This is a genomic window from Oscillatoria sp. FACHB-1406, from assembly GCF_014698145.1.
In the GTDB taxonomy this organism is placed as follows: Bacteria; Cyanobacteriota; Cyanobacteriia; order Cyanobacteriales; family Spirulinaceae; genus FACHB-1406.
On record NZ_JACJSM010000017.1, the window covers coordinates 56,648 to 114,318 of the forward strand.

Genomic DNA, 57,671 nt, shown 5'->3' on the forward strand with positions numbered 1-57,671 from the left:
TGCCGTCATCGACCAACTCGAACCCGCACGCTTAAACTTCGCCATCACCACTGCTGTTTCGTTCGAGAATTGCGCGTCGAGATCGTAGCGTAAAACTTCTTCGCGCGTGGCGATATTCACTAAGCGCACGTAAGCTTCGCTCACCATCCCAAAATTCTGACCTCGCGCTGTCGCTTCATGGATGGTAATGCAAACCAAAATTTCTTCAACGGCAGGGTCTACTTTACGCAGATCCATGATAATTGCTTCGTCGTCGCCGTCACCTTCGCCAGTGCGATTATCGCCGGTGAGTTCCAAAGCGGGAGAGGATTCCGGCGATCGCTTCTGATTGTAAAAAACGAAATGTTTATCGGATACTAAATGCCCGTTACTTCCCAACATCATCACGGATACATCAAGGTCAAACGATGCACCGTCGCTGCCTACATCCCATCCCAAACCGGCAAAAGCGGCATCTAAATTCGGTAGGACTTTTTCTAAGCTAATCGTACTTCCTTTACTGAGATTAATCGCCATAAAGTCGCTTTCCTCCGTTAATTCTTAATGATAACCAATATAACAATATCGAATCAGTCGTGCGATTTATCCAATTCTTAATTGTCAATTTTTACTTTTTAGGGTTTAGCAAAAATAGTAGCTTCTAGGTCGCGGATAGCTTGCTCGAAGTCGTCGTTAATAACCAGAACGTCAAACTCTTTGCCGGTGTCGATTTCGGTTTTGGCTCGTTCGAGGCGCTTGAGAATAGCAGCTTCGGAATCCGTACCGCGATCGCGCAATCGACGTTCTAACTCTTCGAGTGAGGGGGGCAAAATAAAAATCCGCAGCGCTTTAGGAAAAGTTATGTAAATCTGTTTCGCTCCTACGATTTCAATCTCCAGTAAGATTTGCTGTCCGAGAGCGATCTTTTCTTCAACCAAAGCGCGCGGCGTACCGTAATAATTCCCCGCATACTCCGCCCATTCCAAAAATTGTCCGTTCGCGATCGCCTCACAGAAGCGATCGCGCGATAGGAAATAGTAATCTTTCCCTTCTACTTCCCCAACACGGGGATCCCGAGTTGTTGCCGATACAGAAAGGTTTAATTCAGGATGACGGGAGAGTAGCGATCGCACTAAGGTTCCTTTCCCAACACCACTCGGCCCGGTAATAACAATGAGGCGGCCAGTTTGCATGAAATGCAGTAGATGCTTTAATGAGTGCTATTAGAATCTTTGCTGACAACAAATCGATTCGCAACAGTTTCCGGTTGTATTGCCGACAGCACGACGTGGCTGGAGTCAGTAATAATCACCGCTCGAGTCCGACGGCCGTAAGTTGCATCAATGAGTTGTCCGCGCTCGCGAGCTTCAGAGATCGTGCGCTTGATCGGAGCCGATTCTGGGCTGACAATCGCGACAATGCGGTTGGCAGAGACTATATTCCCGAAACCGATATTGATGAGTTGAATGTCCATAAATAATGTTCGAGTTATGGGGCGAACGCCTAAAGAACCGTAATTTCCATATTATCGACAAATATTCAGCACTACAATGCTAAAAATCACTAAAATCAGGGTTATTTTACAGTCACGTTCGATATTTATCTGATTTATAGCTCAGATTCCGTTAAGCGTCTTCGCTCGTAAGAAAGATATTTTTTAAGCTCTTCTTTACTATTTAAGATAGCGCGTTTAACCCGCTCGATCCGCTTCTGCGTCAATTCTAATGCAACCTGTTGATTTCACCACTCTGACGGCGACCGTTGCCGAACTCCGTTCTGGCTGGCTGCCCGCACGCATCGAACAAGTTTATCAGCGCGATCGCACCACCCTCGCCCTCGCCCTCCGCACCCTCAACGGTCGCGACTGGCTGACGTTGTGCTGGCATCCCCAAGCCGCGCGCCTCTGCATTGGCACTCCGCCACCGCGCCTCCCCGATACCTTCACCTTCAGCGACCAATTGCGACACCAACTCAATGGTTTAGCCCTCGCTCGCATCGACGCGATCGCGCCTTGGGAAAGAGTTCTCGATTTGCAATTCGCCCAACGTCCCGGCGAACCCGCGCTCTGGCATCTCTACGTGGAGATTATGGGCAAGTATAGCAACGTCATCCTCACCGACGCAAACCGCCAAATTGTAACCTGCGCTTACCAGGTGAGCGATCGCCAGTCCAGCTATCGCACCGTACAAACCGGACAACCTTACGAACTACCGCCGCCCCTCGTCGCTGCTACGCCCCACGCCGACGAACCCCAAGCCCGCTGGCAAGAACGCATTGCCCTGATTCCCGGTTCCCTAGAGCGCCAACTCCTAAAAAGCTATCGCGGTTTGAGTCCGACAGTTGTCAAACAACTCATCGCCGCCGCCGGACTCGCGCCTCAACAAAGCACCGAGACACTCGCGCAAAGCGATTGGCAGCACTTATTTCAACGCTGGCAAGAATGGTGCGAGGTACTCGCAACGGAAACTTTTTATCCCGGTTGGACGGAAAATGGCTATACCGTTCTTCCTTGGGGAGAATCGCGCCCCGAAAAAAACGTTCAAACCCTACTCGATCGCTACTATACCCAACAACTCGCCCGTCAAAGTTTCCAACAACTGCACCATCAACTCGCCCAAAAACTCAACTCTCTGCTCTCGAAATTGCGTGTTAAAGCGACAACATTTCGCGATCGCCTCAATAGCTCCGACGCAGCCGAAACCTATCGCGATCGCGCCGATCTGCTCATGGCGCACTTACATCTATGGCAACCGGGACTAAAAGTGATGACCATTGAGGACTTTACCACCTGCGAACCCGTCGCTATTACCCTCAACCCCGAAAAAAATGCCGTCCAAAACGCCCAAGCTCTTTACAAACAGTACCAAAAGCTCAAACGCGCCCGTTTTGCCGTCGAGCCGCTTCTGCAAGCCGTTAGCGAAGAAATCGACTATTTGGAACAAGTAGAAACGGCTTTGAATGCGCTCGATAATTATGCCGCTGACGACGATCTCGCTGCCTTAGAAGAGATTCGCGAAGAGTTAATCGTGCAGGGGTACTTAGAAGCAACGAAAGACCGCAACCGCAGCGAAAATAACGAATCGCAACCCTATCGGTATGTTTCGCCTTCGGGTTTTGAAGTCTGGGTGGGGCGCAATAATCGCCAAAACGACCAACTGACGTTTCGTACTGCCGGAGAGTACGATTTGTGGTTTCACGCCCAAGAAATTGCCGGTTCTCACGTTTTGCTGCGCTTGCTTCCCGGTGCGGCGGCGGAGGAAGCCGATTTGCAGTTTGCAGCAGATTTAGCCGCTCATTATAGTCGCGGACGGGCGAGCGATCGCGTCCCAGTTATTTATACTCAACCGAAGTACGTTTATAAGCCCAAGGGAGCTAAACCGGGGATTGCCGTATACAAGCAAGAACGGGTGATTTGGGGAAGTGCGGCAAGAATTCAAACTCTGTTAGTTAGCGAGCCACTCAGTTTCGGTTGACACTTCCCGCTCTGTCATAGACGGGGATTCTTTCATCACAGGGAGTCTAATGACTTTACCCTCTGAAAGCATCTTGACGGTATGCCCTACCGCTGCGAGTCCACGTTGAGCTACCACTTGATTTGAGGAAAGCAGACGACTTACACAGCGGTCTGGGTGGTTTATGATGAAATGCAGACCCCGAAAACCCCAATTCAATTTGTCACCATCCCCACTGTTAGGAGGACTATCTAACATTGTCTCGCCGCTATCTTTTTACTTCCGAATCAGTTACAGAAGGTCATCCCGATAAAATTTGCGATCGCATCTCCGACGCAATTCTCGATGCCCTTTTAACCGAAGATCCCTACAGTCGCGTTGCTGCTGAGGTCGTTGTCAATACCGGTCTCGTGTTAATTACTGGGGAAATTACCTCGAAAGCACAGATTAATTATGTCAATGTAGCGCGCAATGTCATTGCGGAAATTGGCTATACAGATGCCAATAATGGTTTTGCTGCTAACAGTTGTTCTGTTCTCGTCGCTTTAGACGAGCAATCGCCGGACATCGCGCAAGGCGTGACGGAAGCGCAGGAAAAACGCGATGCAACGAGCGATGACAAACTGGATAAAATTGGTGCAGGCGACCAAGGTTTGATGTTTGGTTTTGCCTGTAATGAAACGCCGGAATTGATGCCCCTGCCGATCAGTCTCGCCCACCGGATTTCGCGTCAATTAGCAGCGGTGCGGAAATCGGGAGAACTGCCTTATTTGGGCCCCGATGGCAAAACACAGGTTAGCGTCATTTATGAAGACGGCAAACCCGTGGGTATCGATACGATTTTAATCTCTACTCAACATTCGGAAGCGATCGGCGAATTAACAGAAAATTCGGCGATTCAAGAGAAGATTAAAGCAGATCTTGAAGAATTCGTTGTCAAGCCCGTTTTTGCCGATATTAACGTTAAACCTGACGAAAATACGCGCTTTTTAGTCAATCCCACGGGAAAATTTGTCATCGGCGGACCGCAAGGCGATTCCGGTTTAACGGGTCGTAAAATTATCGTCGATACCTACGGCGGTTATTCTCGTCATGGCGGCGGTGCATTTTCGGGGAAAGATCCAACTAAGGTAGACCGTTCTGCGGCTTATGCTTGTCGCCACGTCGCTAAAAATATCGTTGCTGCTGGCTTGGCGGATAAGTGCGAGGTTCAGGTGAGTTACGCGATTGGGGTAGCCCGCCCGACCAGTATTTTTATCGAAACCTTCGGCACGGGCAAAGTAGATGATGAAGTGTTGTTGAAGCTAGTACAGGAGCATTTTGAATTGCGTCCTGCCGGTATCATCGAAACGTTTAATCTACGCCATCTCCCGGCGGAACGAGGCGGTCGTTTTTACCAAAATGTTGCGGCTTACGGTCATTTGGGCCGTACCGATTTAGATTTACCTTGGGAACAACTCGATCGCGTCGAACTTTTGAAAGAAGCTGCCCAGCAGTAAAAACAACGCGATTTTAAAGCGACGGGCGAAAGGTCGGCATTGCCAACTTTTTGCCCTTTTTATACCAATTCTCCGAGTTCGGACGACACATTTTGAAACTGAAACCCCTAATATATCTAGGTTTCTGAATTTTTAATTTTGAATTTTGAATTGGTATTACGGTGTCGCTTGCTGTCGCTGGCGAACGATATCGAGATTGCGCCGTGCCAAGCTATTATTCGGATCGAGTTCCAGTGCGCGGCTAAAAGCAGTCTCGGCTTCAGCGTTGCGCCCCAAATCCAGGAGAACTACGCCGCGATTGTTCCAAGCGAGGGCGTAATCGGGCTGGCTTTCGAGGGCGAGATCGTAAGCAGCGAGGGCTTCTTGGTAGCGTCGCAGGCGGCGCAGGGCCACGCCTTGATTCATCAGCGCTCGGGCGGGGCTAGCCTGTCCCCAGCGTCCGTCCCCTTTGAGGGCGCGATCGCAGCTTTCAACGGCCTCGGGATACCGTTCGAGGGCAATGAGTACGACGCAGCGGTTGTAGAGGGCGAGAGTATAAGCTGGAGCGAGGGCAATCGCGCGATCGTGGGATTCGAGCGCTTCGGCCGTTCGTTTCAATTGCTCGTGCAAAATCGCACCCCGAATCGTCCAAAGGGAAGCATCGTTCGGGGCGAGAGTAAGGGCGCGATCGCACGCATTTAGCGCTTCTAAGCCCGAACCTTCGTAACAGGAATCGGGGGCGGGAGTTGGCTCGGTGGTCGCCGCAGGAGGCATTGGAGCGCCATTATCCGCTGCTTTTACCGCAGCGATCGTCCCCAAACTCGTGCCGCCCAGAATTAGAAGAAAAGCAAGAAATTGTTGCACCATCGGAGTTGTGTTGCCTTGAATGCAGAGTTATCTAAGCGGGAAAAGACGTATTTTCCCGACCAAGGTTGCACCCCGACTCCGGTATTGCTAGCGATTTTATCGATTGCTGCTGGTCAGTTCCTCCACTAAAGCGACAACCGCACTGCGACTGAGTTTTTCGTGACCTTCTGCTAAAGCATCAAGCGTTGCATGAGCTAATCGCCAAGGAATCTGACAAAAATCTAGCGCCGGCCCGGAGGGGAGCGCTGCGATGTAAGCATCGGCGAGGATCAAATTATTGCGAGCGTAGTTTTGCATTTGCTCCGCCGCCCAGCCATTGGGAAAAAAAGTTACGCCCCGTTGTAGGTCGTCTTTGTAATTGCGAAGAATATTAACAGCTTGCAAGCCGCGCCCGAAGCCAATTGCATTGGCTCGGTGGGTTTGAGTGCCGTCATACCACGCCCAAAGGTCGGACAGAAGCAATCCTACTGCACCCGCTACACTAAAAGTATAACAATTGAGGTCGCCTTCTGTGTTGACCTGCCAATTGCGAGCCGCCCAATAGGCCATGCGATCGGACATCGCGGCCGTCGCATCCCACACTCTGGCTCGAATGCTTGCCGGTGCGAGTTTTGCCCACTCTCCAATGCGCACGGAAACTTCGGGTAGGGGATCCGGCTCGGTTTTGAGTAAGCCCGATAAGCGCTCGAAGTTGTCTCCATCTATAGCCGCTTGCAAGGAATAACTGATTTCTTGCAAAAGCAGCACTTTGCGATCGTTGGATAAGTCGGGACTATCCTCAATCTCATCAATAGCCCGCATACACAAGTAAGCAGAAGTGACTGCTTCTTGAAGCCCGCTAGGCAATCGATGGATTGGGATATAGAACGTTCTACTGGTTTCTTTCAAAACAATTAAGGCATCTGCAACCAAATCCATGCCTTTTCACTCCTCATCACTAAAAATGAACTCAGCAGCTATGGAACGCATCGAACTCTGCGGCGAACTAACTCCCTTTTACTTCAGCAGACTCAGCGCTTCTAACGAACGAGCTTACAAATATTTACCATGCTTTGGCCGATTCGCGCCGTAGCAATCTAATCCTAATACCTCGAAAACCCAACCTCCATCAGGAGATTGGGCTTAAGGATCTAAAATCTTTAGATTTTTAAGTCGATCGAACTGTACCGTCCAATCGCAGGGTATCAAGCCAAGGTTTCCGGACAATAGCCCAGCCCGCGCGCGAATTGACGGCGGAAAGCCTCGATATCGTCTTTATCCGGGTTGCCGTGGGCGACAACAGTCACTTGATAGCGCCGCATGACTTCAATGGGGGATTGTCCGGTTTCCAAACTCCAGAGCGCCATTTGCAAGCGAATATCAGGTTCGTAGGGGATTCCTAATTCGTTCATGTAGGCGAGGAAGTCCAAATGCTTGTGAGAGGACACCGGATCGCACAGTTTGATTTTCACAATCCAGCCGTCGATCTGATGGATGACGGTTACGAACTCAACTAAGACATCGTTCGCCTGACGCAAATATTCAGCGACTCTAAGCGTTAAACTAGCATTTGCAAGAAAATAGAGATAATACATAACTCACCCAGAGCAGACCTTCGTAGACACCGATCTACCTTATAGCGTCGCTTAAAAGCGAACTGAAGGGAAAGGGGAAAAGCCCCCGACTTTCACGAGGGGATTTACCCAATTCTTTCACAATTGTTGGATCTTGCCAATCTCCTCTCGCTGCCCTCAAAAAAAGAATCGCGTCAAGACTAGCCTTTCGCATGAATGAAGATTATTTACTCTCGAGCTATCATTACGAACTGCCGTCCGAAGCGATCGCGCAACAGCCCGCTTTACCAAGGGATAGTTCTCGCCTGCTCGTGATTGATTCCCCGACAACGTTCGCCCATCGTACTTTTCGGGAACTACCCGACTGCTTGCAAGCCGGGGATTTGTTGGTGTTGAATAATACGCGCGTCTTTCCCGCGCGTTTGTATGGGCGCAAGTCTACGGGCGCGCGGGTAGAAGTCTTGTTGCTCGAGGAGCGTCAGCCCAATTGTTGGTTGGCGTTAGTGAAACCTGGAAAGCGCTTTACCCTGGGTTCGGAAATTTGGTTTTTTGCACCGTCGGAAGTGGAGCAACCGGAGGCGGAACCGCAGTTACGGGCGACAGCGATCGCGCGCGATGAGGCGACGGGCGGACGCTTGTTACAGTTCGATCTGCCGCCCGAAAAGTCGCTGTTTTCAATCCTCGAAGCGATCGGGCAGGTACCGCTACCGCCCTATATCCAAGCCCGAGACTCTCTCCCTTCTCAGTATCAAACGGTTTACGCGCGCGAACTCGGTTCGGCAGCAGCGCCGACAGCAGGCTTGCACTTCACCGAAGTGCTGTTGGATGCCCTTCAACAGCGAGGGATTAGTATTGCTGATGTAACGCTGCACGTAGGCGTGGGAACGTTTCGCCCGGTGGAGACGGAGGATATTCGCTCTCACGCGATGCACTCGGAATGGTTTGAGGTGAACGCCGCAACGGTGGAGAAGATTTTGCAGACGAAGGCTGCGGGGGGACGAGTGATTGCGGTGGGAACGACGGTGGCGCGATCGCTGGAAGGGACAGCACGGGCTAAGGCTTCGGAATCTGGACTTTCTCCGTTCTCGGGGCGGACTAATTTATTTATCTATCCCGGCTATCAATGGCAAGTTGTGGATGGATTGATCACGAATTTTCACCTACCGGGTTCGAGTTTGTTGATGTTGGTAAGCGCGTTGGTGGGGCGCAAGCGCTTGCTGGAACTCTATCAAACTGCGATCGCGCAGGGCTATCGGTTTTATTCGTTCGGCGATGCCATGCTAATTTTGCCCGAGGCCAGAGGAATTCATTGATAATGGACAGTTAATAACGAAAGGCATTAAAATTTCAACGCAGCAAGAGACAGCATCAACCTGGAATTTCTTTCGTTATCCATTGTCAATTGTTCGTTGTCCATTAAATTGTTGAGGTGTGCTGATGGTGAAAAGGGCGAAAAACCGAGGAAAAGCGATCGCGCTAGTCTTAAGCCTTTCGAGCGCGATCGTTCTATTGCCGAGCGTAGCAGGAGCGGCTCCCATTCCAGAATTTTCCCGAACCAAACAGCGCATTGAAGGCTTATATACCAATAACTTGGATGCGGCGCAGTTATTGCAGCGCGGCGTGACTGAGTACAAGCGCAAAAATTATACCGTCGCCGAAGAGTCCCTGCGTCAGGCTTTGGATTTCGATCCGAGAATGGCGATCGCCTATTACTTATTGGGCAACACGCTTATGGCTCAAAATCGCAATACGGATGCGATCGCGCAGTACCAACAGGCGACCTCCCTCGACCCCAGCATGACCGAGGCGTACTACAATCTCGGCATCGCCTACTCGATGACCGGACAGTTGAATTCGGCAGCCGAAGAGTTTCAAAAAGCCCTCGTCATCAATCCCAATTTTGCAGCCGCGTACTACAATCTCGCTCATACCCTCGATACTCAGGGACGCGCGGCAGAAGCGAGCGAATATTACCGGCAAGCCTTGCGGCTGGATCCCAATAATGCTGGAGCTTACAGCAATTTGGCTTTAATTTCAGCGCGTCAGGGAAAAACTGAAGAAGCGATCGCACTGCTGCAAAATGCCGTTCGGACAGATCCTAACCTCGCGATCGCACAGTACCAACTCGGTATCCTCTACGCTCAGAAAGGGCAGTTTGAGGCAGCAGAAGCCCCTTTAACCGCAGCAGTCCAACTCGACCCCAATAATGCCGCCGCTCAGTACAATTTAGGCAGGGTACTGCTCGAATTGAACGATCCGGCAACGGCGCGCGATCGCCTCGAACGCGCGATCGCTCTGGATGCGAATAATCCCGATGCTTACCAACAACTCGGAATTGCCAAACTCAGAACCGGAGATTCAGCAGGCGCGATTGAAACGCTGCAAGCTTATCTCAGTCGCAAACCGGGAGACGCTCAAACTTACTCGAATCTCGGCCTTGCTTACCAAAAAGAAGGGAAATATGAGGACGCGATCGCGCAATACCAACGCGCCCTCAGACTCGAGCCTAACGACGCAGAAACCTTCTACAACATCGGTATTTCCCTGCACGAATCCAAACAATCCCAACGCGCGATCGCGCCCCTCCAAGAAGCCTTCCGCCTCTTTCAGCAACAAGGGCAAACCGCGCGCGCTCAAGAAGTCAAACAATACCTCGAACAAACCGTACTGCCCGAAATTCCTAAACCCGAAACAGCCCAATAAATTGAACTTAAGCTATTTAAGAAAATCGCAATGGCAATTTTACAATTAGAAGACGGTACAACCTACACTCAAACCGACGATATTGCGCGCGAACTTGCCGCACTAAATGTCAACTTAGCTCGCTGGCCGGTTGGGGACAATGAAACCCTTCAAACTCTACTCGCAAAAGCTGCCTTAGATGAAGCAGAAAAAGAAGAAGTTTTGCAGTCCATCGACCGATATTTCGAGCAACTTAAGCAAGAAGCAGGCTATCAAACTCGCGATTTAATTGTCTTGCATCCCGATATTCCAAATCTCGACGCACTCTTAGCTAAATTTCAACGTTGCCATACCCACGGCGATGACGAAGTACGCTACATCATTGAAGGGGAAGGCGTATTTGGTTTTGTAACTCCAGAGGGGAAGCAGATGGAACTGACAATTCAACCGGAAGAATTTATCAATGTCCCGGCGGGTACGGAACATTGGTTTTATTTAACCCCACAGAAACGCATTAAAGCCGTGCGTTATTTCACCTCAATGGAAGGTTGGGTTCCTGAATATACAGAAACCGCAATTCGGATGCGTCCTCTAGCGTTGACTTAGAGAATGTTTGAAAAGTTGAGTGAGGGGTAAAAAAAGGACTTAAGTGTAAGGGGTTAAGCTGTTCCCTCTTCAGTTTGATAAGTCCTTAAACTCACGCTCGCGCTCCACATCCCCGCACGCGAGTATTAAGAACGACGCGCAGAAGCCGCAACAAGAGGTTGCCGCGAGGTTCGGGCTGGCATCGATTCCCAACCTCGAATCGGTCCTGGCTGTAAGCCAGAATAAGAATTGAGGCTGTAGACTCCCGTGGCGCAGGCTTCGACCACTCGACCATTCAATTCGCAGGTGGTCATTAAGTAGTCGCAAGCATCGCATTCAACACGAACGGCCAAGCTTTTCGGGCAACCGAATTCTGCTCCATCACGGCCGCTGAAATGATGGCGTTGGGCAAAACTTCCGCAATTCGGGCAGTGAATTTTTTCGATTAAGTGCATGACTGCTTCCTTCCCGTTGGGATAATTTATATCTGTGCGTCAAGCCCTTCTACAGAGAAACAATGATTAGCTTTTCTTTTTGGGTAGACAGAACAAAAACGCTAGTGATTTGTTAAATTTCAGATTTGAAAGTAAATCTGCCTGCTCCCGATCTTAAAGGGAGGCTAAAGAGGTTTAGCGAAGGCTTAAGTTGAGTTTTTTAGGCGATTCGTCTAAAGTTCATAGAGCGAATCCTAAGCTTTATTTTATCATTCTTTCATGATAGCCCTTTCTTCGGTAGGGTGCAAAGATAGCTTAAAGTTTTGAGACATATCTTCTTATATTCTTATAACTTGTCTGAAAAAGCGCGGCATCTTCTCTAAGGAAGATGTTATCTCACCCCTGACTCTCATTTAAGGATATCCTTTGGGATCGTATTGAACGCCTCGATCCCAAAGGTTAATTCCCGACAAAGGCTAAATCTCCGTTTGAACGAACTTGGCGCGATCGCGTCTTAAGTCCCAGTTCCGAGAAATTGCTGAAAAATACTAGCAAGGAAGTGCGCTGCAAGCTCGCTCAAAATCCTCATCGCTTTAAATCGGCTTGCAGCCCCATGCCCCCAGCAACCGAGTTCGATTTGGGGTAAGATCGGGGCAGCGATCGCGCGCCGACCCGAATACCACCGGATTGACTCGTAAAGCTAGCAAGCGACGCGGTAATATCCGTGCGATGCGCGATCGGGAGTCACTCTCGACCTCACCACTTTTTATAGGGCAAAAATTTACCGCACATCGTCACTTTAACGCGATCGCCTTTCGGGTCTTCAACCTTATCCACTTCAACGGAAAAATCGATCGCGCTCATAATCCCATCTCCAAACTTTTCGTGAATGACGGCTTTTAACGGCATCCCGTACACCTGCATAATTTCATAGAAACGATAAATCAGCGGATCCGTTGGAATTACGGGATCTAACGAGCCTTTCAAGGGAGGAACGGTTAATTCTTCAGCCATTTCTTCCGGCAAATCCAAAGCTGCTACTAACTTCTTGGCTTCCTCAATTCCGGCGCTCGCTTGACCGTAAAATAGGGCAGCAATCCAAGTTTCATCAAATCCGATAAGTTTTTCTAAATCTGCAAAGGTTAATTTTTTTGCTTTCTTAGCAGCGAGTAATTGACTAGAAAGGTCGGACATTTAAAAAAAATATTAGGGTAAGGGTAGACCAATGCTATCCCTCTACCCTAAACGTCGTTCCCTTTTTAATTCTGTATGTTTTAATACTCCAAAATGACTGGGAAAATGTTAGAGCAATGGGTCTATTTTTAGAAATTGGCAATATAGTGCTACTGGGTTGTGAATGTACGTTTCTAAAAGCACCAAAGTCTTGGCTGGTAGGCGCTGCCCACCCTACCCGATGTCCTAACTGAGTTGCGTAGCGCTATATCTTCCGCTTTCCCCTATACATCGAGCAATTGTAGGGACGTTAAATTTAACGTCCCTACTCAGATCCCTTCAATTCAACCGATAAGCAATTAAATCTAAGCTTTTTCCTCTCAATCGCCAATGACGCGATCGCGCAAATTCAAATTCGCATTCGGCTGTCCGTTGCGGTTGAGATAGCCCGTATCCATAAGAAAAGCTTTTAACGCTGTGGGAAAGTCCGGATGGCGACCGACAGGCTCGTTTTTACTATCGTAAATATCTAAACCCCAATCGTTGCTGCGATCGTAACGTGCCAGCATAAAATCCCAACCGTCTTCAAACTCGCCCAGTAGAATTTTTTGCGCGACATAACCAGCTAAAACGCCATTTCCCGCGCCGTTTTCTTCCATACTTTTATACATCTGCCAAGCAATCGATCGCAGATATTCGGGATATTGGCGCGTTACATCTTCAAAGTCGCCATCGCGATAGGATAAAACAATTGAAGGTGGAAAAGACCCGGCATAAGCATCAAAAGTGTAGAGAAAGTTATTATCGTAGGTAATAAATTCCATCCGACCATCTTGATTGAGGTCTTTGAACTCACCCCCGCCACCATCAGCAGGGCCGAGTTGCACGGAACTAAAATTGTTACCTTGGACGGTATAAACAGTCTGTGCGGTGCAGCAGTGCGCGCCGCCGGTGTAGGTTTCGACGATAACTTCCGGCGTGCCGTTGCTGTCGAGATCTCGCAGGCTAATATTGCCGTGATTATACGTTGAAGCCGTCTCCCTAACCTTCTCTTTACCGTCGTAATAGAGCGTGTAGCGCAGGTTATTTTCTTCATTAACGGCTTCGTTATTGTCTTTGTCGTAACTGACGGAGACTTTTACCTTACCGATCGCGATTTCGCGGTTTTGGAAACCTGGGGTATCGTAGCTGATTTCAATTTCGGGAACGGCGAGGGCGGGAAGGGCTAAAGTGACGCTAGCAGCAGCAAAGAGGGCTGAAAAAAGGTGACGCATCGAATCCAAGGTTGAAAAATGACGATTAGCGATTACTTCAACCGCTCAAGGCTTAATTCCGCATTTATCGCGATAAAAACCTTAAAAAATTGGCTTATACGACTGCAAATCCGAGTAAATTTATCCCCGTCGAGTCGCGGGCAAGAACGCGGCACTCCGGTTGACGTGCAAAATTTCACGAAAGTTTCGAGTTATTTGTCGAGACTTCGTACAATTTGTAAAGGTAAACTCTTACAATCTGTATTGAAATGAATTTTGTCGCTCTCAGTTTTGCGGTGCTGTTGTTGGTGGTGGCGATCGCGATCGCGCTTTACTTCCTCACCGCCCGCCGCTACGAATCCGCCAACTCCGTCGCCAATTCCTACGACCAATGGACGGAAGACGGAATCTTAGAATACTACTGGGGCGAACACATCCATCTCGGTCACTACGGTTCGCCGCCGCAGCCCAAAGATTTTTTAAAAGCGAAGGAAGATTTTGTCCATGAAATGGCGCGTTGGGGCGGTTTAGATAAACTTCCCGCCGGAACCACCGTTCTCGATGTCGGCTGCGGAATCGGCGGCAGCAGCCGCATTTTAGCGCGCGATTACGGCTTCAAAGTCACGGGCATTACCATCAGCCCGCAACAGGTGAAACGCGCGCGAGAATTAACCCCAGAAGGACTCAGCGCCAGCTTTCAAGTAGACGATGCAATGGCGCTTTCCTTCCCCGATGCGAGTTTCGATGTAGTTTGGACGGTGGAAGCGGGCCCGCATATGCCCGATAAAGCCGTATTTGCCCGCGAACTATTGCGAGTTCTGAAACCGGGCGGTACGTTGGTGGCTGCCGATTGGAACCAGCGCGACGACCGACAAAAGCCGTTAAACTTCTGGGAACGCCCGGTGATGCGCCAACTCCTCGAACAATGGTCGCATCCGGCTTTCTCGAGTATCGAAGGGTTCGCCGAACGTTTGGCGGAAACCGGATTAGTGAAAGGAGAAGTCGTAACGGCGGATTGGACGACCGAAACGCTTCCTTCTTGGTTCGATACGATTTGGCAAGGGATTATTCGCCCCCAAGGTTGGCTGAAATATGGCGTTCCGGGATTTTTGAAATCCGTGCGAGAAGTGCCGACAATTTTATTAATGCGGCTTGCATTTGGGAACGGTTTGTGCAGGTTCGGAATGTTCCGTGCCGTCCGCGCTTCGGGAGTAGGCGAGATCGATGCAAATGTTGCAACACCCGTTGCCAGCCAGTTTTAAGTCCTTATTTCGTGGCAAAATTAGCACTAATTTCCGATCGGTGGATCGCTGCTCCCTAATTACGAATTACGAATTACCGAGCTTCGGGAGTAGGCGAGATCGATGCAAATGTTGCAACACCTGTTGCCAGCCAGTTTTAAGTCCTTGTTTCGTGGCAGAATTAGCACTAATTTCTGATTAGTGGATCGCTGCTCCCTAATTACGAATTACGAATTACGAATTACGAATTACCGAACAATGTCTCACCCTCTCTACATTGCCTTCGTTTGGCATCAGCATCAACCGCTCTACAAAAGTCGAGAAAATCCTAAGTATCCCGGCAAGCAGTATCGTTTGCCTTGGGTGCGCTTGCACGGAACGAAGGATTATCTCGATCTGGTTCTGATTTTGGAACGCTATCCCAAGCTGCATCAAACGGTCAATCTCGTGCCTTCTTTAATTTTGCAACTGGAAGATTACGCGGCGGGTGTGGCAATGGATCCTTACCTGGCAGTCGCTTTAACCCCAGAAGACCAGTTGACTCCCGCCCAGAAAGAGTTTGCGGTGCAGTATTTCTTCGATGGCAATCACCATACGACGATCGACCCCCATCCCCGCTACGCGCAACTGTACGAGCAACGACAGGATAAGGGTAGAGAGTGGTGCTTGCGGCATTGGCAAGTGAATGATTACGGCGATTTGCTGGCGTGGCACAATTTAGCTTGGATCGATCCGATTTTTTGGGACGAACCGGAGATCGCGGATTGGTTCGAGCGGGGGAAAGGTTTTAGTTTGAGCGATCGCCAGCGCATCTATAGCAAGCAAAAAGAAATTATCGCCCGCATTATTCCCCAACATCGGAAAATGCAGGAAACGGGGCAACTCGAAGTCATGACGACTCCGTATACGCACCCCATTATGCCGCTGTTGGCCGATACGAATGCCGGACGGGTTGCAGTGCCGAATATGACGCTACCGCGATCGCGCTTCCAGTATCCCCAGGATATCCCTCGCCACCTCCGCAAAGCCCGAGAAATGTACGAAGATCGCTTCGGTACGAAACCGCGAGGGTTGTGGCCTTCGGAACAGTCAGTGAGTCCGGCCGTATTACCTTATATTGCCGAGGAGGGTTTTAAATGGATTTGTTCCGATGAAGCGGTGTTGGGCTGGACGATAAACCACTTTTTCCATCGCGATGCGGCGGGGAATGTCAGCGAACCGGAATTACTCTATCGTCCCTATCGCTTAGAAACCGAACAAGGCGATCTTTCAATTATTTTCCGCGATCACCGCCTTTCGGATTTAATCGGCTTTACCTACAGCGCGATGGAACCGCAAGCTGCCGCACGGGATTTAGTAGGACATTTAGACGCGATCGCGCGATCGCTCAAAAAACGTCAGAATGGCGGCGGTACGAGCTTAGAACAACCCTGGCTGGTGACGATTGCCCTCGACGGCGAGAACTGCTGGGAATATTACCAACAAGATGGATTGCCGTTCCTCGAATCGCTGTACGGAACGTTGAGCGATCGCAAAGATCTCCAACTCGTCACCGTCTCCGAATTCCTCGATCGCTTCCCCACCACCCAAACCCTGCCCGCCCGCACCCTCCATAGCGGTTCTTGGGTCGATGGCAACTTTACCACCTGGATTGGCGATCCCGCCAAAAATCGCGCCTGGGATCTCCTCACCGAAGCGCGGCGCGTCCTCGCCGAACACCCAGAAGCCACCGAAGAAAGCAATCCCGAAGCTTGGGAAGCCCTCTACGCCGCCGAAGGTTCCGATTGGTTCTGGTGGTTTGGCGAAGGGCATAGTTCCAACCACGACGATATCTTCGATCGCCTCTTCCGCGAACACCTGTACGCACTTTATACCGCCCTGAACGTCCCCGTTCCCGCCGGAATCGAACGAGAAGTCGAACATCACGAAGCCGGGGGCGATCGCCGCCCGCAAAGCTTCATCCATCCGATTATCAACGGCATCGGCGACGAACAAGACTGGGATAAAGCCGGACGCATCGAAGTGGGCGGCGCGCGCGGAACCATGCACCGCAGCAGCGACGTGCGACGGCTGTTTTACGGCTTAGATCACCTGAACTTTTACCTGCGCTTCGACTTCAAAGCCGGAGTCGAACTCAGCAGCGACGGACTGCCCGAATTGCACCTCTTCTGGTTCTATCCCGATGCACCCCGCCGCCTCAGTCGCATTCCCTTCGTCGATTTACCCGATAGCGAACCGGCGAATTACCTCTACCATCACCATTTAGGAATAGATCTGCCTTCCGGTTCGCTTTGGTTTGAAGAAGCCGGAGACGAACATCAATGGCATCCGAAAGCCAGTCGCGCTTCGATGGGCGTAAATCAATGCTTGGAACTTGCCGTTCCTTGGGACGATCTCAATGTCGAACCCGATCTACCCCTACAAATTCTCGCCGTTCTCGTTAAAGATGGCAAATTCCAGAGCTATTTACCGGATAGCGAACTGATTTCTTTGCAGGCCCCCTAATTCGCGGTTAGGGAATTCGCAAAAGTAATAAATTTTGGGTGTAGGGACGTTCAATTGAACGTCCCTACATCGCGTTTGGCTGCTTGTTAAGGAATACCAATTCTCCAAGTTCGGACGACAGATATTGAGGCTGAAACCCTTAATATATCTAGGTTTCTTCATTTTTAATTTTTAATTTTGAATTTTGAATTGGTAGAACTTCACAAACAAGACTCAGAGCGGATTGCATCCTTTACCTGCTTTTAAACTCAACTTCACCTCGAATAAACAAATTCATGGGATCGTCAATCGTGATGTTACTGAACGGCGGCCTCTAAATTGTCTGCTTTCCTCCCGATGATTTCAACAACATTCCTGCCTGCACTAGCAAGCGCGCTAAGCTTACTCGCGCTGACCATACCCGTTCGGGCGCAAGAACCCGCTGTCGTCCTCGAACTGTCCGTTTACGGCAGTATTTCGTCCGATCGCTACGAAGAATTGCAACTGCGGGCGGAAACCTTAGCCGAAAACGCGATCGCAGAACAGTTCGATAGCAACCCTCACCTTCCTGCCCTGAAAGTTACCGTTCTTTGCCATCGCGATGGCGAAATTCTACCGATTCTGTCGGTAACAGTTTCGCGCGCTCAATGGCAGGAAAACTCGAAAATTGGCGCTTGGGCGCAATATTACCCGTCCTACGCGCTCTTGCAACGCGAGCGAGGAGTGCCGCTTCGAGAATCAGCCACTCAGACCGTCGCATCTCAACCCCAAAATCCCACAATCGCGATCGATCGCGCTTTCGATGAAGGACTCCTAAGCGCAGCCCAAGCCCAGCAATACCTCGGCTACCTCGATTAAAACTCGATCGCGCCTTTTAGCCACTTCTACCACTCAATAAGAGGGAAAACTCCGTGATTCACGACAACAAAACCAGCAATCGGTCGGGCAATCGCCCCTTTGAAGATATCCTCCAAGCCAGACTGTCTCGGCGCAGCGTCCTCGCGCGCGGGGCTGCCCTATCCGCCACGGGTTTCCTCGCCGCCCTAACCGGCAACAAATTTTTCTCTCAAGGCGCTGATGCTGCCTCCACCCCAGAAGCAAGCAATCTCCTCGCCAAAAACTCCAGCCTCATCGACTTTCCCATCGTCCCCGCCGCGCAAGGTTCCGGCCCCATTCCCAACATCTCTTCGGCTTACCAGTACGAAGTGTTGATTCCCTGGGGAACGCCGCTGCAACCGGGCGGCCCAAGCTACGACGGCAACCCGAGCGCGCGTCCGACTTCTGCCCAACAAACCCAGCAAGTCGGTATCGGTCACGACGGAATGCACTTCTTCCCCCTTGAGGGCAGCAACAGCCACGGTATTCTGGCGATTAACCACGAGTACGGCACTAACGAACACATCCTCGGCAAAAAAACCGCCGACAGTTTAGAAGAAGTTCGCCGTTCTCAACACGCCCACGGTGTTGGTATCGTTGAAATCAAAAAAACGAACGGTAAGTGGCAAAACGTCGCAAGCAACAAAGCGCGACGCATCCACGTTAACACCCCCGTGACTTTCAGCGGCCCGGTCGCCAACGATGAATTGCTGAAAACCCGAGCCGGAAATCCTACCCTCGGTACGGTTAACAACTGTGCCAACGGTTACACGCCTTGGGAGACTTACCTGACCTGCGAGGAAAACTTCAACGGTTACTTCGGCGCAACTAGCGCTTGGACTCCTACCGCCGCTCAAAAACGCTATGGGTTTAGTGCGGCGGGTTTCGGTTACGGTTGGGAAAAGTTTGACCCTCGCTTCGATCTTTCCGATTCTAGTTACGCGAACGAGGAAAATCGTTTCGGTTGGGTGGTTGAGATCGATCCGATGAATCCGACCCAAAAACCCGTTAAACGCACTGCTTTGGGACGTTTTAAGCATGAATGCGCTGCGGTAACGGTCGGTCAAGGCGGCCGCGTTGTGGCTTATATGGGCGATGACGAACGGTTTGAGTATATTTATAAGTTTGTTTCCGACAGCAATTGGCGATCGCTGCAAGCGCGCAATATCAGCCCCCTCGATCGCGGTAAACTCTACGTTGCCAAGTTTAACGACGATGGTACGGGCAATTGGCTGGAACTCACCATTAATAACCCCGTTCTTAAAGCCAAGTTCAAAAACCAAGCCGAAGTTTTAACCTACGCGCGCTTGGCGGCTGATACTCTCGGCGCTACGCCAATGGATCGCCCTGAATGGACGACCGTTGCGCCGACGGGCGAAGTTTACTGCACCCTGACCAATAACTCGCGCCGCACCGCCCCCAACGCCCCCAACCCCTTAACTCCCAACCCCGACGGTCACATCATCCGCTGGAAAGATAGCGATAACCACGTTGGTTTGACGTTTCAGTGGGATATTTTTATTCTGGCTAAAGATACCCACGGCGCGACGGACGAGCGCACGTTTAGCAGTCCCGATGGGTTATGGGCAGATCCGGACGGCCGTTTATTTATTGAAACCGACGGCGAACAACAAAAAGGCTTGAACGACCAAGTTTTGGTTGCGGATCCGAAGACGGGCGATATTCGACGGCTGTTTACCGGCGTGACGGGTTGCGAAATGACGGGAATTACCGCTACCCCCGATCGCAAGACGCTTTTTGTCAACATTCAGCACCCCGGCGAGGGCGACCCAACAAAGACGAATTTTCCCGCGCCCCAAGGTAGCGGCAAGATTCCTCGCGATTGCACGATTGTCATCACTCGCAAAGATGGCGGTATCGTCGGTTCTTAGCCGTTTGCTGAATCGCTGTTTGAACTTGTCATTCGAGAAGGAAGGTTTTAAATGAAACGTTGGATTTTTGCGATCGCAGCCAGTTTGGGGAGTGCGATTCTAACTGCCCCAGCTAATGCCGCCCTGTTAAGCTGGAAAGTCGATTATACGGGCTGGTGGGACAATGACGGCGGCGGCGCAATTTCGGGACTGTTCGCTGCCGATGAAACCGCCGCTAGCGATGGCATTATTTCCATCGACGAAATGAGTAATTGGACGTGGAATTGGAGCGGCAACAACAATGTAGCTGCGTTTTCTATTTCCTCGAAAGACGGTGGCGTAACGGATTTTTCGCCGAGCTTTTTCGTTGACGGACGGCAAAATACGCCCATCGTTGATTTCTTCGATGCCGATAATCTCGACCAAGGTTCTTTTATTGGCGGAGGCGGCAATCTGGTATTAGATTTGCAAACGCTTCTGGTTGGTTCCTACGGCGATAATATTGCTGAATCGTTGGGAGATCCGACCTCGCGTTTGGGTAAAATTTCGGTTTCTACCGTTCCGGAACCGAGTATCGGACTCATTGCGCTGTTAGGTGTAGGACTAGCGAGTTGGAAGTTGAGAAAGCAGCAAGGCTAAACTTGCAATCTTAATTTTTAGGAACATTAAATTTTAGGTAGGGACGTTAAATTTAACGTCCCTATATCTTTTTATGCCGATAAATTGCCACTACCGATCTGGGATTGCTATAGTTGGACTGCGGTTTCAGAGCCACTTCCTCGTATTTTTGTTACGCCGAGCGACTGACGAAAAAGCACCACATCCAGGGAAACTCCCCCTTCACCTTCCCAATCTTTAGTCATTGCAGCAGATGCCCACCCCTTTCTTCCGCTGGCTTCCCCAACGTCCCAAGCAAATTTCCTTTACAGTCAAACTCGGTTTTGTTATCTTCTTGCTATCAACCGGCGTAACCAGCGCGAGCGTCTACTATTTTTACTCAACGACAGAGAAAATGGTGCTGCGCCAAATCCAGCAACAGCTTCGACGAATCGGTTATACCGCTTCATATCTATTCGATCGAGAAACTCGCGAGAGTATCGTTCGATTAACAGCAGCAGTCAATCGGGAAGCTCAACTCAATCCCCAAGTCACTCGCTCTCAGTTACAGGAACTTAAACCTGGGGACACGATTAAAAGTTTAAATCCCGAAGCGACTCGTCGTTTTCAGGCTTCACCTGATTTCCAGCGCTTAGTTAAGATACTCCGTCAAATTAAAACGGTCAGTCAGGATGAAATTGAGCCATTACAAAATTATTACCCACAGATCGTCAATAGCGGGCAGGTAAGAGCCGCTCTTGCTGTCGTCACTCCAGAGTCACCCGATCGCCGCATTGTGACTTTCCTCGCCTCAGCATCTCACGAACCTCAAGGGGATTGGCCCGGGAATCCGATTGGCAACTTGTATGCAATTTCCACCCCAATTTTCAGCCGCGTTTTTGATGGAGAAATTCAGATTGAAGATAAGTTTGTTCGTGACTCTTTTTATACTAGCATTTCAGTAACGATACCGCTTAAAAACGAGCAGGGGCAGACGATTGCGGGTTTGTGTCTCGATTATATCGCTAACAGCGAGTTGGACGAACTGCATAAGCTTCGTTTGATTTGCGCTGGTATTATTGCTGGCAGTTTTGGATTGTCTGTCTTGTTGGCGGCTTTGGTTGCTCGCTGGTTGAGTCGTCCCATTGCTCAGCTTCAACTTGCAGCGCAGAAGGTGCGCGCTCGCAATTACGATACGATTGTCAATGTCAAGAGTAACGATGAGTTTGAAACGCTGGCAGAAACCTTTAATAGCATGGTTGCAGAAATTCGCAGCTATTCCCAAACTTTAGAGGAACAAAATCAGGAACTCAAGCGGCTGGCTCAACTCAAAGACGAATTTTTAGCCAATACCTCCCATGAATTGAAAACCCCCCTTAACGGTATCATCGGAATTGCTGAATCTCTTGTTGACGGGGCGACAGGCGAGTTACCCCAACTCACTCGTTGGAATTTAAGCACGATTGTTGCCAGCGGCCGCCGTTTGTCCAGCTTAGTGAATGATATTCTTGACTTTTCTAAGCTCCGACATCAACATTTGGAACTGCAACTCAAATCCGTTGACTTGTATTCAATTGTCGATTTAGTTCTCACTCTCAGCCGCCCCCCGATCGCGAGTAAAAACCTGCAACTGGTTAATGCGATCCCTCAAGATTGGGTACCGGCTCTCGCTGATGAAAATCGCCTACAACAAATCCTGTATAACTTAGTCGGCAATGCCGTTAAATTTACCCCAAACGGAACTGTAGAACTGTCGGCACATAGAGTTAAAGATGAGTTAGCAATTACAGTTTCCGATACCGGAATCGGCATTCCTGCCGATAAGTTGGATCGCATCTTTAAATCTTTTGAACAAGCGGAAGGTTTTACCGCTCGAGAATACGGCGGTACTGGTTTAGGTTTAACGATTGCCAAACAGCTTGTAGAACTTCACGGCGGTCAAATTAGCGTCACTTCAGAACTGGGAGTCGGTTCTCGTTTTACCTTCACTTTGCCTGTCGCTCGAACGGCTGCCGAGCGCACTCAATCCATCGCCGCGATCGCGGAAATGCCTCCCTACGACTTCAGTACGGATATTGCTTTAAAACAAGCTACTGCCTCCAGTAAAACCTACAAAGTTTTAGTCGTTGATGACGAACCGATTAACCTTCAGGTTATTGTCAATCATTTATCCTTGCACGACTACAAAATTATTCAAGCATCGAACGGTCAAGAAGCTATTGCAATCGTCGAATCCGGCTTGCTCCCCGATCTCATTTTATTGGATGTCATGATGCCAAAAATGACGGGCTATGAAGTTACCGAACAACTGCGAAAGCGTTTTAATTCTACCGAACTTCCGATTCTATTACTGACAGCAAAAAGTCAAATTCAAGATATCGTCCTCGGCTTAAACCTGGGTGCTAACGATTATCTGACAAAACCCATCGCCAAAGATGAGCTTCTCGCACGCCTCCGCACTCATATTAACCTAAAATATCTCAAATCCGACAATATTCGCCTCGCCGCCGAATTGGATATCGTTCGCAAAATGCAGCAGATGGTGCTGCCGAAAGAATCAGAATTAAAGGCAATTAAAGGCTTAGAAATTGCCTGTTTTATGGAATCTGCCCAAGAAGTTGGCGGCGACTACTACGATGTAATTCAGCACGCTGGAGGCGTACAAATTAGTGTCGGCGACGTGACAGGACATGGGCTAGAAAGTGGTCTGTTAATGCTGATGGCGCAAACCGCAATCCGATCGCTATTAGAAGCTAATTTTACAGAACCCAAGGAACTTTTAGCCGTGCTTAATCGCACGCTCTATAAAAACGCACTGCGGATTAATTCTGATAAAAATATGACGCTGGTTTCGCTGCATTACGCGGAGGGAATGCTGACATTGAGCGGCCAGCATGAAGAGGTCATTGTACTGCGTTCTAATGGGGATGTGGTAAGAATTGATACGTTGGATTTAGGCTTTCCGCTAGGACTCGAGGAAGAGATTGCAGATTTTATTGCGACGGCGCAAGTGCAGTTACATTCACAAGATTTGGTAGTTATCTACACGGACGGCATTATAGAAGCTTTTGATGCTAACAACAAACAGTATGGTTTAGAGCGGCTGATTGAGACAGTCAAGCTTCATGACTCGAAGCCGGTTGATGCTATTCGAGAAGCCGTTATTTATGACCTACGCCGACATATTGGAGAGCAAAAAGTTGAGGATGACTTTACTCTAGTAATTTTCAAACAGCTTTGAGAGCAGAACATTAAATTTTATGTAGGGACGTTCAATTGAACGTCCCTACGCTCGTATTCGACTATTCTTGATGAACTTGAATGCGATCGCCAATTTCTTCATCCTCCGACAATCGAGCCAATAAACTCACGGGTTGATGCAAGCTAATTAGCTGCGCGAGCGTTTTTTTCAACTGGGTACGCGCCACGATCGCGTCGATAAATCCATGTTGCAACAAATACTCCGAAGTTTGGAAATCGTCCGGCAACTTCTCGCGCAACGTCTGTTCGATCGCGCGCCGTCCGGCAAACGCGATCGTTGCCTTCGGTTCTGCCAAAATCATATCTCCCAACATCGCAAAACTCGCGGTTACGCCGCCCGCTGTCGGATGCGTCAGTTAGGATGTTCGGTAGGCTGGGCAATCCCCACCAGCTAAGACGTTGGCGCGCTTAGAAACAGACATTCATGTTTCAAGTAGTGCTACATTTGAGAAGGTCGCAGAGAATTAATTATTAAAAATTGCGATCGACACAAAACTCATCAGTTAGAGAGATGGAGCAAGAAGCAATTATTCTTAATTCTAACCCAGAGCATTTAACTGAACTGGCGAGCCAAAGTGAAGAACTCGCTCGTCTTGTCGCCCAAAATCCTCATGCACCTTCCGAGTTACTGGAAAAACTCAGCCAAAGCAAGGATCGATTGACGCGGGAAGCCGTAACGGGAAATCCCAATACTGCAACCGAAGTTTTGTTTGAGCTAGGAAAAGAATTTCCCGAACAATTGTTGGAGAACCCCGCTTTTCCTTTACTGAGTTTAAAGCATCCAAATTTCTTGGAAAGAATGCCCTCGCAGACGCTCTATCGGCTGCTAGATGCGACTCGTGGCAAAGAAGCGTTATTGGAATCGCTTTGCAATCATCCCTCCTTCTCAGTTCGCCATGTAGGTGGTCACTTTTTGTTTCATAACCACTTCGAGCGCGAGTGGTTGGAGCGTTTCGTTGAGAGTCCCTATCAAGATATTCGCGCCGCGATCGCGTCAAAGCGCAGCACGCCCATTTCAGTTTTAGAGAAGCTCTCGAAGGATAGCGATTCCGCCGTCCGCGCCGCGATCGCGTCAAACCGCAGCACGCCCATTTCAGTTTTAGAGAAGCTCTTGAAGGATAGCGATTCTGAAGTCCGCGCCGCGATCGCGTCAAACCGCAGCACGCCCATTTCAGTGTTCGAGAAGCTCTTGGAGGATAGCGATTCCTCCGTCCGCGTCGCGATCGCAGCAAACCACCACACGCCCATTTCAGTGTTCGAGAAGCTCTTGAAGAATAGCGATTCCTCCGTCCGCGTCAAGATCGCGATCGCAGCAAACGGCCACGGGCCCATTTCAGTGTTCGAGAAGCTCTCGGAGGATAGCGATTCTAAAGTCCGCGCCGCGATCGCAGCAAACGGCCACGGGCCCATTTCAGTGTTCGAGAAGCTCTTGGAGGATAGCGATTCTGAAGTCCGCATCGCGCTCGCAGCAAACTACCACACGCCTATTTCAGTGTTAGAGAAGCTCTTGGAGGATAGCGATTCCTCCGTCCGCGTCAAGGTTGCCGAGAATCCCCGTACGCCCATTTCAGTTTTAGAGAAGCTCTCGAACCCAGAACATTTAACCGAACTGGCAAGCCAAAGCGAACAACTCTCTCGTCTTGTCGCCAAAAATCCTCATGCACCTTCCGGGTTACTGGAAAAACTCAGCCAAAGCAAGGATCGATTGACGCGGGAAGCTGTAACGGGAAATCCCAATACTGCAACCGAAGTTTTGTTTGAGCTAGGAAAAGAATTTCCCGAACAATTGTTGGAGAACCCCGTTTTTCCTTTGTTGAGTTTAGAGCATCCAAATTTCTTAGAAATAATGCCCTCGCAGACGCGCTATCGGCTGCTAAATTCGACTCGTGGCAAAGAAGCGTTATTGGAATTGTTTTGCAATCATCCCTCTTCATCAGTTCGCCGTGTAGGTTGTGACTGTTTGAGGCGTATTTACTACGAGCACGAGTGGTTGGAGCGTTTCGTTGAGAGTCCCTATGAAGATATTCGCACCGCGATCGCAGCAAACCACCGCACGCCCATTCCAGTGTTAGAGAAGCTCTCGAAGGATAGCAATTCCTTTGTCCGCGCCGAGGTTGCCAGCAATCCCACTACGCCAGTTTCGATTTTGGCAGAATTAATCTATGACTCCAATTCGGGCATACGCGAACGTATAGTAAAAGACAAACGACTGCCTGCATCGATTCTCGAAGAATTCTGCCGTTCTACAGTACTGGCGGAAGAATCAGTCCATTTTCGCCTTAGCGTTGCCCGTCGCGTTCAATCTGCCGCTACGCTCGAATTGTTGGGAAAGGATTGCCATTCTGAAGTCCGTAAAGCCGTTGCTAAAAACCAGAACACGCCCGTGTCCGTCCTGGAATTGTTAGCGAACCATGACTTCCCTGAAGTCCGTAGAGCCGTTGCTAAAAACCCGACCACGCCTGTAGAAATCTTACATCGTTTAGCAAGCGATCGCGTCATTAACGTGCGGACGGCAGTGGCTCGAAATCCCAGTACGGCGAGGGAAACATTGGAGATATTAGCGTGCGATTCTAGACAGCAAGTTCGGACTGCCCTAGCCAAAAATCCGAGTCTCGAACTCTTAATACTAGAGATGTTAGCAGGAGACGAGATCGCAACAGTTCGCCAATCTGCCATAAAAAAGTTAAGCCAGCGCATGGGAACTTTGTTCTACGATTTATACTGTAGTTAATTCTAAAACCGCTTTGAGAGCCAAACGCTAAATGCTTGCAGGGACGTTCAATTGAACGTCCCTACGCTCGTATTCGGCTATTCTTGATGAACTTGAATGCGATCGCCAATTTCTTCATCCTCCGACAATCGAGCCAGTAAACTCACGGGTTGATGCAAGCTAATTAGCTGCGCGAGCGTTTTTTTCAACTGGGTACGCGCCACGATCGCGTCGATAAATCCATGTTGCAACAAATACTCCGAAGTTTGGAAATCGTCCGGCAACTTCTCGCGCAACGTCTGTTCGATCACGCGCCGTCCGGCAAACGCGATCGTTGCCTTCGGTTCTGCCAAAATCATATCTCCCAACATCGCAAAACTCGCGGTTACGCCGCCCGCTGTCGGATGCGTCAGCACCGGAATATAAAGGAACTTCGCTTGGCGATGGCGTTCTAACGCGCCGGAAATCTTCGCCATCTGCATCAAACTCAACATCCCTTCCTGCATCCGCGCCCCGCCAGATGCACATAAAATAATAACTGTCAAGCCCTCTTGCGTTCCGTATTCGATCGCGCGGCACAACTTCTCGCCAACCACCGATCCCATACTGCCACCCATAAAGCGAAAATCCATTACGCCCAATACCACTGGGAAACCATCCAGCAGTCCCGTTCCCGTTTGTACGGCATCGGTCAATCCGGTTTTATCTTGATATTCCCGCAAGCGATCGGCGTAGGGTTTGCGATCCTTAAACTTGAGCGGATCGATGGGGCTAACCTCTTCATTCAGCGGCTTCCAGGTTTTCGGATCGATTAACTGACGAATGCGCTCGTTGCTATCAACCGGCATATGATGGCCGCATTCGAGGCAAACCATCTGATTGGCTTGCAAGTCTTTGGTATAAGCGAGAACGCCGCACGCTTCGCACTTCGTCCACAAGCCATCGGCAATTTCCCGTTCCTGGGGCGACTCGGCACGAGGTTCCGATTTTCGACGATGAGCAAACCAATCAAACAGCGACATACGATTCATATCAATATCCGAGCTAACAAGCTTCCCTGCGATTCTTCCTTCCCCTTATTGTCCCCCCCAAGCGGACTTAACAGCAAGCCGACCGTGCCACATCGCTGCGTTAGGGCTTTCCCCGCGTCACTTCCAGGTAAATATGCTCTAAGCGCACGGGCTGGCGGGAAATCGAATCGAGAGGAATTCCTTCAAAATAGCTCAAAATCTCGCTTAATTCTAAGGGTTTTGGCAACCAAAAGGCTAAATCGCTGCTGTAATAGCGATGGGGAAAGCCGAGTTCTTCGGCCCGCGCGATCGCGCCCGCTTCGTCCGGCGTTTTCACGATCGCAATCTCCCGCGCCTTTACATATTTTTGTAATTCTGTCAAGCTTCCTTCTGCTAAAATGCGCCCTTCTTTTAAAATGCCAATCTTCTGACAGAGGCGTTCGGCTTCATCCAAAAGATGCGTTGTTAGCAAAACCGTAATTCCCTGCCCTTGCAAGCGGCGAATCAATTCCCAAACCTCGTAACGCGCCTCGATATCCAATCCCGTCGTCGGTTCGTCGAGGATGACGAAGGGCGGATTGTGAACCAACGCGATCGCAATGTTCAAGCGGCGCTGCATTCCCCCGCTTAGGGTTTCTACAATACTACCGGCGCGATCGCTCAAATTCACCGCCGCCAAACTTCCTGCTACCGCCTCTCGCAACTTCCGTCCTTTTAACCCGTAAATTTTGGCAAAAAAAGTCAGATTTTCCTGGCAGGACAAGCTTTTATAGAGAAGATTTTCTTGAGGAGCGATGCCAATCCGAGATTTGGTTTTCTCCGAAACCGGAATCCCGTCGATAGAAATCTTACCGCTGTCTGGCTCCAGTAGATGACAGAGAATATTAATCGTCGTCGTTTTTCCCGCCCCGTTTGCACCCAACAACCCATAAATTTGTCCGGGAGGAACGTACAGCGTCAGTCCTTGAAGAACTCGACGCTGACCGTAAGATTTTTGGAGATTCTCAATCGAGAGCATTGAATTGCGGCTACTAGAGGCAAAGTTCCCGGAAGATGCTAGCGCATTATACCTGAATACCTTCGGGAGCGATCGCGCTAACTTTCCCTAGTACCTTCCTCCCCATCATTTTGCATCGGGATTTCAATCTCAAAAGTCGTTCCCTCACCGGGAACAGACTTACAGCGCAAGTTACCGCGATGTTTTTCAACAATAATTTGATAACTGATTGCCAAACCTAATCCCGTCCCTTTGCCTAAAGGCTTAGTCGTAAAAAATGGGTCAAAAATTGAATTGATAACAGCAAGCGGCATCCCTTGTCCGTTATCTGAAATTTTGATAACCGCGCGCGAATCCTGCGTTGAATCTCCCAAAGCGACGGCAGTACGAATAACAATCTTTCCAGCAACGCGGCGTTCTTCGATCGCGTCAATCGCGTTACTGAGAATATTCATGAACACTTGATTGAGTTGACCGGCATAACATTCAATCTGGGGCAGATCGCCGTACTTTTTAACAATTTCGATCGGCAGTTTATTCTCTTTTGCTTTTAAGCGATGCTGCAAAATCAGTAGGGTACTATCAATTCCCTCATGAATATCGACCGGTTTGCGTTCGGCTTCATCGAGGCGAGAGAAGTTCCGGAGCGAAAGAACTAATTGACGGATGCGCTCGGCCCCCATTTTGAGCGAGGCTAAAATTTTGGGTAAATCTTCGAGCAAAAAGTCAATTTCTAGTTCTTCTTCTCGTTCGACAAGTTCGGGGGTCGAACGGGCATAAAGCGAACGATAAAATTGCAGCAAATCTAATAAGCTCTCCGCATACTCTTCGAGATAAGTCAAGTTTCCATAAATAAAATTAACGGGATTATTGATTTCGTGAGCGACTCCAGCAACTAATTGTCCGAGACTCGACATTTTCTCAGTCTGAATCAGTTGAGTTTGAGTTTTTTGTAAGTCGGAAAGCGCGCGGGCGAGTTCTTCAGTTTGCTTCTGAGTTTGAGCGAGCAGAAATCCCTGTTGGAGTGCTACGCTTAAATGAGTGGCAATTTGCTGGACAAAATCGACTTCTGAAGGATGCCAAGTGCGGATTCTTTGGCATTGATGAACGCAGAGTAGCCCCCAGAGTTGTTCGCCTTTGGAGAGGGGAACGACGAGGTGAGCGCGAATCTGAAATTTTTGTAAAAATTCTCGATGACAGTCGCTTAAATTGCTTTCTGCGAGGTTGGAAACCAGGTGCATTCTGCCGCGTTCGTAGTCGTGGCGGAAGTCTTCGCCAAAGCAGCGATCGCAAACTTTTTGCCCGACTAGCAAGTCCAATCCGACTTTAGTATCCTCAGCAATAAACTCGCCTTCGGTATAGTTCGAGTCGGGGGCAAACCGAAAAATCGCCGCGCGATCGGCGTGGAGAAGCTGACGAACTTCAGTGGTAGCGGTTTGAAAAATAGCATTGAGTTCGAGAGATTCGCGAATTTTGGTGATGACGCGAAATAAAGTTCGCTGCTGTTCGGCAATGCGTTCTAGCTCGAAAGCTCGTTTGGTGGCGAGAGTCGCGGCAATGTTACTTTCGCGGTAGAGTTCGGCTTGGTTGATGGCGACCGCAACGCGATCGGCGAGTTGTTGGAGAAGCTTAATTTCGGCATCTTGCCAGATGCGCGGTGCTTTGCATTCGTTGGCAACGAGCAATCCCCACAATTTTTCGCCGATGCGAATGGGGACAATGAGGGTAGCTTGAACCTGAATATTTTGTAAGAAGTGTCGATGGATGGGGGTTAAGTAGCGATCGCTGGAAACTTCATTACTGGCTTGAACGTGACCGTTGAGAAACTCTGCAATATCGCGATCGCTGAAGCGTTGGGGCGGACTATCGACCCCGAGAACCGAGCGCCATTTGCCTTTAACTTCCTCAACGATGGCTTCGAGTTCGTAATTCGGCGAAAATTTGTAGATCACCATGCGATCGGCATCGAGTAAGTTACCGACTTCGCGGACAACTGCTTGCAAGGTTGCATCTAAATCCAGACTGCTGCGAATGCGCTCGCTAATCTGGCGCAGGACGCGGGAAAAATTCAAAGATTGTTGGAGTTGGGCGGTTCTCTCCCGAACGACTCGCTCCAAACTACCATTGAGGTCGTTAATTTGACGGTAGAGTTGATGTTGCTGGATGGCGATCGCGAACTGTCCGGCTAAAGCCGTCCCTAACTCGACTTCCTCTTGCGTCCAGTCGAGCGCTTGCCCTCGCTTATATTCGCGCCATACCTCAAAGGATTGACGGGGAAGCGTTTGCTTTTCGTTGGGGTCGAAGTAGCCCGCCCAGAGGGTTTCCGTCTCGATTTCGTCGCGGCAAATCGTCAAACTGCCTAAGAGTTGCTGTCGGTAGTACAGCGGAAAAATCAGCAATCCGCGAATGCGCGTCGAACCGAAGGCGGGGCTTAAAACGCGCAGCAGTGGGACTTTATAGAGGTTGGAAATCGCAATCGGTACGATTTGGCGATCGACGGAGGAGCTAGGGGTAGGATGAGCTAACATTCCTTCTGCTAAAAGTTGTTGCCAACTGGGATGCTCTTCAATCGTATGTCCGAAGCTGCGATCGCTAATCTTATCGGCATTGCCACAGGTGTAGATGTCGGCATTATCGCTTCCCTTAAACGCAGCCGCTAAGTAAAGCCTTCCTCCCGAACCTTGGAGTGCAATAACGGTTTCTGAGAGGGCGTGTTGGAGTTGAATCGTTTGCAACGAATGCAGGAAAGAAGAGACGCGATTAATCGTAGCTTGCTGCTGGGTTTGATGTCGCGCCTGTCGCAGGAGTTCGGCTTGGGAAATCGCACTGCTGGTTTGATCGGCAATCCATTGCAAGATTTGCAGTTCGCTATCGTTCGGCGTTCTGACTTCGCTATGGTGAACGATTAATAAACCCCAGAGGCGTTCTGGAGCATCTGTTTCGAGCAGATTTTTACTGATTTGTAAGGGTAAAACGACCGACGAACGCACGCCCATCGTTTTTAAATATTCTAGGTGGCAGGGATCGACTTGGCGCAATCCTTCAATTTCTGCATCGAAAATGTCGGATACCGTACCCGGACTCCAGACAATCGAACCGCGATCGACATCGACAATGGAACGGACTTTCGCTTTTAAGAAATTTTTGCGGGCGATCGCGGGAATGTCATCGGCAGGGAAGCGCAAGCCTTGGAGGGAGGGCAAGCGATTGGGAGCGAGCGATTCAGCAATGACTTCTCCGCTACCGTCGCCATCGAAGCGATATATTTTGACGCGATCGATCTTGAGGTAAGATCGGACTTCGAGCGCAACGGCCGCCAAAATTTCGGGCAATTCTAATGAATGATGAATTCGCTTGGCGATATGTTGAATTAAAATAACTCGCTCGTTTTCTCCTGAAGTCTCAGTGGAGAGCGCTTGAGATTCGGTCATTGGAGCTTAGGATGGACTTTAACCTTTATTCAATCTACATCGGTCAACTATCAACTTGTTTTTGAGATACTCCCGGGCTATTGAGTTTGAGCGTCCCGTACTGTCGTTGCTCGCCCTTCAATCGGGTTAACTTCAGACACCGCTCGATAACAACTGTCGATAGATGCAATAAATGCAATTTATTGAGACCGATTTAGAAATCGGTGGGAGAAAATCAAAAGTTAAATCGTTTTGTAGTAAGGCCTAGTATAGCCTTTTTGCGGTCGCGATGCGAATGAATGGGGCGAGGGGGAATCAGGAATTAGCAATTGTGAATGCTGAAACGGTGAGGGGAATTGAGAATTGTGAATGCTGAATGCTGAAACAATGAGGGGAAGTGGGGTTGACAGATTAGACAAATTGTGATGTCAGCAAAAAGTTGTGCCGTCCTCCTCGATTCGCAACCCCAGCGCGAAAGTGCGGGAATGGCAACGAGAAGGACGGAGTTTGAGCGGGGGCTTACGGCGTGTCGGAGGGTTCGATGGGAGCGCTTTTCTCGAGCAGTTGCTGCTGGCGTTTCTTGCGATCGGCATTGAGAGAATCTTCAATCGCAGCTTGCACTTGAGCCATTTTTTCGAGATTGCTGCGATAGAGTTCGATATCTTTTTGAATTTTATCGGCAGGCAATTTTAGCGTTTCGCTCAACTCTTGAAGGACGCGATCGCGCTGTTTTTCATCTTTTGCCCAATCGGCATTCGTTCCTTCGAGCAGGGAGTACAAACCGAGGGCAAATAAGCGACTGTACTTAAAGTTGGGGTTAAAGGCGATCGCTTTTAAGCCTTCGTAGAGCGCTCCAGCTTCGGGATTAGCTCCTAACTCATTGTTCCAAGCGACAATTTGTTCGAGCGATAAAGCCTTCCCTTGCGATCGCACCATTTCTGCATCTCGTCGGTACTGCTCCGGATCGCTTTCTACCGCGCGGCATAGCGCCTCAAAAATGGAAGATAAGTCCCGTTCCGGACGATATCCTTGCATGAAGCGATCGAACGACGTAACAACGCCCAGCGCGTAAATCGGGTCGTAACGAAAATTTACATTAACTGAAAGCAGGTGCATTTCAACCAGCAATTCTTCGACAACTCGCCGGTAGATGGAGTTAATGGGGCGGGTGTGATGGGTGTAAAATTTCCGTTTGGTATCGGAGACAGTGCGAACTAAAGACACAGATCGGCTCGTTTGAAGATACAGTAGTTTACATTTTCTCGCTTAATGGCCGCATTTGCCAAGCGATCGCGAACCTCTTCTTTTATCGTAAGGCTCAAAATTCAGGTTTTTACCGAAACTCACGTTGTCCATTGTCCATTATCAATTATCAATTATCCATGTCCCTTTGCCCCGAACTCCTAACCCTCGGACGCTACTTTGCCGGAGAATTCACCAACCGCGAACAAGCGATCGCCGAACCCGCCTGGTACGTTAATTTACGCCTATGGCAGCGTCCTACCCCCTTATTTGCTGACGATAGCCTCACTTTTTTTGTCGAACAAGCCAACGCCCTCTCCCCCGATAAACCCTATCGCCAGCGGTTGGTACGACTCCGACAACTCGAGCCAACGCCTGCCAAACTCCAAGTGGAATATTATATGTTCAAAGATTTAGCGGCTGCTCGCTGCTTGGGACAAGACTCCGAGCGCCTTGCTCGTTTAACCTCAGAGGAAGTCGAGTTTTTACCGGGCTGTACCCTCGCGCTCCACATCGAAGGATCGCCGAACGCGCCCCTCTATCGTACTGCCAGCAACCCGGAGCAAAAGTGTTGTTTCACCTACGAAGATAAAACCTATCAAGTTTCCCTTGGATTTGAAGCGACTTCCGAGGAACTTCGCGTTTACGATAAAGGGATAGACCCCACAACCGGACAGGCGACTTGGGGGGCTTTGCTCGGGCCGTTCCGCTTTCAAAAACGTCAAGATTTTACAGGATAGCTATTTTAAGGCTAACTCAACCATTTGATATTTCGATAACTCCTACAATGAGTTTCCAGGAAGGCGCTTCACCTTCCCAATCCGGAGGGGCCCAAGGCATACTCAGACTAACCGTTACTAAATAGTCGCCCGTAGGATTGTATCCTGTTTCTAATTTTTCAACAAAAGTTGGATCGGTTATTTTAGCATCGGTTAAGGTTTGACCGTTCAATGTTTGTAAAGTGCCTCTCCATCCTGTTTTTCCAGATGAACTCTTTTGAACCAAGATTTCTCGAGTGCGAACAAGCTGCAATGTGTAGCGTTGCTCCTTGGGTAGAGCCTGCAAACTGGAAGGATTAACATATTTCAATTCGTTATGAAGGATGTATGGAAAATTTTCACAACGCTCGATTAAATGCTGTGGTTTGACCCAACCCGGTATATTCCACTTTCCCGGCAAAACAGAGCGATTTTCACATTCAAATCCGAAGTCATTCCCAGTCTCTGCCAGCGGAATCTCTAAAACCTGCAAAAGTTCGGGTTCCTTGCCTTGAATTAATCGCGTTTCCTCTGGAATTCTGCCGTCTTGAGGATAAACGAGATCGCAGACAGGACGAATCCATTTTCCCGTCTCGATATCCATACCAGCAATGCAACGCTCTTGTAGCTTCCAAGAATTAGCAAGACATACAATTCTTTTCAGAGATGACATATATTTACGTTGCCCCATTTTTCACTAAGATACTCAGCGACCAAGCGGCGATGACAGTAATGCGGTTTTGCTTCGCTACAGAGGAGACAAGCACAATCGAGTTGACTTGGAGAGATTTTATTTTCAACTTGACGATGAACCATTAGCTCTAAAAATTGTCGCTCGTAAGTTTCCCAGCTTCCTTTATTTTTTTTGTATTCATCAAGAATATCTTTCGTTGGAGCAAAATCTAAAATGTGGCAGTAATCAATGTCAGCAATAGAGGTTAAAAAATACTCCAGGTCAGATCGTTTGGTAAAACCAGACAACTGAGAAACATTATTCAAACGGGTGTCTATAACCTTTTTAATACCAGCAGCTTTCAGTTTTTCAAAAAAATCGCGAGCGCTCTTCTTAGTAAACCCTATCGTAAACAACTTAACTTGTTTTGATTCAATGATTGGCATTTGCTTTTTTCTCGACATAAGCAATTTCATCACCTTGAAGCCAATAAGCACGCTCTAAACATTCTTTTTGGCTACAAAGATCGGAATTTTCTGGAGTGAAAAAAGAAAGTTGAACTTGTTTGTTCGGCTCCTCAAAAAAGTCGGTAAATCCATGCTTTCTCAGCATTCTCTGCTCTAAATGTTGGTGAGATTCTAAGCGACCATCTTTGAGGATATGAGCAATCTGTAGCTCGAAAGACCGTAAGTGCTGACAAACTAAAACCGCTCGATGGCAAGTCAGCGGATCTTTTTCAGCACACATAAGAGAAATTTGGTATTTCTGGATTCCGTTTAAAATTCTTTGAATTCCGGCTTGAAACTCATCTGTTGCGGCAATTTTTTCATAGAGTGCTTTGCCGTCAACATAACATTCTCGCTGTTTGGGTCTTGCTCCGAGGGCATCTCCGAGGAATACATAAGCAATTCCTCGTTCTGCTAAAGCTGCTTTTAATTCGACTTGATTAAAGTGGGGCAGAAAGCGACTGTAGGGATACGAGCGAACATCAGCAAGGGCTGTAATTTCATGCTGCTGAAGCAAGGATATAAAAGTGCCGATATCGTGATTTGAGTGGCCGATGGTAAACAAGTCCACAGATTCTGCTCCTCAAACGCTTTTGACTTCTAAATTGCGTTAATCATCCCTGCTTGCATCACCAAACAGGATGGTTACTTGGAGTTAGAATTAGGCAAGATAACTTAACAATAAGTTATAAGAACCCAATGACAACTACCTTGCCAATCCGACAGATCTCCAAATTTTAATTTTAAATTCCGCTTAGGGGGACTAGGTTGTCATCGAGCGGGGTACGCCTTCAATCGCTTCCTCCTCGGTCTCGTAAATCTCGAATACCGAGTCCATCATCGTGACTTCAAACACCAGTTTGGCTTCGGGATGAACGTTACAGATCCGGAATGTTCCCTTGACTTTATCGGCATCGCGCATCCCAGCAACCAGAGAAGTCAAACCCGAACTGTCGATAAAACTCACCTGAGAGAGGTTGACGACTACGTGAGGGCTGAGTTTAGAAATACATTCTTGGAGTTTCAGGCGAAACTGCCAAGCCGTCGTAATATCCAAACGCCCGCTAGGTGCGAGAACGATGACCGTTTTGCCATCTTGGGTTGTGTGGTTTTTTTGTTCGATGTGGATCACTCGTGAATTTACCTCTATAACTCAAGCAGCAACTCCAGTTTCGCAAATCCGGCGATGGGCGGCTATAGCTAAAACGATAACATTCCTTTAGCGTTTTAACGGCAAGCTCAACCCGCGCCGATACCGAACCGCTAATTATTATACCTTTGACAGCGAGGAGTGGGGTTTAGCCCCGATCTTTCTCGACTGTCGCTTGCCAATCTGCCCATTCTTGGGGTTTAAGAAAGGTTTGGTAAAGTTCTGCCTCCGGCGTATCGGGTTGAGGTTGATAGCCGTATTCCCAACGCACTAAAGGAGGCAGGGACATTAAAATCGATTCAGTGCGCCCATTAGTCTGCAATCCAAAAATTGTACCGCGATCGTAGACGAGATTGAATTCGACGTAACGGCCGCGTCGATAAAGTTGAAAATTGCGTTCGCGATCGCCGTAAGCTATATCTTGGCGTTTTTGCGCGATCGGCACGTAAGCAGGAATAAAGGTTCGCCCGCAGTCGTTAATAAATGCAAATAGTTCTTCCCAACTGCGCTCTGCTGGCTCTCCGATTTGTCGGCTATAGCGCGCCGCTTCGCTATCGGTTTCCGGTCCGCGATACAGTTGACCTTCGCCATCTTGATAATCAAAAAATAAGCCGCCAATTCCGCGCGTTTCTTGACGATGTTTCAGGTAAAAATACTCATCGCACCAGCGCTTAAAAGTTGGGTAATAATGGGGGTGATGGCGATCGCAAGTTGCTTTAAATGTTTGATGAAAGTGGGCCGCATCTTCGGCAAAGGGATAGTACGGCGTTAAATCCGCGCCGCCTCCAAACCACCAAACCGGGCCAGCCTCGAAGTAGCGATAATTGAGGTGAACCGTAGGAATGTATGGATTGTGCGGATGCAGCACCATCGAAGTTCCGGTGGCATAAAATCCGTGACCTTCAGCTTCCGGACGCTGCTTGAGAATTGAAGGAGGGAGTTGCTGTCCCCAAACTTCAGAAAAATTCACGCCGCCCTGCTCGAAAACCCTTCCCTCGCGAATAACGCGGGAACGACCGCCGCCACCTTCCGGGCGCTGCCAAGAATCTTCTTGGAACCGAGCTACTCCGTCTAAGTCTTCTAGGGCTTGGCAAATTTCGTCTTGCAGTTGTTGCATGAACTGACTGACGCGCTCTCTGGAATTGGCAACGGGTTGGGCTGCATTGGTAGGCAATGTTAAATTTTTTGCAGAAACAATCATTTCAGTTTGTGAATTTATATGTAGATATTTTTAGTGTGGGCTTCAGTGCTTCGACTCAGTTTCTCATAGATTCGGTCGGTCTGTTTAGTCTCTTCAGAAAGTCGAGTTGGCACTCGCGCCCGAGCCACCTCGATTTTGACAATTGTTGCGAAATTTGAAGCTAAAAAGTTAGGCGAGCAACTGCCAAGCAAAAAAAATGAGCGTTTCAACTTCCGTTGGCTGCCAAGGTAATTATTTAATTTTTTATTTTCAATTGTTAATTCTCCTTTCGCGTGCGAGCTTCCAACGCACTTTAGCCCCAGTAATCTCTGAGGCTGGACGGGTCACTTTCACCAACTTTCTAGCTGACGAGTTAGAGTGCAAAGGTGGGAAGTTAATGTGAGATCGAGCGCTTATTAGAAAGGTTGCGGTACTAACGAGCAGACCGGGCTTGCGTAAACTAGAAAGAAGCGTGCCTGCTGGCTCTTCCCCTATTTCCGTTGTGCCTATCCCTTCGCGGATAAGAGCGCGCTTGCGAAAAGGCGGGCTGAGCGGGGCGCGTTTACCTCCGAGGGACTTTCACCCATTTTTAGCGTCTGATTAAGGAACCCTAATCAACAATGAGCGATCGCGATTTCTCAGCCTCGAACAATTGTTTTAATGCTAACCCCCAGCAAATCGCGATCGCAGACCGAATATTCGGCGGCAAACTCGCCTCTATCCGAGTTGCCCTTGCATCGGTCGGTTGTCGGGACGCGCGCCGTACCGTCCGCAACTTGCAAACTGTTAATTTCCGACTTCGGCTCGGTTTTCGTTTTCTGGAGCGAATGTGCAATGATTTTTAATTTTTCCTTCAAATTAGTCCACGATCGAGGAAGACTGTTCTCGCATTTTGCCCTCTACAAGCGGTACCGCGCCGTCAGCAATGCCCGAATTGACGTACTTTGGCAAAAGTTAATTAATTTAGCCGATGTTTCTTGGCATCCGCTTATTTCCAGCACCAATGCTCCAGAAGGGCTAACGGCTAAACCCGGCCTCATCTATCAAGTTGTGACGCGCCTCACTCCCTTTCCCATCCAAATTTTCGTCGAGAGCGTCAAACCCCAAGAGCTACTAAGTGTGAGGTTTTTAGCCCTACCGGGGGTTGAAAATCGCGTGACTTATCAAATAGAGTCTACCCTGTGCGGAACTTATGTTTCCTATTCAATTACGTTGCGGGGCTGGCTTTCTCCCTTAGTCTGGCTTTGCATTCGCCCCTATGTCGCTCGCGTTGCCTCAGAACTGGCTCGTGCTGCCGATCGCATTATCGATAACGGACAATGGACAATGGATAATTGAGAATTGATAATGGACAATGGATAATTGATAACGTTTGAGCGAAGGCTTTTTGAGAATTGATAATGGACAATGGATAACGTTTGAGTGAAGGCATTGAAATGCTCGGCTCTGTTAATCCCCAGCGCGCCTCGTGAAGCGATCGCGCTGGGGATTATTTTGCGACGGCTTTTTGAGAATCGATCGGGGACAAGGGACAATGGATAACGTTTGAGCGACGGCATTGAAATGCTCGGCTCTGTTATCCTCAAGCGATCGCGATCGCGTTGGGGGTTGAAGGATTGGGTGCGCGAAGCTAAGGCTTTATTGTAGACTAAGCGAACGCCTCCCCTTGTCCGTCGTCAGCGGTTTTCCGAGGGCGGAGAAGGGAGAGAAGCAATAGAGACAGGCTTTTATTTTTCGATGAATAACGAAATGCTATTTTAACTATGCTCGATACCCAAACCGTTTTAGAAGCGCTGCGCCCCGTTCAAGATCCCGAACTCCAAAAAAGTTTGGTAGATCTCAATATGATTCGCAATATCAAGATTGAAGGGGGACAAGTGAGCTTTACCCTCGTCTTGACCACTCCAGCTTGTCCCTTGCGTCAGTTTATCGTTGAAGACTGCGAGCGCGCGATCGCGCCCTTACCGGGAGTCGAAAGCGTTAAAGTAGACGTAACCGCCGAAACGCCCCAGCAAAAAGCGCTCCCCGACCGCAACAGCGTTCCCGGCGTTAAAAATATCGTTGCCATCTCCTCCGGTAAAGGTGGAGTTGGCAAAAGTACCATCGCTGTTAACGTTGCCGTCGCCCTAGCGCAGACGGGTGCAAAAGTCGGCCTGCTCGATGCCGATATTTACGGCCCTAACGTCCCCACCATGCTCGGTTTGACCGAAGCTAAAATCGTCGTCCAAAAAGACGAAAAAGGGCAAGATATTTTAGAACCCAGTTTTAACCACGGCGTAAAAATGGTTTCGATGGGATTCCTCATCGACCCCGACCAACCCGTAATTTGGCGCGGGCCAATGCTCAACGGTATTATCCGTCAGTTTCTCTATCAAGTCGATTGGGGCGAGTTGGATTACTTACTTGTCGATATGCCCCCCGGAACCGGAGACGCACAATTGACAATGGCTCAAGCCGTTCCCATGTCGGGGGCTGTCATCGTAACAACCCCGCAAACGGTTTCCTTAATCGACGCGCGTCGCGGCTTAAAAATGTTCCAGCAACTCGGCGTAAAAGTTCTGGGCATTGTCGAGAATATGAGTTATTTTATCCCGCCAGACCTCCCGGATCGCACCTACGATTTATTTGGCTCCGGAGGGGGCGAAAAGACATCGAAAGAATTGAATATCCCGCTTTTGGGCTGCGTACCGCTGGAAATGTCAGTGCGCGTGGGCGGCGATAACGGCCTTCCCATCGTTCTCGCCCAGCCCGAATCGGCTTCAGCGCGATCTCTGACTGCCATCTCCCAACAAATTGCTGCTAAAGTCTCAATTGTGGCATTGCTGGGCTAGATAACCCTACATTTTGTAATAGCGCGAATCTTTTAAACTTTGCCTTGAACTGATGTTCCGAAAACCTCCTATCTACGACCGTTTCTCTCTACTCTTTGCTTCCTGGCACAAGCTCGATTCCATCCTCCTCTTGTTAGCCATTGTCTTAACGATTTGGGGAGGATTGACGATTCGCAGCACTCAATTGCACACTGAATTAACCAACTGGTGGCAGCATTTTGCGATTGGTGGCGTGGGACTGGCTTTGGTTTTGTGGCTATCTCGACTTCCTTACACTAATTTAATCGGTTGGCATTGGATTATTTTCGGCATCGTCAATCTTTCCCTCATTGCCGTTCGCTTATTTGGGGTAGAAATTAATGGCGCTCGCAGTTGGTTTAATCTCGGCGGATTTAGCCTTCAACCCTCGGAATTTGCAAAATTAGGCTTGATTATTACCTTGGCGGCGGTTTTGCACGCGCGTCCGGCTTCGAGCTTGGCAATGGTGTTTCGCATCCTTGGGATTACGCTTATTCCGTTGGTGTTGATCATGTTGCAGCCCGATTTAGGAACTTCGCTAGTGTTCTGTGCGATTACGTTGGGGATGTTGTATTGGGCGAATGCTAACCCGGGCTGGTTGATTTTATTAGGCTCGCCCTTGGTATCGGCGATTCTCTATAATGTCTTTTTCCCAGCTTGGATCGTATGGGTGTTAGCGATGGGCGCGATCGCGTGGTGGAGTCTTCCTTGGCCGTTTATCGGCACCATCGGCGCAGTCGCTGGTAATATCCTTTCTGGTGGCTTGGGCGGCTTTCTCTGGAGCCATTTAAAACCCTATCAACAAGACCGTTTAACCCTATTTTTTCAGCCCGAAAAAGATCCTTTGGGCGGCGGCTATCACTTGATTCAATCGCGGATTGCGATCGGTTCGGGGGAACTCTGGGGACGCGGATTGTTTAAAGGCACGCAAACGCAGTTAAATTTTATTCCCGAGCAACACAACGACTTTATCTTCTCCGCAGTCGGTGAAGAATTGGGTTTAATTGGCAGTTTTGCATTATTGATTGTCTTTTGGGTAATGTGTTTTCGCTTGGTGAGAATCGCCCTCAAAGCCAATGAAAACTTCGGTTCGCTTTTAGCTGTTGGCGTTTTGTCAATGATTATTTTCCAGGTGGCGGTTAATATTAGCATGACGATTGGACTCGCCCCGATTACGGGGATTCCGCTACCCTGGATGAGTTATGGGGGATCGTCCCTACTGACGAATTTCCTCGCGATCGCGCTGGTTGAATCAGTGTATAACAATCGACGCAAACAAACCTTCTGAAATAATTGATAATGGATGAATGCCACTGACTTAAGAAAGAACAAATTGCCTGTAGAGACGTTGTATACAACGTCTCTACAGATAATTTTGTAGGGTGGAGCAGCGCCACCAGCCTTAAATCAGTGCCATTCGACAATGGATAATGAACAATTATTCAGTACGTTATCAATTGTCAATTGTCAATTGTCAATTACTCAGCAAGCTCTAAAATAGAAGAAGTCAGCGTGTTAATTCGCCGTTGCGACCGAGCGCAGGGGTCTCAAAAGCGGGTTGCTGAAGCCTTACAACCCTAACCCAAAGCCGACATGGATATCGACGCTCCTTATAAAAGTCGCTTGTTTAACTTTCTTAACCGGCAAATATTGCACGGACTCGATCGCCTCGGACAAGCCGCTCGCCGAGCGAAGGTTGCAGCGATTTGGAGCGCCCAGATTCTTGCTTATCCCCTCTATTTAACCGTACAAACAGGCCGCTTGCTGGCCCAAAAAACAGGAGAAAAAGCCCGCGAAACCTTAAACAAACTTTCGCCCTTTCGGGAAGCAACAACCCTCGAGCGAGAAATGGTTCAACTCCCCGCTTCTTTGCCGCTCAACGCTCCCGAAGCACCCGCCGCCGACAGTCCGATTCTGCGCATTTTAGAAGTTTTAGAACCTTGGGTACAGGCAAAAATACTGTTGTCGGGACTCGAAATTGCTCCGGGAAAGCTTGCTTCTTCTGAAACTGCAAGCGAATCTTTAATGATTTCCGAAGAAGGGGAAATGTCAGCACAGACAGAACAAGCCCCGGAAATTATCGGAATTGCTAGCAACTTAGAATCGCGCCATCTGGTTTTTGTCAGTGCGAACAACCAAGTTCTGGATATCTTGACGCAAGAACAGCAAGAACAACTGCAACGGCGGATTATTTTGGAGGTGGCGAATTTCCATCGAGAGCGGAAAGCCTTGCAAGAAGGGAAGTTTGCCCTGCTCGTTCCGAGCGATGCAGCCGATGACGATCGCGTTTTTCTGCCCTTGCGTTGGTTTTGGCGGGCGATGGGATGGATGCAGCGGAGTCCGGTGGCGATCGCAATTAATTTATTTGAAGAATCTGCCTTAGTTGCCCCCGCCGTTCCCGTCGCCGCGCCCGTTCCAGCAGAACTGCCTTCGCTCGCTCGGGCGCGCCAACCCTTTGCGCCAACTCAGGAGGTGCGAATCCCGCCCACCGCCATTGCTATCCTAGAACCCATCGATCGCACCGTTGCCGATTTAGAAGTGAAATTGGGGGAAAATGAAATCGTGCGCGCGATCGCTGATACACCCGTTCCCGTTGGCTGGCTCGAAGATCTCAACATTCCCCTACCCGTCCCTCCTCCGGCGACTGCCCCCCAACGCGCCACAGATGAGGAAATTTGGACGATTCAAACCTTAATTCGTGCCGCGATCGATTATTTCTTCGGCCATGTTAGCGACGATTCTCCCTTATCTGAAGCGACGGACGATCTCCCTTTACCCCAAAGAAAACAGCAACCTCGCCGCGCCAATCTTTCTGGAGGCGCGTCCCCTCCTCCCTTCCTAAAGGCTTCTGCCAATCCTCCTCTTCCCGCCCGCGCCGATATCGAGGCCGATCTTTGGCTGTCTTGGGACGATTTGTATGGTGAGGAAGCCGACGAAGAATTTACTGAAGATCCGATTAATTTTTCCGTTTCTGCGCGCTTAGCTGCCGCCCCCCCAACCCCCCGCTTAAAAGAAGCTGCCCCCGAACCCGTCTCATCGCCATCACCCCTCCCGCAACCAAAAACTCGTTCTCGCCTGCGTCCGATTCCGCAGCCTAACGAAAAGAGTCTCGCTCGCATCGCCTCAGAAGTCACTCGCCTCCAACGCCGTCGTCCCTATCCTCAACCTTCTCCCCTCGTTGAAAGCAACCCGGAAGCCGAAGAAGTCGCTGAATGGTTGGAAGTTGAAGCGACAACGACGGGTTATGTCAAACATCCCCTAGAGCAAATCTTGGAATGGTTAGATCGATTTATGCTTTGGTTTGAAGAGTTTTTACTCTCAATTTGGCGCTGGATTTATCGCCGCCTTCGCTAACGGAACTTTGTTTTTAATTCGTAATTCGTAGTTCGTAATTCGTAATTCGTAGTTCGTAATTCGTAGTTCGTAATTCGTAATTCGTAATTCACCACTCACAACTTATAATTCATAACTCATAACTCATAACTCATAACTCATAATTCATAACTCATAATTCATAACTCATCATTCATAATTCATGCTCGACCTGACGAAACTCGCCGGACAAATGCCTGGAATCAGTCAACACCTCAAACAAGAGGTAAAAGCGGGGCAAAAGCGCTTAGAGACCGCAAAAGAACTGTTAGAGCGAGCCAAACAGCGGCAGGTACACCTCGTTGAAGCGCAACAAAAATGGCGCGATCGCGCTCTCTTCGCCGCTGCCACTCCCCTCGAACCCCTCGATACTCGTATCAACCTTTTTGCGCCGCCCGAACGCCATACCGTCTTCGCTACCGACGGTTCCCAAATCGCCCCCTCTCACCACGAAGTTGCCTACTGCTACTTAATTAACGTCGGGCGGGTGATGCTGCATTACGGACAAAGTTTGCTGCCCTTACTCGATAGCTTGCCAGAAGTTTTTTACAAAGCAGAAGATTTGTATGTTTCCAAACAGTGGGGGATTCGTACCGAGGAATGGATGGGGCATCGGCGTATGGTTTCCGAAGCGCAAATGCTGGCAGAAATGGCTTGTCGGTGGGTGAAACCTCCCGGCGCGCATCCGGGACCTAATTTGGCGATGGTGGACGGTTCGCTGATTTATTGGTTTTTGGAAGGGCTACCGGGGGAAGCGCGCGATCGCCTCTTACCTCCAATTATTGAAGCTTGGGCGCAACTCCAAGAAGCGCGCATTCCTTGGATGGGCTATCTCAGTGCCGCCCGCAGCGGCGAAGCGACGAACTTTTTGCGCTATGAAGCTTGTCCCCATCCAACTCCCGATTGTACGACGCGCTGCAACAACTTAGAGCGCTTCCCCTGTCAAATCGTCGATCCCCTGCGCGATACTAGCTTATGGGAACACCTGCTTCAACCCGGACAGCGCGGTCCGTTGTGGGCGAGTTCGGCGAGAATTTTGGAGTTATATCCCGAAGAACAGCGCGTTTATTTTTGTTACGTTCATGTCGGAACGGAAATTGCTCGGGTTGAAGTCCCGCAATGGGTGATAGAAGATGAGGCGCTGTTGAATCAATCGTTGAGTATAATGCTCGCTCAAGTGCATAAAGGTTATGGCTACCCCGTTGCGCTGGCAGAATCGCACAATCAAGCAGTAGTACGAGGGGGCGATCGCGCGCGCTTTTTCTCTCTACTCGAACAGCAAATGATCCGCGCCGGATTGCGAAATGTCGGAACTTCTCATAAAGAAGCGCGCAAACGCGGCAGTATTGCTTGAGGGAGTGCGAATCTCGAAAATATTCGATTCAGTTAAGCTTAAAGAAATTCACATTTTTGCGATCGGCGGGCATTACAATTAACAATGAAAAAGCCCAATATTATCAGCCTCTACTACATTACCCATATCGAAAATTTACCCTCAATTCTCGATCGCGGTATCCTCTCCCATGAAAGCGTTGAAAACCAAGGAATTGCCTATACTTCTATCTACGATCGAGAGATCGTTAGCAGGCGCAGGGAGAAATCAACGCCCGAACGCAATAGTTTGTGGGAATACGCTAACTTATACTTCCAACCTCGCAATCCGATGATGTATCGAATGATTTGCGAGACAGATCGGAGGAATATTGCAGTGGTTGGCATTAAACCAGCAATATTAAAAGCTAAGGGCGTAACCCTTACTGATGGAAACGCTGCGAATGATGCTACTCAATTTTATCCAGCACAGCAGGGCTTAGAAGTATTACACAAACAACGCAAAATCCTTGAAGGAGAATGGTGGACGGAGGTTGATGGCTCAAAGCGAAAAATAATGGCTGAATGTTTGGTTCCAGAGCGAATAGATTCCGATTTAATCCATTCAATTTTTGTAACCGACCATAAAGCTAAAGAACGAGTACAAAGTAAGATTGGTTTTAGGAACGTACCTATTGTTCCCGAACCTCATATGTTCTTCCAACCTAGGTCGGCAACTCGCATTGGCAGAAATATATCTCTTATTGATGGGGATATGTTCTTTTCTAATATGCAGACGCTCACCATTAGCGTAAATCTTCAAGGGGTAATGGGAAAAGGATTAGCATCACGAGCTAAATATCAATTTCCGGATGTTTATGTCGTGTACCAAGATGCTTGTAAAAATAGGCAAATTGATGTCGATACACCTTATCTGTATCAACGCGAAGCTTCTTTAGACAGAGAATTAGCAGACTTAACTATTCCATTAGAAGTTCAGAACTCCGTAAAATGGTTTCTCTTTTTTGTAACCAAAAGAAACTGGCGTGAAAATTCTCGGTTAGAAGATATTGAAAGTGGTTTAGCTTGGCTTCAAAAAAAATCTGTTGAGGTCGGCATTCAATCTTTAGCCATGCCTGCATTAGGCTGTGGTTTGGGAAATTTGAGTTGGCGGGAAGTTGGGCCAGTAATGTGTCGCTATCTGCATAATATAGGCATTCCTGTCGCTATTTATCTCCCTCGCGAACATGAGATCGATCCAATGTATTTAACCCAAGAATTTTTACTCGAGTTGTAAACTTAGGGAGCTAAAGTCATTAAACTCGATCGCATTAACTCTCATCCTTCACCTTATGTCCGAACCCACTCACCCCATTGCCATTGTCGCTGCCGATGCACCTCTGCGTACCAAACCTTCCAACTATCCCGAACCTTTCGCATCGCAAATGAAAGGGCGAAAAAAGCGTCAACTCGGCGATATTTTTGGGCTGACAAACTTTGGGGTAAACCTGACGCGCCTCGTGCCGGGTGCGATGTCGGCACTTCGCCACGCCCACACCAAACAAGATGAGTTTATTTACATCTTAGAAGGCGAACCGACGCTGCGAACGGATGAGGGTAGCGTGCAACTTTCTCCGGGGATGTGTGCGGGGTTTAAAGCGGGGACGGGAAACGGACATCACCTCGTTAACGAAACTTCCGAAGATGTCGTTTACCTCGAAATTGGCGATAGAACGCCGGGAGATGAAGGCAGTTATCCCGATGATGATTTAAAAGCATTATTGGTGGAGGGACAATGGCAGTTTGTCCGTAAAGATGGAACGCCTTATTAACATTTTTTACCAATGAATTTGGCTGAGAATGTAACGCAAACAGTCATAATCATCCTTAAGGAGGATGCTTAAAGTACGTCCGGTTTTAACAAGCCAAGCGCGATCGGCATTTCTCAGTCGATAAATTTCTCGGACTGCCGCAGCAATTAAGGCTTCGACGGGTACGCTTTTGACTTGCAGCAGGATGCGGAGAAAGTCGAGTTCTTCACTAAAAGCAATCACTTCGGAGGGTTCGCAACGATAAACAGCTTGGTGAATTTGTGGCGGTCTCGGGGGTAAGTATTGATAAAGTTTACCGCGTCCGGTTCCATCCCCGTTTTTCGATGCGGGCGGCGTTTCAAACCCAACAATTGCCGCTCGAAATTCGGTTTTTAGCATCGCAAAAATTTGCGGTTGTTGTTCGCGCAATTCCTCGAGGGATAATCCTAAAGCGCGGGCGCGATGAACGGAATCGATAGGCGTTGTAGTAACGTGGGTAACGACGGCGTAGACTTTATTCCCCGATTCTTCATCCATCGATTTTACCCAACTGCCAAAGGGCGGCATAGCGGGAAAGCTTAAGTCTTCTGGATCTAAACATTGTGCGACAAATTCGGTTGTCGAAGTTTCAATGGCTTCGGCAATATGTTCGGGGGGACGATTTTCTGTGGAAAATTGGGGGAGGGGAAGGCGCATGGGTTAATTGATAATGGATAATGGATAATTGATAACGGGACTTTAACAAAAATCTAGATATTTCGTAGGGTGGGCAGCGCCCACCAGCCTTAAGTCAGTGCCATTCGATAATGGACGAACGGTACTGATTTAAAAAGTATCATTAACCTGTTTCTTCGCGGTAGATGTAGGTGAAGATAGGTTACGAGGGTCGATCGTCTGCATCGTTTATTCCTGTTGTATCAGGTGTTGCCAATTCTAGTTCTGTCGGCAGATGATTGGTGATGAAGGAACTCCAATGAGGTATCCCACTCGAATCAAATTTCATCGGTAAAATTGACGCATTTGGAACTCGAAATCCTCGCGTAAATCCTAACAGTCGATTCATCGCAACGGCATCAATTACGGTTGGGTCAGCCAAAAGTTGCCACAGCATCGCTTTGATAAAAAATCCATGTGAAAAGACAACCACAAAGCCGGATTGTTGTTGTAACTGGTTCAGGGTAATTCGGACTCGTTCCATTAGTTGAACCAACGATTCGGCATTGGGCCCATCGACATATTCAGGGTCGCTACGATCCCAGTACGCTTTACTCAGAGGTTTGCGCTCTAAAATTGTGCTTGCTTTGTCGAACTGTAGGTTTAAGTAAGTAAACTCCTGAACTTGCCAAACCTCAACGGGTGCATGGGGAAATTGTTCGATTAACGGTTGAGCGGTCAGTTTTGTTCTGAGATAAGGTGAAGTCACAATCAAATCTGGAGATTGTTTAACGGCGGCTGGAATACATTTTGATTGTCGGTAGCCCAATTCGCTTAAGGCATTTTCATACGGTCCAAGAGTGGCTAACCCGGCATTAGATTGACTTTGACCGTGACGAATAATCCAGATAGACACCGTTTTATTTTTCCTTTCATCTACGACTAATCTCGCATCCTTCTTTATATGCTATCATCGCGGATAATGTTTATAGTCCGATCGCGTTAACCTTAACCTTTTTAATGAACGAACAGATTGCACGCGACCCCATCGATACGGACGAATGGTTAGAAATTGGTAAGATTGTTTCTCCTCAAGGATTACAGGGGGAATTGCGAGTTTACCCGACTTCCGATTTTCCCGATCGCTTTGAGAAACCGGGAAAACGTTGGTTGCAAGCGCCAAATTCGTCCACTTTGCAAGAAACGGAATTACTTAGAGGACGTTATATTCCGGGTAAAAATTTATACGTGGTGCAATTGGCGGGAGTGGATAACCGCGATCGCGCTGAAGCATTACGCAATTGTAAGCTTTTTGTTGTGGCAAGCGATCGCCCGCAACTCGAAGAAGATGAATACCACATTCGCGATTTAATCGGTCTTAATGTTATTGACCAAACAACTGGCAATTCGATCGGAGAAATTATCAGTATTCTCGTCGCAGGGAACGATCTGCTTGAAGTGAAACTTCATTCGACTCTTTCGGGGGAATCCGAACCGCTTCCAACGGAAACAAAGCCGAAGAAAAAAGGAAGTTCGCCCAAACCGGAAACCGTACTTATCCCCTTTGTTAAAAAGATCGTTCCTGTGGTCGATCTTGAAGCCCGTCGCGTAGAAATTGTTCCCCCAGAAGGGCTACTGCAACTGAACCGTGCCAGCAAGTCTTAAAGTTTAGGAGTTGGATTTTTCAACGGGAAAATCGATTAATTATTTTTCTGCAAAAAATAATTAATGTGAATGCCAAAGATGCTGAGACAAGATTTCCTAAAAATCCCCAGAAAATAATCGATTCTAAAACAGAGTCGTAGCGATACGGACGCGGCACAAAGCTAATTTGAATGAGAACAAAAAATGAGGAAATACAAAAGTTAGCCACTCCTAAAAAAGTAACAAATCGCTTCACGATTGTGATAAAATTTTGGAGGAGTAATTCTTGATGTAAAACTTCGCCGAGCATTTCGGGCGGACAGCCCTTATTTCTCAAGTCGAGTAAAATATCGAGAATGCGTCCGGGAGAGGTTTTAAAACGTCTGGCTAATTCTTCAAGTTTCTGCGAATCCATGCTGAACGATTGGGACTGAGTGGAGATACGGGAGAGGGAAAAGACAGAACGGCAGATGGCGGTTTCACGGCTTCCCCTCGAGCGCGGAGGTTGTTGGCAATTCGGTAATTAAACATGACTTTACTGCAAAACCGCTCCTAAAGTAACGCTCGCATCGTCTTTGAAGGAGAAATGCACGATCGAGGTAAATATCTACTTTTTTCTAATTAAAATTAGAGGTTTGTGACCTGAAACTACGAATTACATTTAGGCAGACTCAATGACCGCGAATTACGAATTAATAATTATTTGGTCATGGACGCAGCGCTCTACATCTGGTTTATTGACCGCATTGATGCTTATATTGGGATTTAAGAACCGACAACAGGTTTGTATGCCGTTAAACTATCTTTAATGACCGAACCTTCTCCTCTACTCTCTATTTATCAAGTCGGCGGCAGTTTGCCCGGGGATGCGCCTACCTATGTTTGGCGACAGGCAGACGATGAGTTATATCGGGGATTGAAAGCCGCTCAATTCTGTTACATTCTCAACTCCCGGCAAATGGGGAAGTCGAGCTTGCGGGTGCGGGCGATGCAGCGTTTGGGGAACGAGGGGATTGCTTGCGCGGCGATCGATCTGACGCGCATTGGCAGTCGTAATATTACGCCGCAGCAATGGTATTTGGGGTTAATCGAGAGCATCGCTAAAAGTTTATCGCTTTCGCTGGGCGATCGCGCAATTCTCAGTCAGTGGTGGCGGGGGCGCGCCCATCTCTCCCCCCTCCAATCCCTGAGCAATTTTATCGAAGAAGTGTTGCTCGTCGAAATTGACGATCCAATTGTCATTTTTATCGACGAAATCGATAGCACGCTCAGCTTACCTTTCCCGGTTGACGACTTTTTTGCTTTAATTCGCGCTTGCTACAACCAACGCGCCGAACGCCCGGAATATCAACGCTTGACGTTTACGCTGCTGGGGGTGGCTACGCCCGCCGATTTAATTGCCGACAAAAAGCGGACTCCTTTTAATATCGGACGCGCGATCGATCTCGATGGCTTTCAGTTGTCCGAAGTCGAACCTTTAATCGCCGGTTTAGCTTCCGTCAGCGAGAATCCCCGCGCGCTGATGGCTGAAATTTTGGCTTGGACGGGGGGACAACCGTTCCTGACGCAAAAACTCTGTCGCTTGGCAGCAGCACCGCAGGAAATTGAGTCGGAAGCGCACGCTCGCTCGCCTTATGCACGAATTGCAACTTTAGTCAAGACAAAAGTCCTCGAAAATTGGGAAGCCCAAGACGATCCCGAACATTTGAAAACGATACGCGATCGCGTCTTGTGCAATCCCCAACGAATGGGGCGCTTGCTCGGACTCTACCAACAAATCTTAAAAGACGGCGAACTCAGCGCCGCCGATAGCCCCGAACACATGGAATTACGACTAACGGGCTTAGTGGTGAAGCGATCGGGATTCCTCAAAACTTACAATCGCATCTACGCCACCGTCTTCAATCGCGCTTGGGTAGAACGGGAACTCGGACGGGTGCGTCCTTACGGCGAATCTTTTAATGCTTGGCTGGCTTCTGAGGGGCAGGACGAATCGCGCTTGCTGCGGGGACAAGCGTTGCGCGATGCCTTAACCTGGTCGAGCGATCGCAGTTTAAGCGATGCCGACTTCCAATTCTTGAGCGCCTCCCAAGCCTTCGACAAGCAAAAAAGCCAGCAGGAACTCGAACTCGAGCGCCAAGCCATTCGCCTCGAGAAGCTCGAAGCGCAACAGCAGCACCAACAAGCTCAAGAAGCCTTAAACCGAGTTCTTGCCAAGCAACTGAAGCTCGCCTTAATCGGAGGAGCCGCGATCGCTGCTTTTGCCATCCTTGCCATCAGCTTTGCCATTCGCGCCGAATTCCAGCAGCGACGCGCGACGAGTGGAGAAGTCATTGCCCTGCAAAATTACGCCCAATCCTTACTCGCCTCCAATCAATCCTTCGACGCGCTGCTCGAAGCGGTGGGCGGTGCGCGCAAGCTGCGAGGAGTGCAATGGGCGAAAACCAATATCCGCATTCCCCTCACCGCCGTCTTACAGCAAGCCGTGTATCGCGTCGAAGAGTACAATCGCTTAGAGCGGCATACCGACCAAGTGTATAGCGTTGTTTGGAGTCCCGACGGACAAAGGCTGGCCTCGGCGGGGGCAGATGGAACCGTGCGGTTGTGGAGCGCGGAAGGCGCACTGCTGCAAACCTTCGAGCATCTGGGGAAAGTTTGGGATGTCAGTTTCAGTCCGGACGGTCAACTGTTGGCTTCGGCGGGGGCAGATGGAACGGTCAAGCTCTGGAATCGGGATGGGACGCTGCTGCGAACCATCAAAGGTCATGGCGATGACATCTATAGCGTCAAGTTTAGCCCCCAGGGAGACGCGTGCCGCTACGCGGATCCCTGCGGGATCGCGACCAGTAGCGCCGATAAAACCGCGCGACTGTGGGGGCTAGATGGAAGCGCGATCGCCATTTTCCCCCACGCCGATAAAGTCGATAGCATCGCTTGGAGTCCCGACGGACAAACCCTCGCCACTAGCAGCGCCGATAGAACTATCAAACTCTGGCAGCGCGACGGCAAGTTATTAAAAAGCTTTGTCGGTCACGCCAAGCGCATCTTTAGCATTGCTTGGAGTCCCGACGGGAAAACCCTCGCTTCTGCCAGCGCCGATCGCACCTTAAAGTTATGGCAGAACGACGGATTGTTGCTAAAAACGCTAGTCGGACACCAAGATGAAGTCTTCCATGTCGCTTGGAGTCCCGACGGGCGCACTCTGATTTCTAGCAGTGCCGATGGAACGGTCAAGTTATGGGGCTGGGAGGGAACCTTGTTGCGAACTTTTGGGGGGCATCAAGGCAGTGTTTGGAAAGCGAACTTTAGCCCCGATGGGAAAACGTTTGCGACTGCCAGTCAAGATGCGAGTATTAAGCTTTGGCGGCTCGAGCGCTTCGTTCCCCAAACCCTGCAAGGACACCAAGGGATTATTTGGGCGGTGAGTTTCAGCCCCGACAACCGCAAAATTGTTTCGGCTAGCGCCGATAATACTTTGAAGCTTTGGAGTCGCAATGGCGCTCTACTGCGTGTTTTTCGAGGGCATCAGGATATTGTCGGCGTAGCGAGTTTTAGTCCGGACGGGCGCGCCATCGCTTCGGGCAGTCGCGATAAAACGATTAAGATTTGGAACTTGGAAGGAACCGTTCAAAAAACGCTGACAGGGCATCAGGATGAAGTTCTCGGTGTGGCTTGGAGTCCCGACGGTCAATTGCTGGCTTCCGCCAGTCGCGATAAAACGGTCAAGCTTTGGGATGCGAGCGGGAATTTACTGAAAACTTTAAGCGGTCATAACGGCCCGGTCAACTGGGTGAGTTTTAGTCCGGACGGTGGAACCTTAGCGAGCGCTAGCGACGATAAAACAATTAAACTGTGGAGTCGCGATGGGAAGCTGCTGAAAACGCTGACAGGGCATACTGCTGAGGTATTTTATGTGGAGTTTAGCCCGGACGGAACCTTGCTCGCTTCCAGCGGTCAGGATAATACGATCGCGTTGTGGCGTTCTGACGGTCGCCGCTACAAAGTCTTAAAAGGACATCGCCGCGCTGTGGCTAGTGTCAGCTTCAGTGCGGACAGCCAGCTTTTAGCCTCGGCGAGTTGGGATACGACAGTTAAGCTTTGGAGTCGCGAGGGAAAGGAGTTGAGCACCCTGAGAGGGCATCAAGATAAGGTTAACTTAGTGGCTTTTAGTAAGGACAGTAAGTTACTCATCTCTGCCGGATTCGATCGCAAGGTTATCCTTTGGAATTTGGATTTAGACGATTTAATGGGGAAGAGTTGTCGCTGGCTGCACGATTATCTCGAGACCAACCCCAACCTTCCCGACGAACGGCGATCGCTTTGTCGCCCGGGCCTCCCCTAGCACGAGCGAAAATTACCGACTGCTGCCTCCTTCCGAACCGTCGGGACGACCGTCGGGAGAAGTGGGGGGATCGGTCCTTGCGCTCGATTCCCACCCCGGAATCTCGGACGCTTGCGATCCGCTCGAGGGGGATGCTTCCCCGCCGCCAGCACAATTTGCTGCGCCTTGAGGCGAAGCCACGGCTGGAAAGCTCAAAGAAGTTGCCAGGATAGCACCCGCGATCGCAAATTGGGTTGCTTGTTGCAATTTTTGAAACCGACTCATCCGTGCCTTTAACTCCATGCTACTATCCTACTGATAGCACGGTTTTAGACCGTGCTGGGTTTTGTGACGCGATCGCTCCCGCTTCGGTTCCAAGATGATTCGCTGCGATCGGGAGTACGAGGAATTACGCGATCGTTTTAAGGTGAGGATAGTCGATAATTTTGCGATCGCAAGTCACTAAAAGAATATCGTATCGCCGAGCCAGAGCAACTAAGATGCGATCCGCTGGGTCTTTATGAAACTCGCCAGGAAGTTGGGTACTCTCAATTGCATCTAACGGATGCAACGGTTCAATGATTAAACCTGAATGAGTTCTCGCTTACTCGTACCATTGTACGAGGGGTAATGGCAAAATCAGTTTTCCCAGACTCACTTTCACAGCAACTTCCCAAACTGAAATTACGGAAACGAGTAAACCGTTTTGTTTTTCCTCCTCCAAAATTGCACGATTCGCTGTTTCTGACAAATTGCTCGGATCGTGTAACATCCCGAGCAAAATATGAGTGTCTAATCAAATCATGCACCCAATTCGTTCCATAAATCCGACATTGATTCGTCAAAATCTTCGCTGACGATCGACGGCATTCCTCGCAGAGGATAATGCCCTTTTTCATTCAGTTTCGCGTTCCCACTTTCAGCAGGATCGAGGGATGAAGACAGTTGAGTTTGGCGCAAAAAACTCAATAATACTTGCAATAACTCATCGGGCGCTTGCTCGATCTCCCGGAGCAATTCTTCGCGGATTGGCATAGAGCCAAAGTCTCCTTTAATTCCCCAGTCTTTTGCGATTATTATAACAAAACCATTGGATTAATTAATCGCTCGAATCTGAAAGACATCCGTTGCTTTAAATTCCACTTCAAAGACAACGCGCTCTTTCTCCATCGTATTGGACTTCGGTAAATGGGCTAGAGGCGTACTGGGGAATCGCGTTGCCGCATTTTTATCAACGGGTTCGTAGTCCGCAATTCTTCCGTCAGCCGTGAAACTAACGCGGTAAGTTAAACTCGGAATAAAAATACCATCGGCCCGCGATAAATTCCCGCTTTCCAAAGAACCAGACAAAACGCGATCGATTTTTTCAAACAAACTTTGTTTCAGCAGTCCGATATCCGCCGCATCAACCACCGGCGTTTTTATTCCTTTTAATTTCTCCGTCCACGGGACAACTTCAAACGTTCCTGACGGATAGAACGTGACTTTGAACTCGCCCAACGGTTCTCGGACGCTGGGAGGAGTCGCGCTGCGATCTTGCCAGAGCAGTTCGACGGGGGTAATATAAGCGTAATCTTGCGACATCGTATCGTAGCCGTAGTAGCGGACGATTTGCCCGCTGGGATTGGCAAAAACGTGCAGGACAATCTTCACCGCTGGCAGGTTTTTGGGGTCGAGCTTGCGTTGAATCTGCGTGCGGACGGCGAGTTGTAGTTGGGCAAGGAGTTTCGGATCGTCGATACTAACCGAGTCAATATTCGCGGCGAAGGTTTGCAGGAGTTGGCGCACGGGGGCGAGGGACAGAGTAGCGTTGAGGACTTTGGAATCGTACAAATATTCCGGCCGAGTGACTTGACGGATATCGAAGCAGTAGAATTCAAAGTTGCGGTAGGCTTGACGCGGATCGACTCCGGGAACGCTACCGTTAAAAGCTAACTGCAAAATTTGGGCTAAACTGCCATAACAACGAGTTCGGGACGATGCGATCGCGTTATTTTGACCCGATAGCGCTTCTTTTTGCAATAGCGCTGCATTTTCTAGCAACCAAATTTTCTCGAGCAAGACTTCTGGCGTTGCCTCCCAACCGACCTTCGCCCAATGTAAGATTGCTTGATTGGTGCGAATTTCGGCTTGTAAGCTATGGGCGTGCTGCTTGTTGGGTTGTTGGTCGGCAAAGGTAATTGCGCGCTCGAGTAGCAGTTCTGTGGCGCGGACGGTATCGGGGTCGATTTTGCCCGTCCATTGCGTTTTTTCCCAAGCTTGCCATATTTGTACGCGGGCGAGGGCGTTCATGGCGGCAGGATCTCCGCTTAATGTCCCTTTTTTATATTCGGCGATCGCGCGATCGAAATCCCCTAACGTTTCATAAATACTTCCAATCGCCAAACCCACCCGTCGGTCGTCGGGAATGAACTCCAGCGCGCGCTTGTAACTTTCCTGCGCTTCCGACCAGCGATTTTCAAACTGCTGTCGCTGTCCCTGCTGATAGTACAGTCGTCCGACCAAAGGCAAATTGCTATAAGTTAAGTGGGAAACGCCCAACAGCACTAAAGCACTGGCAAACGTTACTTCCGAGTGGAGGTAAGGCGGAATTTTTAAGCTTCCTAGGGCCTTTTCCACCACTTTTTGCCCTTTGTCCGTCAGCGCGCCCCCCGCAACCAGCACTAAACCCGCACCTTGGCTAATCGTACTCAACGTTCCCCACAAATCAAACCCCTGCGCCGCAGAAAAAGCACGCGCGGTTTGCGTTAAAAAGGTTGTCGAAATTACCAAGCAAGCCACTGTCCCCAAATTCCAAAGCCAGTCATACTTTGCCCAGCGGGGTTGCGGTTGGGGTTTGGGCGGAAAGTTTTCGGGGAACCACCACCAAGCTGAAGCGCCAGGATTTAAACTCTGACGCGCTTGCGCGAAAAGCTCGTTATGGATAATGCCTTCGCTACCAAGGTCGCTCAAAACTTTATCGAGTTGTACCAGTTCTCCTAAGACGGCTTCTTCTGTTGCTCGCTCTTGTTCTAAGATGGTTTGGACGGCATCGCGAGCGCTCATCAAACCGATAATCTGCTCGATGGAAGGTTGGAAGTTTTCCGCTTTGAACGGTGTTAAAGCTGCGGAATAGCGTGCTAAGGCTTGTTCGAGTTCTAACATGAGCGAAGATGGGAGTTAGTGAATAATGAATAATGAATGATGAATAATGAATGGTGAGAGATGAAAGTAGGGTGCGTTACGCTCCGCTAACGCACCATCGGAGAGTTAGCTAATACTCATTTAAATAATGAATTATGAAATGTAAAGAGTGAATGATGAATAAATTGCGTTCGGAGAAGCAATAATAAATTGTTAGAAAAAAATCGAATACTGTTTTTTATCGTCGAATCGAGAGCAATTTATGAAAATTGACCTCAGTTGAAAATCGTCCTGCTTTTAAACTACACTTTGCAATCTCTATATTTCTGAAAGCAACTGGATTTTTAAAGAAAATTTTTGAATGAAGAAGAAGATGAGAGCAAGTCACCGCTCGCTGATAACTGATGCGGCGATCGCTGAAATGTCTTGCTCTAAGTTACCGCAAGCGCTACACTCTCCCATACATAGGTTGGGTGTGAGTCTGAGGATTCCTCCGACGGTAAGTTAACGCAGGGAGAAAAGGGTGAGTTTAATTAAAGAGCGATCGCTGGAAGTTGGCAAACTGAAGTGGTTTTATCGGGAAGCGCAACCCCAACAGGAGACGGAGAAACCGCCGATTTTGTTTCTCCACGGGTTGCCTTCCCATAGTTTGTGTTGGTGCGAAGTAATGGAGAAAGTCACCGAACGGGGATGGCGAGCAATTGCACCGGATTGGATCGGTTCTGGGTTTTCTGCTAAACCAGAACGCCGCGATTTTGCCTATACTCCTGAAGCTTATTCTAACGCTTTTGAGGAGTTCTTAGCCGCACTGGAAATCGAGAAATTTATCCTCGTCGTGCAAGGATATTTAAGTACGGTAGGATTGCAATATATCTTCGCAAATCCCGATCGCTGCGATCGCGTCGTCATCCTCAATGCACCCCTCGTTTCTACTGCCCAGTTACCCTGGTCAATGAAGCAATGGGGAATTCCCTTCGTCGGCGATATGTTAACTCAAGACCCGCTACTCGTCGATCGCACCCTTGAAGGCGGTAGCGGTTTCCGCATTGCCGATAAAAACTTAGATATTTACCGCAAACCTTTCTTACAAACCTCTGCGGTCGGACGTGCATTAATGACAACAGTCCGCAATCTCAACTTGCCTAAAGTGACCGCACAATTAGA

At 49.1% G+C, this 57,671-nt stretch carries 50 protein-coding genes and 1 pseudogene (2 of these 51 running past the window's edge); 24 read left to right on the forward strand and 27 right to left on the reverse strand.

The genetic code is table 11. The features are described from left to right. From H6G50_RS16400 to H6G50_RS16410, 3 genes are all read right to left on the reverse strand, one after another. Positions 1-516, reverse strand: partial view of a TerD family protein gene (locus H6G50_RS16400; protein WP_190718393.1) — the 5' portion only. It extends 54 nt beyond the left edge of the window; 516 of the gene's 570 nt are visible here — the first part of the coding sequence; its start codon is at positions 514-516; its stop codon lies beyond the left edge, outside the window. 98 nt (positions 517-614) lie between these two features. After that, positions 615-1,172, reverse strand: coding sequence for a guanylate kinase (gmk, locus tag H6G50_RS16405; protein ID WP_190718396.1), 558 nt, complete (start codon positions 1,170-1,172; stop codon positions 615-617). Between the two features lie 17 nt (positions 1,173-1,189). Then, a complete protein-coding gene (locus H6G50_RS16410) occupies positions 1,190-1,453 on the reverse strand; it encodes a DUF370 domain-containing protein (RefSeq protein WP_190718399.1) in 264 nt (87 codons plus the stop codon). A gap of 250 nt (positions 1,454-1,703) precedes the next feature. Here H6G50_RS16410 and H6G50_RS16415 point away from each other — a divergent pair, with 250 nt between their 5' ends. After that, entirely contained in the window at positions 1,704-3,452 is a 1,749-nt protein-coding gene (locus H6G50_RS16415; protein ID WP_190718401.1) for an NFACT family protein, read from the forward strand. A gap of 236 nt (positions 3,453-3,688) precedes the next feature. After that, positions 3,689-4,930, forward strand: a complete 1,242-nt coding sequence (metK, locus tag H6G50_RS16420) for a methionine adenosyltransferase (RefSeq protein ID WP_190718404.1) — start codon at positions 3,689-3,691, stop codon at positions 4,928-4,930. Positions 4,931-5,086: 156 nt separating this feature from the next. On the opposite strand, the gene H6G50_RS16425 is transcribed toward metK, so the two are convergent. The 3 genes from H6G50_RS16425 to H6G50_RS16435 form a co-directional block, all read right to left on the reverse strand. Further along, a complete protein-coding gene (locus H6G50_RS16425) occupies positions 5,087-5,776 on the reverse strand; it encodes a tetratricopeptide repeat protein (protein WP_190718407.1) in 690 nt (229 codons plus the stop codon). Between the two features lie 96 nt (positions 5,777-5,872). Beyond that, positions 5,873-6,694 (reverse strand): phytoene/squalene synthase family protein, encoded by an 822-nt coding sequence (locus tag H6G50_RS16430; protein ID WP_190718410.1) that lies wholly within the window; start codon positions 6,692-6,694, stop codon positions 5,873-5,875. Positions 6,695-6,960: 266 nt separating this feature from the next. After that, positions 6,961-7,350 carry a hypothetical protein gene (locus H6G50_RS16435; protein ID WP_190718412.1) on the reverse strand — a complete coding sequence of 130 codons (390 nt, stop codon included), beginning with the start codon at positions 7,348-7,350 and terminating at the stop codon, positions 6,961-6,963. Between the two features lie 191 nt (positions 7,351-7,541). Here H6G50_RS16435 and queA point away from each other — a divergent pair, with 191 nt between their 5' ends. From queA to H6G50_RS16450, 3 genes are all read left to right on the forward strand, one after another. Beyond that, the gene (gene queA / locus H6G50_RS16440) at positions 7,542-8,642 is read left to right on the forward strand and encodes a tRNA preQ1(34) S-adenosylmethionine ribosyltransferase-isomerase QueA (protein WP_190718415.1); all 1,101 of its coding nucleotides are present in this window, start codon (positions 7,542-7,544) and stop codon (positions 8,640-8,642) included. Between the two features lie 124 nt (positions 8,643-8,766). Then, complete coding sequence (locus H6G50_RS16445) at positions 8,767-10,032, forward strand: tetratricopeptide repeat protein (protein WP_190718418.1); 1,266 nt, start codon at positions 8,767-8,769, stop codon at positions 10,030-10,032. A gap of 30 nt (positions 10,033-10,062) precedes the next feature. Continuing rightward, positions 10,063-10,617 (forward strand): cupin domain-containing protein, encoded by a 555-nt coding sequence (locus tag H6G50_RS16450; protein ID WP_190718421.1) that lies wholly within the window; start codon positions 10,063-10,065, stop codon positions 10,615-10,617. Between the two features lie 125 nt (positions 10,618-10,742). Here the strand turns inward: H6G50_RS16450 and H6G50_RS16455 are convergent, their stop codons facing one another. From H6G50_RS16455 to H6G50_RS16465, 3 genes are all read right to left on the reverse strand, one after another. Then, on the reverse strand, positions 10,743-11,051 hold the full coding sequence (locus tag H6G50_RS16455; RefSeq protein WP_190718424.1) for a hypothetical protein: 309 nt from the start codon (positions 11,049-11,051) through the stop codon (positions 10,743-10,745). 735 nt (positions 11,052-11,786) lie between these two features. After that, on the reverse strand, positions 11,787-12,224 hold the full coding sequence (gene cynS / locus H6G50_RS16460) for a cyanase (protein ID WP_190718427.1): 438 nt from the start codon (positions 12,222-12,224) through the stop codon (positions 11,787-11,789). A 359-nt stretch (positions 12,225-12,583) separates the two neighbouring features. After that, positions 12,584-13,477, reverse strand: coding sequence for a hypothetical protein (locus H6G50_RS16465; RefSeq protein ID WP_190718430.1), 894 nt, complete (start codon positions 13,475-13,477; stop codon positions 12,584-12,586). A gap of 248 nt (positions 13,478-13,725) precedes the next feature. Between H6G50_RS16465 and H6G50_RS16470 the strand changes: the two genes are divergently transcribed. From H6G50_RS16470 to H6G50_RS16495, 6 genes are all read left to right on the forward strand, one after another. Beyond that, positions 13,726-14,718 (forward strand): methyltransferase domain-containing protein, encoded by a 993-nt coding sequence (locus H6G50_RS16470; RefSeq protein WP_190718433.1) that lies wholly within the window; start codon positions 13,726-13,728, stop codon positions 14,716-14,718. A 237-nt stretch (positions 14,719-14,955) separates the two neighbouring features. Then, positions 14,956-17,202, forward strand: coding sequence for a glycoside hydrolase (locus H6G50_RS16475; RefSeq protein ID WP_190718435.1), 2,247 nt, complete (start codon positions 14,956-14,958; stop codon positions 17,200-17,202). Between the two features lie 336 nt (positions 17,203-17,538). After that, complete coding sequence (locus H6G50_RS16480) at positions 17,539-18,039, forward strand: hypothetical protein (RefSeq protein WP_190718438.1); 501 nt, start codon at positions 17,539-17,541, stop codon at positions 18,037-18,039. A 53-nt stretch (positions 18,040-18,092) separates the two neighbouring features. Next, positions 18,093-19,949, forward strand: a complete 1,857-nt coding sequence (locus tag H6G50_RS16485; protein ID WP_190718441.1) for a PhoX family phosphatase — start codon at positions 18,093-18,095, stop codon at positions 19,947-19,949. A 51-nt stretch (positions 19,950-20,000) separates the two neighbouring features. Next, entirely contained in the window at positions 20,001-20,567 is a 567-nt protein-coding gene (locus H6G50_RS16490; protein WP_190718444.1) for a PEP-CTERM sorting domain-containing protein, read from the forward strand. A gap of 232 nt (positions 20,568-20,799) precedes the next feature. Next, positions 20,800-23,766 (forward strand): SpoIIE family protein phosphatase, encoded by a 2,967-nt coding sequence (locus H6G50_RS16495; RefSeq protein WP_242032857.1) that lies wholly within the window; start codon positions 20,800-20,802, stop codon positions 23,764-23,766. A 61-nt stretch (positions 23,767-23,827) separates the two neighbouring features. Here H6G50_RS16495 and H6G50_RS16500 read toward each other — a convergent pair. Continuing rightward, positions 23,828-24,142 (reverse strand): annotated as a pseudogene (locus tag H6G50_RS16500) (acetyl-CoA carboxylase carboxyl transferase subunit beta); the annotation flags it as partial. A gap of 155 nt (positions 24,143-24,297) precedes the next feature. Here H6G50_RS16500 and H6G50_RS16505 point away from each other — a divergent pair. Continuing rightward, positions 24,298-26,517 (forward strand): HEAT repeat domain-containing protein, encoded by a 2,220-nt coding sequence (locus tag H6G50_RS16505; RefSeq protein ID WP_190718447.1) that lies wholly within the window; start codon positions 24,298-24,300, stop codon positions 26,515-26,517. A gap of 77 nt (positions 26,518-26,594) precedes the next feature. On the opposite strand, the gene accD is transcribed toward H6G50_RS16505, so the two are convergent. The 4 genes from accD to psb29 form a co-directional block, all read right to left on the reverse strand. Continuing rightward, positions 26,595-27,518 (reverse strand): acetyl-CoA carboxylase, carboxyltransferase subunit beta, encoded by a 924-nt coding sequence (gene accD, locus H6G50_RS16510; protein ID WP_190718567.1) that lies wholly within the window; start codon positions 27,516-27,518, stop codon positions 26,595-26,597. Positions 27,519-27,627: 109 nt separating this feature from the next. Continuing rightward, on the reverse strand, positions 27,628-28,524 hold the full coding sequence (locus tag H6G50_RS16515; protein ID WP_190718450.1) for an ABC transporter ATP-binding protein: 897 nt from the start codon (positions 28,522-28,524) through the stop codon (positions 27,628-27,630). Between the two features lie 77 nt (positions 28,525-28,601). Next, entirely contained in the window at positions 28,602-31,934 is a 3,333-nt protein-coding gene (locus H6G50_RS16520) for a GAF domain-containing protein (protein ID WP_190718453.1), read from the reverse strand. A 498-nt stretch (positions 31,935-32,432) separates the two neighbouring features. Further along, the gene (gene psb29, locus H6G50_RS16525) at positions 32,433-33,137 is read right to left on the reverse strand and encodes a photosystem II biogenesis protein Psp29 (protein ID WP_190718456.1); all 705 of its coding nucleotides are present in this window, start codon (positions 33,135-33,137) and stop codon (positions 32,433-32,435) included. A 158-nt stretch (positions 33,138-33,295) separates the two neighbouring features. On the opposite strand from psb29, the gene H6G50_RS16530 reads away from it, so the two are divergent. After that, the gene (locus H6G50_RS16530; protein WP_190718459.1) at positions 33,296-33,895 is read left to right on the forward strand and encodes a chromophore lyase CpcT/CpeT; all 600 of its coding nucleotides are present in this window, start codon (positions 33,296-33,298) and stop codon (positions 33,893-33,895) included. Between the two features lie 16 nt (positions 33,896-33,911). Here H6G50_RS16530 and H6G50_RS16535 read toward each other — a convergent pair whose 3' ends face one another. The 5 genes from H6G50_RS16535 to hemF form a co-directional block, all read right to left on the reverse strand. Then, positions 33,912-34,604: a hypothetical protein gene (locus H6G50_RS16535; RefSeq protein ID WP_190718462.1), complete on the reverse strand. Its 693-nt coding sequence runs from the start codon at positions 34,602-34,604 to the stop codon at positions 33,912-33,914. Beyond that, entirely contained in the window at positions 34,574-35,032 is a 459-nt protein-coding gene (locus H6G50_RS16540; protein ID WP_190718465.1) for a DUF488 domain-containing protein, read from the reverse strand. Before H6G50_RS16540 ends, H6G50_RS16535 begins: the two co-directional genes overlap by 31 nt. Continuing rightward, positions 35,019-35,663: a DUF488 family protein gene (locus H6G50_RS16545; RefSeq protein WP_190718468.1), complete on the reverse strand. Its 645-nt coding sequence runs from the start codon at positions 35,661-35,663 to the stop codon at positions 35,019-35,021. The genes H6G50_RS16540 and H6G50_RS16545 overlap by 14 nt, the downstream gene beginning before the upstream one ends. A 192-nt stretch (positions 35,664-35,855) precedes the next feature. Further along, entirely contained in the window at positions 35,856-36,224 is a 369-nt protein-coding gene (locus tag H6G50_RS16550) for an anti-sigma factor antagonist (protein WP_190718469.1), read from the reverse strand. A gap of 166 nt (positions 36,225-36,390) precedes the next feature. Continuing rightward, complete coding sequence (gene hemF, locus H6G50_RS16555; protein ID WP_190718472.1) at positions 36,391-37,443, reverse strand: oxygen-dependent coproporphyrinogen oxidase; 1,053 nt, start codon at positions 37,441-37,443, stop codon at positions 36,391-36,393. Between the two features lie 599 nt (positions 37,444-38,042). On the opposite strand from hemF, the gene H6G50_RS16560 reads away from it, so the two are divergent. The 8 genes from H6G50_RS16560 to H6G50_RS16595 all read left to right on the forward strand — a co-directional run bounded on the left by H6G50_RS16560 (position 38,043) and on the right by H6G50_RS16595 (position 46,786). After that, a complete protein-coding gene (locus H6G50_RS16560) occupies positions 38,043-38,267 on the forward strand; it encodes a hypothetical protein (protein WP_190718474.1) in 225 nt (74 codons plus the stop codon). Next, positions 38,257-38,760, forward strand: a complete 504-nt coding sequence (locus H6G50_RS16565) for an SRPBCC family protein (protein WP_190718477.1) — start codon at positions 38,257-38,259, stop codon at positions 38,758-38,760. The genes H6G50_RS16560 and H6G50_RS16565 overlap by 11 nt, the downstream gene beginning before the upstream one ends. Before the next feature lie 425 nt (positions 38,761-39,185). Continuing rightward, entirely contained in the window at positions 39,186-40,253 is a 1,068-nt protein-coding gene (locus H6G50_RS16570) for an Mrp/NBP35 family ATP-binding protein (RefSeq protein WP_190718479.1), read from the forward strand. 52 nt (positions 40,254-40,305) lie between these two features. Then, positions 40,306-41,559 carry a rod shape-determining protein RodA gene (rodA, locus tag H6G50_RS16575; protein ID WP_190718482.1) on the forward strand — a complete coding sequence of 418 codons (1,254 nt, stop codon included), beginning with the start codon at positions 40,306-40,308 and terminating at the stop codon, positions 41,557-41,559. Between the two features lie 305 nt (positions 41,560-41,864). Then, positions 41,865-43,625, forward strand: a complete 1,761-nt coding sequence (locus tag H6G50_RS16580; RefSeq protein ID WP_190718485.1) for a hypothetical protein — start codon at positions 41,865-41,867, stop codon at positions 43,623-43,625. A gap of 181 nt (positions 43,626-43,806) precedes the next feature. Further along, positions 43,807-44,997 (forward strand): DNA double-strand break repair nuclease NurA, encoded by a 1,191-nt coding sequence (locus H6G50_RS16585; protein ID WP_190718487.1) that lies wholly within the window; start codon positions 43,807-43,809, stop codon positions 44,995-44,997. 84 nt (positions 44,998-45,081) lie between these two features. Next, on the forward strand, positions 45,082-46,251 hold the full coding sequence (locus H6G50_RS16590; RefSeq protein WP_190718490.1) for a DarT ssDNA thymidine ADP-ribosyltransferase family protein: 1,170 nt from the start codon (positions 45,082-45,084) through the stop codon (positions 46,249-46,251). A gap of 55 nt (positions 46,252-46,306) precedes the next feature. Further along, positions 46,307-46,786 carry a cupin domain-containing protein gene (locus H6G50_RS16595; protein WP_199303088.1) on the forward strand — a complete coding sequence of 160 codons (480 nt, stop codon included), beginning with the start codon at positions 46,307-46,309 and terminating at the stop codon, positions 46,784-46,786. Between the two features lie 6 nt (positions 46,787-46,792). Here the strand turns inward: H6G50_RS16595 and H6G50_RS16600 are convergent, their stop codons facing one another. Then, positions 46,793-47,461: an HAS-barrel domain-containing protein gene (locus H6G50_RS16600; RefSeq protein WP_190718492.1), complete on the reverse strand. Its 669-nt coding sequence runs from the start codon at positions 47,459-47,461 to the stop codon at positions 46,793-46,795. Positions 47,462-47,642: 181 nt separating this feature from the next. Further along, the gene (locus H6G50_RS16605) at positions 47,643-48,335 is read right to left on the reverse strand and encodes a histidine phosphatase family protein (RefSeq protein WP_190718495.1); all 693 of its coding nucleotides are present in this window, start codon (positions 48,333-48,335) and stop codon (positions 47,643-47,645) included. Positions 48,336-48,439: 104 nt separating this feature from the next. On the opposite strand from H6G50_RS16605, the gene rimM reads away from it, so the two are divergent. After that, positions 48,440-49,084, forward strand: a complete 645-nt coding sequence (gene rimM / locus H6G50_RS16610) for a ribosome maturation factor RimM (RefSeq protein WP_190718498.1) — start codon at positions 48,440-48,442, stop codon at positions 49,082-49,084. Between the two features lie 19 nt (positions 49,085-49,103). Here rimM and H6G50_RS16615 read toward each other — a convergent pair whose 3' ends face one another. Beyond that, complete coding sequence (locus tag H6G50_RS16615; protein ID WP_190718501.1) at positions 49,104-49,478, reverse strand: hypothetical protein; 375 nt, start codon at positions 49,476-49,478, stop codon at positions 49,104-49,106. A gap of 393 nt (positions 49,479-49,871) precedes the next feature. Here H6G50_RS16615 and H6G50_RS16620 point away from each other — a divergent pair, with 393 nt between their 5' ends. Continuing rightward, positions 49,872-53,405 (forward strand): AAA-like domain-containing protein, encoded by a 3,534-nt coding sequence (locus tag H6G50_RS16620; protein ID WP_190718504.1) that lies wholly within the window; start codon positions 49,872-49,874, stop codon positions 53,403-53,405. 12 nt (positions 53,406-53,417) lie between these two features. On the opposite strand, the gene H6G50_RS16625 is transcribed toward H6G50_RS16620, so the two are convergent. The 5 genes from H6G50_RS16625 to H6G50_RS16640 all read right to left on the reverse strand — a co-directional run bounded on the left by H6G50_RS16625 (position 53,418) and on the right by H6G50_RS16640 (position 56,528). After that, complete coding sequence (locus H6G50_RS16625) at positions 53,418-53,687, reverse strand: hypothetical protein (protein ID WP_190718506.1); 270 nt, start codon at positions 53,685-53,687, stop codon at positions 53,418-53,420. A 106-nt stretch (positions 53,688-53,793) separates the two neighbouring features. Next, complete coding sequence (locus tag H6G50_RS23900; RefSeq protein WP_347239949.1) at positions 53,794-53,967, reverse strand: PIN domain-containing protein; 174 nt, start codon at positions 53,965-53,967, stop codon at positions 53,794-53,796. 21 nt (positions 53,968-53,988) lie between these two features. Further along, a complete protein-coding gene (locus H6G50_RS23905; RefSeq protein ID WP_199303092.1) occupies positions 53,989-54,156 on the reverse strand; it encodes a hypothetical protein in 168 nt (55 codons plus the stop codon). Between the two features lie 29 nt (positions 54,157-54,185). Then, complete coding sequence (locus tag H6G50_RS16635) at positions 54,186-54,419, reverse strand: hypothetical protein (RefSeq protein ID WP_190718508.1); 234 nt, start codon at positions 54,417-54,419, stop codon at positions 54,186-54,188. Between the two features lie 60 nt (positions 54,420-54,479). After that, a complete protein-coding gene (locus tag H6G50_RS16640; RefSeq protein ID WP_190718510.1) occupies positions 54,480-56,528 on the reverse strand; it encodes a hypothetical protein in 2,049 nt (682 codons plus the stop codon). A 502-nt stretch (positions 56,529-57,030) separates the two neighbouring features. On the opposite strand from H6G50_RS16640, the gene H6G50_RS16645 reads away from it, so the two are divergent. Further along, positions 57,031-57,671 carry the 5' portion of an alpha/beta fold hydrolase gene (locus H6G50_RS16645; protein WP_347239948.1) on the forward strand. It continues 196 nt past the right edge of the window, so only the first 641 of its 837 coding nucleotides appear in the window; it begins with the start codon at positions 57,031-57,033; its stop codon lies off the right edge, out of view.

What these genes read in the sequence shown, in the direction of transcription:
- gmk (WP_190718396.1), bottom strand. Translation starts at nt 1,172, where the DNA reads ATGCAAACTGGCCGCCTCATTGTTATTACCGGGCCGAGTGGTGTTGGG.
- H6G50_RS16410 (WP_190718399.1), bottom strand. Translation starts at nt 1,453, where the DNA reads ATGGACATTCAACTCATCAATATCGGTTTCGGGAATATAGTCTCTGCC.
- H6G50_RS16415 (WP_190718401.1), top strand. Translation starts at nt 1,704, where the DNA reads ATGCAACCTGTTGATTTCACCACTCTGACGGCGACCGTTGCCGAACTC.
- H6G50_RS16425 (WP_190718407.1), bottom strand. Translation starts at nt 5,776, where the DNA reads ATGGTGCAACAATTTCTTGCTTTTCTTCTAATTCTGGGCGGCACGAGT.
- H6G50_RS16430 (WP_190718410.1), bottom strand. Translation starts at nt 6,694, where the DNA reads ATGGATTTGGTTGCAGATGCCTTAATTGTTTTGAAAGAAACCAGTAGA.
- H6G50_RS16435 (WP_190718412.1), bottom strand. Translation starts at nt 7,350, where the DNA reads ATGTATTATCTCTATTTTCTTGCAAATGCTAGTTTAACGCTTAGAGTC.
- queA (WP_190718415.1), top strand. Translation starts at nt 7,542, where the DNA reads ATGAATGAAGATTATTTACTCTCGAGCTATCATTACGAACTGCCGTCC.
- H6G50_RS16445 (WP_190718418.1), top strand. Translation starts at nt 8,767, where the DNA reads ATGGTGAAAAGGGCGAAAAACCGAGGAAAAGCGATCGCGCTAGTCTTA.
- H6G50_RS16450 (WP_190718421.1), top strand. Translation starts at nt 10,063, where the DNA reads ATGGCAATTTTACAATTAGAAGACGGTACAACCTACACTCAAACCGAC.
- H6G50_RS16455 (WP_190718424.1), bottom strand. Translation starts at nt 11,051, where the DNA reads ATGCACTTAATCGAAAAAATTCACTGCCCGAATTGCGGAAGTTTTGCC.
- cynS (WP_190718427.1), bottom strand. Translation starts at nt 12,224, where the DNA reads ATGTCCGACCTTTCTAGTCAATTACTCGCTGCTAAGAAAGCAAAAAAA.
- H6G50_RS16465 (WP_190718430.1), bottom strand. Translation starts at nt 13,477, where the DNA reads ATGCGTCACCTTTTTTCAGCCCTCTTTGCTGCTGCTAGCGTCACTTTA.
- H6G50_RS16470 (WP_190718433.1), top strand. Translation starts at nt 13,726, where the DNA reads ATGAATTTTGTCGCTCTCAGTTTTGCGGTGCTGTTGTTGGTGGTGGCG.
- H6G50_RS16475 (WP_190718435.1), top strand. Translation starts at nt 14,956, where the DNA reads ATGTCTCACCCTCTCTACATTGCCTTCGTTTGGCATCAGCATCAACCG.
- H6G50_RS16480 (WP_190718438.1), top strand. Translation starts at nt 17,539, where the DNA reads ATGATTTCAACAACATTCCTGCCTGCACTAGCAAGCGCGCTAAGCTTA.
- H6G50_RS16490 (WP_190718444.1), top strand. Translation starts at nt 20,001, where the DNA reads ATGAAACGTTGGATTTTTGCGATCGCAGCCAGTTTGGGGAGTGCGATT.
- H6G50_RS16495 (WP_242032857.1), top strand. Translation starts at nt 20,800, where the DNA reads ATGCCCACCCCTTTCTTCCGCTGGCTTCCCCAACGTCCCAAGCAAATT.
- H6G50_RS16505 (WP_190718447.1), top strand. Translation starts at nt 24,298, where the DNA reads ATGGAGCAAGAAGCAATTATTCTTAATTCTAACCCAGAGCATTTAACT.
- accD (WP_190718567.1), bottom strand. Translation starts at nt 27,518, where the DNA reads ATGTCGCTGTTTGATTGGTTTGCTCATCGTCGAAAATCGGAACCTCGT.
- H6G50_RS16515 (WP_190718450.1), bottom strand. Translation starts at nt 28,524, where the DNA reads ATGCTCTCGATTGAGAATCTCCAAAAATCTTACGGTCAGCGTCGAGTT.
- H6G50_RS16520 (WP_190718453.1), bottom strand. Translation starts at nt 31,934, where the DNA reads ATGACCGAATCTCAAGCGCTCTCCACTGAGACTTCAGGAGAAAACGAG.
- H6G50_RS16530 (WP_190718459.1), top strand. Translation starts at nt 33,296, where the DNA reads ATGTCCCTTTGCCCCGAACTCCTAACCCTCGGACGCTACTTTGCCGGA.
- H6G50_RS16535 (WP_190718462.1), bottom strand. Translation starts at nt 34,604, where the DNA reads ATGGGGCAACGTAAATATATGTCATCTCTGAAAAGAATTGTATGTCTT.
- H6G50_RS16540 (WP_190718465.1), bottom strand. Translation starts at nt 35,032, where the DNA reads ATGCCAATCATTGAATCAAAACAAGTTAAGTTGTTTACGATAGGGTTT.
- hemF (WP_190718472.1), bottom strand. Translation starts at nt 37,443, where the DNA reads ATGATTGTTTCTGCAAAAAATTTAACATTGCCTACCAATGCAGCCCAA.
- H6G50_RS16560 (WP_190718474.1), top strand. Translation starts at nt 38,043, where the DNA reads ATGAGCGATCGCGATTTCTCAGCCTCGAACAATTGTTTTAATGCTAAC.
- H6G50_RS16565 (WP_190718477.1), top strand. Translation starts at nt 38,257, where the DNA reads ATGATTTTTAATTTTTCCTTCAAATTAGTCCACGATCGAGGAAGACTG.
- H6G50_RS16570 (WP_190718479.1), top strand. Translation starts at nt 39,186, where the DNA reads ATGCTCGATACCCAAACCGTTTTAGAAGCGCTGCGCCCCGTTCAAGAT.
- rodA (WP_190718482.1), top strand. Translation starts at nt 40,306, where the DNA reads ATGTTCCGAAAACCTCCTATCTACGACCGTTTCTCTCTACTCTTTGCT.
- H6G50_RS16580 (WP_190718485.1), top strand. Translation starts at nt 41,865, where the DNA reads ATGGATATCGACGCTCCTTATAAAAGTCGCTTGTTTAACTTTCTTAAC.
- H6G50_RS16585 (WP_190718487.1), top strand. Translation starts at nt 43,807, where the DNA reads ATGCTCGACCTGACGAAACTCGCCGGACAAATGCCTGGAATCAGTCAA.
- H6G50_RS16590 (WP_190718490.1), top strand. Translation starts at nt 45,082, where the DNA reads ATGAAAAAGCCCAATATTATCAGCCTCTACTACATTACCCATATCGAA.
- H6G50_RS16595 (WP_199303088.1), top strand. Translation starts at nt 46,307, where the DNA reads ATGTCCGAACCCACTCACCCCATTGCCATTGTCGCTGCCGATGCACCT.
- H6G50_RS16600 (WP_190718492.1), bottom strand. Translation starts at nt 47,461, where the DNA reads ATGCGCCTTCCCCTCCCCCAATTTTCCACAGAAAATCGTCCCCCCGAA.
- rimM (WP_190718498.1), top strand. Translation starts at nt 48,440, where the DNA reads ATGAACGAACAGATTGCACGCGACCCCATCGATACGGACGAATGGTTA.
- H6G50_RS16615 (WP_190718501.1), bottom strand. Translation starts at nt 49,478, where the DNA reads ATGGATTCGCAGAAACTTGAAGAATTAGCCAGACGTTTTAAAACCTCT.
- H6G50_RS16620 (WP_190718504.1), top strand. Translation starts at nt 49,872, where the DNA reads ATGACCGAACCTTCTCCTCTACTCTCTATTTATCAAGTCGGCGGCAGT.
- H6G50_RS16625 (WP_190718506.1), bottom strand. Translation starts at nt 53,687, where the DNA reads ATGGAGTTAAAGGCACGGATGAGTCGGTTTCAAAAATTGCAACAAGCA.
- H6G50_RS23905 (WP_199303092.1), bottom strand. Translation starts at nt 54,156, where the DNA reads ATGTTACACGATCCGAGCAATTTGTCAGAAACAGCGAATCGTGCAATT.
- H6G50_RS16635 (WP_190718508.1), bottom strand. Translation starts at nt 54,419, where the DNA reads ATGCCAATCCGCGAAGAATTGCTCCGGGAGATCGAGCAAGCGCCCGAT.
- H6G50_RS16640 (WP_190718510.1), bottom strand. Translation starts at nt 56,528, where the DNA reads ATGTTAGAACTCGAACAAGCCTTAGCACGCTATTCCGCAGCTTTAACA.